Raw genomic sequence first — 57671 nt, 5'->3', positions numbered from 1 at the left:
CGCATGGGAGAAGAACAACTATCTGGACAATATAGAATTCACTAAAATACAATAATTACTTAAATTAAAAATGGAAAGGGGATGTGAATTGTTATTTACATTCCCTTTTCTATTGTATTACTTTATAACGGTTTCTTTCATCTAAAGGTTCTGTTCTTTACATAATTTTTTTAATCAAGTTAAATATTACTTTATACTTAAAAATATTGTCGGAACAATGTCTTGTTATGTTATTATTTTCTAATTGAATTTATGATAAAATCTTGTAGAAACCTTAAAAAAGGAGAATCCTATGGAAAATTTCCCTAAAAGTCTATTAGTTTTATTTTTAATCTTGGTATGTAGTTGCGTTATTTTCGGTATATAACATAGTTATAGAATGAAAGAATTGTAATCACTTTATATACAAAGGACATAATTATACTTACATGATGTACTGTAACTTGTAACTTGTAAGTTCAAATTTTGGTAGATTTAGTCCGGATATAGGCTTATCCTAAAACGAAATATACACTAAGTTACGATGGTTTTGCTGCAAAGCTTTCTAAAGTGAGGCGAATTATGTGAAAAGTAAACCCGAAGTTTGTAATCAAGCTTCGGGTTTTCGGCGTATAACAAACTATAGGAATTATTAACGGTTTCGTAAAACTTAACCACAATATCTCTTACCACTTTATGTGTTAGGAAACTTTGCAACAGAACCAGAAGAATCTTGAATGCTGCACAGAAAATAGTTAGAGAATGAATCATAAATAATAACAAGAATCCCCGCAAGGAAGCGGGGATTCAAGGGTAATGAAGGCTATTTATTATTTGCCGAATTAAGTTAAATTCGACAAATTAATATTATCACTACATTTCAGAAAAGTAGCATGATAAATGTGACTAAATTGTAAATAAACGATGAATAAGAGTTGGATGTACAAGAAGAACCGAATGCAAAATTATTTTTTCTTACACAAAAAATGTTAATGGTAGGCAGCTAACTTATTACAAGAAGAGTCAAGTCGCTAGTTCAAGTGGCTTATGGATATCGTTTTTTTTGTTATGAGGACACAAATTCATCTGATAATCTGTATTTTATAATATACAAAAATATTATAGAATATAATAAATATATTCGTTCAAATGAGGTGAAATGGATGTCTGTCCGTATTGTTCGAAGTAATTAGTTCTCGGGTTGGATAAAACGCGTACCAGCCATCAAGGGAGGAGTCTATCCTTTTTCAGAAATAGGGACTTTGAATCTGTTTCGGTAGTCACCATTATTATCAAATCAAGGCACTGGATCGTTTCATTAACAAGTCTGATAACCTTAGTTTTTATACTCTTTTGGAAGGTGGATATACAAAATGAATGAATTAGATTACAAAACATTTTATGATAAAGTTGGAAGATCAAATGGCTGGGATTTTAGTAAACTTAAATACATAACTGAAGGTGCTACGTGGGGGTTTTATGACGAAGTAATCAGGAGATGTAAACCTTCTGATGTTCTGCTGGATGTTGGTACAGGTGGGGGAGAGAATGTACTAAAAATCGCATTGTCAGCTTTATTCATGATTGGGATTGATAATTCAAGTGGAATGATAGAAACAGCACAGTCTAACTTGAAAAAAGCACGTGTGCCAAACGTTAGATTTTTCAAAATGGAATCAGGAGATTTGACGTTTCCACATTCCTTCTTTGACATTGTGTCTAGTTGTCATGCTCCTTTTACGGCGGCGGAAGTAGCAAGGGTAATAAAAAAGGAGGGTATTTTCTTAACACAGCAAGTCAGTGAACATGATAAATTGAATTTAAAAGAAGCGTTTGGAAGAGGGCAGTGCTTAGGGGAAAAAGACGGTACATTAAAAGAAAAATATGTCCGAGAGTTAAGGTATGCAGGTTTTACTGATGTGCAAGTCTTGGAGTATGATGCTATTGATTATTACAAAACACCTGAAGACCTCATTTTCTTATTAAAACATACACCTATCATCCCAAGATTTGGTGAAAGGGAAGAGGACTTTGACATTTTGAAACAATTCATAAGAATAAACAAAACTGAAAAAGGAATCCGTACAAATTCAAAACGTTTTATGATCATAGCTAATAAATCGTAATTCTTGTTAAATTACAAAAGCCGATTTCCATCGTTTATGGAGAGCGGCTTTTTGAGTGTAAGGCATGTTTTTTGTTAGCTTGTTAATTATGTGTGGTAGATAAAATCTAGGTTTATCTGTAATTATAAAAATAGGTATTTTTTTGTGTAGAATGTCTTGATAAAGCTTCGACCTTTGATTCAATAAATCAAAGAAGTCTGAATGGTTATCGAAGAATAAACGAAATGTTTATACAAGAAAACAACTTGGATAAGGACAAGTTGTTTTCTTGTTATAGGGTACAACAAAGAAAGAGTAAGAGTGGAGAACAGATACACATGTCAATTCAGTAAAATTAGATAGACAACAAAACTAAAAATTCTGAAAAATCAAAACGGTAAGTAATTTTGTTCACTCCTTCTTTGTAGTTATAAGTCTAACATTAAAAATACAATAATGCAACAAAAAAAGACAAAATTCTAATAAATACGACATTTATTTTACTGATGTACATAAAGATACTTTTATCAGTAGCGAACACGTAACTTTCAAAACCTAAAAATGATCTAAAAGAAATAAGAAGTTCATAGGAATTATTTTTTGTTCCTGATATTGTGTTTTATGAATGTTAGATTTATTCTTATTAGGAAGTACCATATCAAAAAGAAATAGGACTTATATTATTTGTAGGATTTTCTTCTTTTTTGTCGAATGTGTTTGAGATAAGGGGGGGACATTGCATGTTTATTAAAGACTTTTTTATTAATCTTTCTATTTTTGCTTTTCTAGTTAGTTCTACTATATTCATCCAAGTATTTGTAATTAAGTCCAAGCCATTCTTCGCAAAGTTATACGGAGGAGTCGTTGCTGTTATTTTAATGTTCTTTTCTTTTCAATATATGGGATTTTACTATGACCTTCGGATTGTTCCTCTTATTTTATCATTTGTTTATTTTGGGCGTACTGCTGGCTGGATTACATTAATCAGTATTATTATAATGCGTGTCTTTTATATGGATGGATATTGCGGACCAGCTGTAGTTGCTTTTTTAGGAATGGGTATTATATTTACTATTATTAAAACATATTTCAAAAATTTACATCCTTTTAAAAGTACTTTTCTTTATCTGGCTATTTACGTAGCTATAATTCGGTTGGTAGGCGAATTCTTCATTCCTCATGCAGTATCTAACATTCTTTATGCTCAAGGCTTATTATTTGGGGGGATGGGACTTTTAATAGGACTTTTTCTTACTGAAGCTTATCAAAAATTATATTCTTTAACAGAAAACTTATCTAGAATGAATCAAAAATTAGAAGAATCGAAGCAAGAACTCAAAGATACTGTACATGAACTTCAAGGAGGGATCTTTAAATTTATAAAAGTGGATACACATTTTATACATACTTTGTGTGATGGACAATTTTATTATCAAAATGGATTTTATTCTGAACAAGTGGTAGGAAAAAGTTTACGTACCATAGATTCTTCCATTATTCCGGCCCATCTAGTTCCTCAACTGCTGAAGTACTATCTACAAGCATGGGAAGGGAAAGAAATTACATTTGAACTTCCTTGGCCAAATGATGAAACTATTGTTCTCATTGCGCTTAGGCCAATTAAGCGTAATGGAAAAGTTATTGAGGTTGTTGGTTCTACAATTGATATAACCGAAAGGAAAAAGGTGGAATCTGAATTAAGGGAAACGAAAGAACGATTGGAATCATTTATAAATCATAACGTAGATGCTATTATCATATCTGATCGAGAAAGGAATATTTTACAAGTTAATAAAGCTTATGAAGAGATGTTTGGTCGATCAGCACAAGAAATCATGGGAAAAAAATCAGATAGTGTACCTGATTTTTTAATGGAGGAATCTATGCAGAATATCCAGAAAGTTCTGTCTGGAGAATCCGCAATTACTAGATTAGAAACAGTTAGACAACGAAAAGATAAAAGTCTTGTTGATGTAAGTTTGACAGTTTCACCTATTCTAGATTTAAGGGGAAACGTGATAGCTTTATCAGCAATATATAGAGACATTTCCGAAAGAAAACAAGCAGAAAGAGAACGACATCAATTACATCAACAATTACAAGAAAGTGAATTGAAATACCGTGCGTTGTTTGAGCAGGCAACTGATGCGGTATACGTAGTGGAATTGGATAAAGAGCGACATCCAGCTCGATTCATTGAAGTAAATCCAGCTGGATGTGAAAGGTTCAATCTCAGTAGAAACGAATTTCTCACTACGCCATTTTTTGATCTTGTTTCTCAAAATTCTCCGTTTTTCAGAAGACTAACAGGGAAAATTAAAGAAGGAAAACGTTCTTTCACCTTACAAGAAGAATATGTTTTTAGAACAGGAAAAAAAATGACTACGGAGTTTAGTATTCGCATTTTTAAATTGAATGGAAAAGAAGTTTTTTTAAGTATGTCTCGGGATATTACAGAACGGCTAAAAACAGAAGAATTATTACGGAAATCTGAAAAACTTGCTGTCGTTGGGCAATTAGCTACAGCAATAGCTCATGAAATTAAAAATCCTTTAACCGCAATGAAAGGATTTATGCAATTACTAAAAACAACGGAAAATGAAAATAGTCTTCGTTATATAAATGTAGTATCATCAGAAATTGAGCGAATAGAAAGTATTACGAATGAATTTATGGTAGTAGCAAAACCACAGGCGGTAAAGATACAACCTAATGATATAAGTATTTTAATTGATAAAGTTGTAATGCTACTTGAACCTCAAGCATTAATGAATAATATACAAATCAGAACGGATTGTACACCTGACATTCCATTGATACCTTGTGAAGGAAATCAATTAAAGCAAGTATTTGTTAATATCTTAAAAAATGCAATTGAATCCATGCAAAAGGGAGGGGAAATCTTGATTCAAATTAATAAACTTGATAATCATCAAATAAGTCTTCGTTTTATTGATCAAGGATGCGGGATTCCCAAAGAGCGTATACCATATCTTGGAGAACCTTTTTATAGTATCAAAGAAGAGGGGATTGGCTTAGGGTTAATGATCTGTTATAAAATTATTGAAGCACATCAAGGAAAGATATGTATTGAAAGTGAAGTGAATAAGGGAACAACAATTGATATCACTCTTCCTATTTGTAGACCCGAAAATTAATATATTCAGCCTTTTCAGAAAAAAGAATAAGAGGCAATAATAGAAAGCTTTGCAAGATTTTTTGCAAAGCTTTTTAATTACAAATTTTTCGAACAGGAAAGCCCGCTCCTTTAGGTGTAAAGGGAGATTGGATAAGAAATAGTCCTTTAACCGTAAAGGCCCGATTGATGGGAGCTAATAATCAGTAGGGGATGAAGAAAACCTCCACTGATTAAAGTTTCACTTTATACTGGATGATAGAATAAATCTCCCTAAAATATACACAATAAAAAATATTGGAATACTCTTTTCGAAGGGAGTAAAAAGTGTGTTTACATTTTTAAAGTTCTTAAAAAACGGACGTCATTCCATGAATCGTCCAGAGAATAGAAATACAAGTCTTCAAAAAGAAAATATAGAAAATTATAACCTCAGTTCGGATTTATCAGAAAATATAAATCAACTTCAGCAGATTTTCCAACAAGCTCCTGATTTGGTCATTCGTAGATTTCAATTAAAAAATGGATCAGAAGCTGCTTTAGTATATCTATCGGGATTAGTAGATAAACAAGTCATTCATAATAATATCTTAAGTCCCTTAATACATAACTCGTTCGATTCTAGTAAAGATCTACCTGTTACAATAGGAGAAATTCAAATAATTAATACATCGTGGAAGCAAGTTGAAAATGCTATTTTTGAGGGAGATAGTATTTTACTTATTGATAACCAAGAAGGATATCGACTAAATACTAAAGGGTGGCCACAAAGAGATATTACAGATCCTGGGAATGAACTTTCTTTAAAAGGTGCTCATCAAGGATTTGTAGAAACATCCAGTCAGAATATAGCCTTAATACGAAGATATATTCCTAACCGAGAATTAGTATTAAAAGAGATTTTAATTGGCAGTAGGGGAAAAACGAAAGCATCTATTTTATATTTAAGAGATGTGGCTTCCGAAGAAGTACTGGAGGAACTTGAAAATAGAATTCGAAATATTCAAGTAGACACGATTGTTAATACGGGTGAACTAATCGAATTTATTGAAGATAATCCTTATTCGCCGTTTCCACAGTTCATGTTAACTGAAAGGCCAGATGCAACTGTATCCCAAATTCTTCAGGGCAGATTTGTTATTATCGTGGATCGGTGCCCAAATGTATTAATTGCTCCTACAAATTTCATTTCATTTTTTCAAGGTGTGGATGATTACAATACACGCTGGTTAGTTGCTTCCGCTATTCGATTATTGCGTTTTGTAGGTTTTTTAATTGCTTTATTTTTACCAGCAGTATATGTAGCGTTTATTTCATTTAATTTTGAAGTGATTCCTGTGCAGCTTTTTTTATCTATTGCAGAATCAAGAGAACGAGTTCCGTTTCTTCCAGTCATAGAAGCTTTACTTATGGAGATGACCTTAGAAATGATGAGAGAAGCTGCTCTTCGTTTACCTACCCCTATTAGCCAGACTGTAGGAATTGTAGGTGGTATTGTCATCGGACAAGCTGCTGTTCAAGCGGGAATTGTGAGTAATATCATGATTATTATTGTTGCGGTTACAGCTATAGCCTCTGCTATTGTTCCTAACTATGACATGGGTTTAGCGATTCGGTTATTGCGATTTCCCATGATGTTATTAGCAGCTTTGTTTGGAGTCGTAGGGATTGTTATCGGTTGGATGACTATAATTGCACATCTCATAAGTCTAGAATCATTAGGAACTCCTTATGGAAGTCCGCTTGCACCTTTTCGATTATCAGGTATGAAGGATACGTTTTTTCGATTTCCATTGTGGTTAATGAAGAACGATTCTAAAAATGTTACGACAAATCACAACAAAAATAATCCTGATAAAGGGTGAAAATATGAAAAAATATGCATATAATGACATCACTGTCATGCAATATATTTTTACAATTAATGCAGCACAAGTAGGGTCTGGTGTTTTATCCCTTCCTAGGGTACTTGCGGAAAAGGCCGGAACAGATGGCTGGATAGCGCTATTCATTGGCTGGTTTTGCTCTATAACAGCAAGTGTTTTTCTAATTAAAACGGCTAAGAAGTATCCGAATGATACCTTATATGAAATTCTTATACGATTATTTGGGAAAATTATTGGTAAAACAATAATTGTTTTTTATATGATCTATTTTGTTTTTTATGCATGGACAGTTCTCATTGGTGGAATGCTTTACATCAAAGGATGGCTTCTGCCTAAAACCTCGGATTATATCATTTTATTTTTGTTTGCTATTCCAACTTTTTTCGTTGCCCGTAATGGTGTCCGAATTATAGGGCGTTACTGTGAGTTAGTCTTTTATATGACGATGTGGATTCCAATTTTTTTCTTCATACCATTAAAAGATGGTAATTGGCTACACTTTCTTCCATTATTGAAAGAAGGGTGGAGACCTGTGTTTGCAGCTGTTCCATCTACTATTTTTTCCTTTATAGGATTTGAAATTGCATTTTTTCTGTACCCTTTTTTACAAAAGAAACAATATGCAATGAGAGGCATTATTATAGCTAACACCTTAACAGTCTGTTTTTATTTGTTTGCAACTGTTGTTTGCTTTATATTTTTCAGTCCCGATGCAATTATAGAATTTAATCAACCAGTACTGAACTTACTTAAAGTCATTGAATTTCGTTTTTTAGAACGATTTGATATGATCTTATTGGCTATTTATCTACTTGTTGTCTCTACAGCATGGATCCCTAGTTTATACTGTGCTGTATTTTGTTCTAGTCAATTAATTGGAAAACAAGATCATACTCTTCATGTAGCTATTTTCTTATTAGCAGTGATTGTAGTAACGTTCTGGACTCATCCTTCTTGGAATGAATCAGAAATGTTTCAAAAATTTATATCGAAAGCAGGGCTTGGACTGGCCTATTTATTCCCTATTTTTTTATGGGTATATAATTTGATATACAAAAAATACTTTCGGAGGGAAACACATTGAAACCGAAAATATTGTGCAGTATTTTAATACCGGTTCTTTTGCTCACTGGGTGTTTGGACCAAATGAATGTTGAAGATGTTACACTCACACTGATACTCGGTTTAGATTTGGACGAAAATGATAATTTGAAAGTATACTTATCAAGCCCTGTTTTCAACAAAGAAGCCAAGATTAAGGAGGAACAATATGGTGTAAAAGCCGTTACGGTACGAAACTCTCGAGAAAAATTTGATACAATGGTTATGGCTTTGACATCGGGAAGTAAGACACAAATTATTTTGATTGGAAAGCGACTTTTAAAACAAAAGAAGTGGGCAGATTATTTAGATCCTTTCTATCGGGATCCAAAAAACACTGTAACCACAAAAATCGTTGCTGTGGATGGTCCTGTTTCAGACATAATTTATTATGCTCCTAAAAATAAACCGCGTCTTCCTGTATATTTGGCAAAATTACTTGAGACAGCACATAGAAGAAATATTACAGTAAAAACGACTCTTCAAGATTTTCATAATCAAACGAAAGAAAAAGGAATGACAACGAGTATTTCTGCCATTAAAAAGAATAGCGATATAAAGTTAACAGGTTCCGCATTATTTGATGAACAGAATAGATACAAACTAACTATAACCCCCGAAGAAAATAAATTGTTACGTATCCTGCAGAATAAAATAGAAGGGGAATTTCCATTTACCATTGCAGTACCGTTACAATCTAACAGTAAAGATAAGCATTGGCTAAGTTTTATTTCTGAAGGTACCAAAGTAAAAACAAGTGTACAATACAAGGATCGTTTTATTTTTAATATAAACGTACATATGAGAATTTTAATTTCAGAACGATTGTTTCCTTTTAATGTTAGGAATGATGGGATGACATTGGAACAAAAAATTCAAAAACAGTTAAAAACTGATTTTCAACGTTTAATAAAGAAAATACAAATTGCCGAAATTGATCCTATAGGGTTAGGATTATATGCACGGGCTTATACATATGAGGATTGGAAAAAAGTTCAACATCAATGGGAAAAATCATTAGCAAAGGCTGATGTAAATGTTAAAGTACGTGTTAAAATTAGTGGGATGGGTACAATCAAGTAACAAGAAAGTAAAATAATAATTTTTTAGGAGTAAGATCAACATGAATTTAAAACTACAATTTACACGTGCATTCTTTTTAAGTTTAGCTTCAATTATGGGTTTTGCTTTAATAGCAATCTTAATTGGTGAACAAAAGATTATAAAATTTGACAACACTGTTATATCGTTTATTCAAGGGTTTGAATCGCCGACAATGACAAAAATTATGAAGTTTTTTACTACGATTGGATCTACATCTGTCGTTATTGTCATTTCCGTTCTTGCGCTCTTTTTTTTGTACAAAGTATTACATCATCGTACAGAGCTTATATTATTTGTAACAGTTATTATGGGTACAGCAGTTTTTAACCAAGTATTAAAATTTATGTTTAAACGTGCTCGACCAACACTACACCGAATTATCGAGGAAAGCGGATATAGTTTTCCGAGTGGACATTCTATGGAAGCGTTCGCTTTATATGGCGTGCTTACATTTTTACTATGGCGTCATATCACTACGCGAATTGGACGTGTTTTTTTAATTCTTATCAGCGTAATAATGACTGTAGCAATTGGAGTAAGCCGTATTTATCTTGGTGTACATTATCCAAGCGATGTATTAGGAGGCTATTTAGCAAGCTGTTTTTGGCTAACTGTAACCATTTGGATTTTTCAACATTATGTAGAAAATCGTAAACAACAAGCTAAAATGTTATAGCCCTAAGATAGTTTTAGAATCTTTGCTATATAAATACAAATTGAAAAGTCGACATAAAACCTTTCTTTTTAGGTGAGAGAGAGAATCCGGCCATGCATAGAAGCGGTCAGATCCTTTTTCTGCCCCATGCCAAGTGAAAACAAAGAGAGAAAATAAGTAGCGATCACCTTTTGTTCTTCATAGCCGTGGCTTATATGTTGGAAAATCAAAATGGATATATATAGTTTTAAAAAAGTAAATTAAATATATTGATTTTTATTTAGGTAAAACAAGAAATCAAAAGGCTGCAAAGCGCTTTTCTAAGCAAGCTTTGCAGCCTTTTCGTGTTTTAAAGCATAGTGTTGTCACAGTAGACAGGAATATTATTTTGAATGTTCACTAATCGATAGTAGAGACATGTGTTGTAAAGTTACGATTGGATTAAATTTCCGCTTATCAGACATAATAATGCTTAAGAAATTCTGATTGGTGTGGAAAAATCGCGGTGTCAACTGCTGATATAGGGTGATTAAAATGTGGAAAACGATTGTTTCCTATCTTCCAGGCTGGAAAGTTGTTGTTCCAGCTTTTATCGTATTTTTCATTCCATATGTGTTTTCAAAAATTTTTGGTTGGATCCGTGCATTAGAGGAAGAATGATGAAATGTATCATACGATGTATTCATTCTTCCTCTAACTAAAGAGAAAAGACGGAATATTGAAGAGCACATATCGAAGGTGTTGGTCAGAGATTCACGGATAGGTTTCATAGAAAGATTAAACGATAATATTGCTCTTTTGCAGCACTATGGTGAAAATGAGAGCTTATCATTAACAAGATAAAAAGGGTATATTTCAGTATGAAAAGTGAAATGTAAGTTACGGCAAACAGGAGAAGCATTACATATAACATGTAATATTGGGAAAAATAAACTGAAAAATGGTGGGTCTTAATGGATAAATAACCTCTCAACTTGAAAAACATTCGCTATCATGTTTTTGCTTTCATTAGAGAGTAATGTTGAATTGCTCGGAAACTAAGCAAAATGCTTTGATTGCTGCTGAAATTAGTACTGTATTAGATTGTGGCTGAATTGGAATGTACACTAAGATTTTAAAGAGAAAGAGTGATGAGGGTGAAAGAGCAGGAATCAAAGATGAGGCAAACAGAAAAACAAGCCGATACATATCAGGATAAGCCTATTCCGAATGTTCCAAATTATTTTACAGGCGATTTTACCTTGGATCTAGAGCTTGTAAAAAAAGAAGGGAGTTATAACTCGGATGTACACTTTCGAGAGTTTAACATGGGGGGGACAAACATTCGAGCAGCGCTTGTTTTTGTGGAGGGGCTATCGGATAAAGATCTTATTGATATGCATATTATGAAGTCATTGATGCTTAATTTTTATGAAGAATACAAATGTGAACCATCTGATATGGAAGGTACCGTTTTAAAAGAGTTTCTTAAGAATCGAGTTCTTGCCGTTAGTGGCGTAGAAGAAGTTCATTCTATAAAAGAGTTGATGGAAAAAGTGTTGATGGGCTCAACGGCACTTTTGATTGAGGGCTTATCAGATGTATTAATTCTTGGTACAAAAAAAGGAAAAACACGGAATGTTGAAGAGCCCATATCAGAAGTATCAGTCAGAGGGCCACGTGCAGGCTTCACAGAAGTTTTGTCTGATAATACCGCTCTTTTACGGCTACATGGTGAAAACGAGGGATTGTCATTAACAAAATTTCATGTAGGAAAGCGAGCAAAAAAAGACTTGGTTATTGCCTATATGAAAGAGATTGCTGATTCGGAATTAGTAGAAGAAGTTAAGAAAAGAATTCAGAAAATCAATATTGATAATGTGCCAGAGTCAGGCTATGTGGAGCAGCTTATCGAAGATAATTATCTCAGTCCTTTTCCGCAGGTACAGAGCACAGAGCGACCTGATCGTGTCATCGCTGCATTAATGGAAGGGCGGGTTGCAATTTTATTGGATGGAACACCTTTTGCCTTGATTGTTCCACTTACATTTAGCATGATGATGCAATCGCCCGAAGATTATTATGAACGTTGGATCCCAGGTACACTTATTCGTTTATTGCGCTATGGGGCAGCAATTATTTCTCTTTTTGCACCTGCCTTGTACATTTCCTTTATTTCATTTCATCCCGGATTGATTCCGACCAAGTTAGCCATTTCAATCATAGGGGGACGGGAAGGTGTTCCGTTTCCTGCCATTATAGAAGGTTTATTTATGGAAATAGCCATCGAAATTTTGCGGGAAGCAGGGTTACGCCTGCCTAAGCCAATTGGTTCGGCGATGGGAATTGTCGGTGGATTAATCATTGGGCAGGCTGCCGTAGAGGCAGGAATTGTTAGTCCAATCATGGTAATTGTAGTAGCGGCTACCGCTATTTCTTCCTTTGCGCTCTCTCATTATAGTACAGCAATACCACTACGTATGCTTCGCTTTGTAGCCATGTTTAGCGCTGCCATATTTGGACTATACGGAGTCATTCTGTTTTTTCTCTCTCTATGCAGTCATATATCGAGGTTGAAGAGTTTTGGCGTGCCCTATGCTAGTCCCGCCGTTCTTTATCAATTAAGTGATTGGAAAGATTTCATGCTTCGTATGCCACTACAGATGATGAAACGTCGTCCGAAAATGATGAATATGAAAGATTCGATACGAAAAGGAAGTGAAGAATGATGATTACCAGCTCTAAAGATCGAATTCCGACTTCGCAAGCAGCTGTCATTCTTATCAATTATGTACTCGCAGTAGGAATTCTCACCTTGCCCAGAACAGCTGCAGAGAAAGTAAATACACCAGATGTTTGGGTAACTGTTATTTTAGGCGGATTAATTGCGATGGTTGCAGGGGTAATCATCGTCAAATTAAGTCAACAGTTTCCCGGAAAAACATTTTATCAATATAGTCAAGAAATTGTAGGGAAATGGTTGGGAGCGTTACTTAGCTTATTTATAGTGGGTTACTTTTTTACACTTGCTTCATTTCAAGTCAAAACGCTGGAAGGAATAACAAGTTTCTTTTTACTGGAAGGAACCCCTGGGTGGGCTATTGTCATGCCATTTATGTGGGTGAGCCTCTATTTAAACTTAGGTGGAATAAATTCGATAGCACGTTTATTTGAAATTATATTTCCAATTACAGTCTTTATTTTCTTGCTGACTTCCTTTATGAGCATTGGAATATTTGAGATAGACAATCTTCGTCCTGTATTAGGGTTAGGGATTATCCCGGTACTAAAAGGCTTAAAAACAACAACTCTTGCATATTCAGGTGCTGAAATCATGTTGCTCCTTTTGGCATTTATGAAACAACCACTTCAAGGTGTAAGAGTTGTTCTAATTGGAACTACTATTCCCTTAATTTTTTATGTCATTACAGTTGTAATGGTGATAGGAACGTTTTCTGTTGATGGGGTGGTAATGAGAACATGGCCTACGATTGATCTTATGCGAAGTTTTGAAATCTCCGGTTTAATATTTGAACGCTTTGAGTCTTTGTTACTTGTGATATGGATTATGCAAATCTTTGCAACTTACACAATCTGCTACTATGCCGCTGCTTTAGGACTGGCACAGCTCTTTAACAAGAATATTCATTCATTTCTGTATGGGTTACTTCCGGTTATTTATATCGTTGCTGAAATTCCGAAAAACATGAATGATCTATTTAAATTAGGGGATATGATGGGTAATGCGGCGATAATATTATTTGGTATTCTACCACTGCTTCTTCTTGTAATTTCGAGATGGAGGAAGAGAAAGAATGAACCAAAGTGTGAATAATGTACGACTTCTTTTGATTTTATCATCAGTTTTTTTGCTTTTGACTCTTACAGGATGTTGGAGCAGTCATGAAATTGAAGAGCTGGGTTTCGCGGTAGGCCTGGCATTTGATAAAGACAACGAGACGAATGTTGAGAAAAAGATTGAAGAACGCGGAGGAAGTTATAAGAAAAAAAATCTTGTAACATCAACCTTTCAATTTGTTAAACCACAATCATCAGGTGGAGGAAAAGGTGGAGGACCACAACAAAAAGCTTACACGAATATTTCTGAAACCGGAGATTCTCTTCACCAATCGATTCGTGAAGTTGCATTAAGAAGGCAGCGCCCTATAATCTTCCATCACACGAAAGTGGTTGTTGTTAGTGAAAGTCTTGCGCGAGCGTATAGTTTGAACCAGTTATTGGATGTTTTTATCCGTGATAATGAGATGAGACCAAGTAGTCTCGTGTTAATTAGTAAGGGCCGAGCTAGCGAGACATTGAAATCGAAGGAAAAAGGAGAAATTCCAGCGTTCCGTTTGATTGAGATTGGGGATAATCAATATAGATCATCACGGATTTCACCTCCCATGCCGCTTGCTAAATTACCAGGAAAGGTACAATCAGGGGCTAGTTTTCTTTTGCCAAATGTGATTGCGGTAAATGGGGAAGTGAAATATGTGGGAGCTGCCATAATCAAAGGAAAGACAAAAAAGCTGCGAGGTTTTTTGAATGAAAATGAGTTAGAAGGTTTAACATGGATAACAGGAAAAGGGAAAAGCGGTTTGGTGAAAACCCTTGATAAAAAGACAGGGAAATCTATTATGTATGAAGTAAAATCTATGAAAAGTAAAATTCAACCTTATGTTAAAGGAAATAAAATCTCTTTTCATGTGAACATCGAATCAGAGGGGCGGCTGTCTGAAAAATGGGTCGCTTCAGGGGAACCTTTTGAAAATAAGTTTCTAAAAAGTGTAGAAAAGTCCGCGGAACAAGAAGTAAAACGATTGGCGAAACATACATTAAAAAAAATTCAAAAGGAATATCAGACTGATGTTGCTGGCTTCGGTAACAGATTAAAAATTGAGTATCCAAAAGTATGGAAAAAGGTTAAAAAAGATTGGGATAAAACATTTAGTAAGGTTCCAATCACATACAGTGTAAAGTTAACGATCGAGGATTATGGTACGGAAGGAGTTTAGAAGCGAAACTGGAGTCTATATAGCAATGGAGCCCAATCATATAATAAGCGTAAAAGGAATCCTATAAACTTGGAGAATATAGGGTTCTTTTTCATTGAATAGGTTATGGAATATACAATAATATATTTCATTTGAATATTCTTTACTTTATAATTAGTTGTACACGAGGAGGGATATGATGGAAGTTACAATTCGTGCAGTAGAGATTCAAGATGCTAGAGCAATTCATCGCATATGCACACAAAATGAGGTGTTACCTTATATGGTTTTCTTGCCTAGTATGCGAGTAGATGCGATGGAAAATAGAATTCGAAACTTAGCGCCTAATCAATTTGAATTTGTAGCAGAGTATGATGGTGCAGTTGTTGGGTTTGTTGGTTTGAGTCAAGGCCAAGGAAGAAGGTCGCATTCAGGTGATTTATTCATTGGTGTAAATAGCGAATATCATAATAAAGGAATTGGCAAAGCTTTGCTTACGAAAATACTTGATCTTGCAGATAATTGGTTATTGCTGGAGAGAGTAGAACTAGGTGTTTTAGAAACAAATCCTGGTGCAAAAGCATTATATGAAAAGTTTGGGTTTGTAGAAGAAGGAATAAAGAAAGGGAGCTTAAAAGCGCAAGGGAAATTTGTTGATGAAATTATGATGAGTCGTCTTCGCCCTAACGGTTTAATCGTACACAATTAAAAACTGTGAATTTAAAAGAAAGTTGTACACGTTAAAAGAAAGATGTACATCGAAGAATACAACTGTTTGATAAATGTGTACACAAATATTAAAGTTGTTAAAAAAATAATAAAGTCCTTTAAAAATTAAAATAGTTATTTAAAAAGATGGTGTGAATTGGAATTTCACACCATCTTTTTATTTGTATACTATATAATAAAAGAAAGAATATTTCGATATTATATTCGTGAAAAAGGGCTGTATGCAGGAGGAGTTAATCAAATGTTAGGGTTACCCCATGGCGAAGTTTTTTTAGTTCCTTGGACTGAGGAATGGGAAATCGAATTTTCAAAAGAGAAACAATTGATTGAAAAACAAATTGGAGAATACATTTTGGCAATACACCATATTGGAAGTACTTCTATTCCACACTTGAGTGCAAAACCTATTATTGATATTGCGATTGAATTAAAGAATTTTGAAAATGTTGTGAAATGTATTGCTAAGTTAGAACAATTAAATTATAGGTATAGAAAAGATGTATTACCTGAAAGATATTATTTTAATAAGGGAGAACTGAGAACACATCAAATTCATATGTATGAAAAGGGTAATAAATATTTAATTGAACAATTGTGTTTTAGAGATTACTTAAAAAATAATAAAACTGCTCGGATTGAGTATGAACAGTTAAAGATTCAACTTTCACAGGCTAATCCCAATAATAAACATAAATATGCAGATGATAAAACAAACTTTGTTAAATCTATATTGACTAAAATAAACAATTAAAAAAAGAGGGCTATGTGTAATTATTCGCCCTCCGAAATGAAACAACTTTATTGTTCGTGAAATATCGCTTTATGAAAGCAGTAAAGCAATTTTTAAACAACGTTAATTACTTCCTACTAAATTAACAGGTAGGAGGTTACTTCATTTCTAGGGACAAAATGAAACAACTTTATTATCTCTAAACAAAATGATATGGGTAAAAAGCATGGCAATTTTTATTAAGTAGTTCAGTTATTGATAATATGTAAAAAAGTTTGATCAAAATCCTGTGTTGATGTGCAGGATTTTTTCTTATTCAGCAATCGGGCCATTTAATGGAATAACGACTTTTAAAATAAATTTATTCGTTCACGAAGTTCGAATATAATTAACTGTAAAAATAAATTCCTTCATCATATTGACAATGGGAATAAATTACAATAAAATTTGATTGATTAATCAATCAAATTTTATGAAAGGGGTATCGAAATGGAACCTGGACTTACTAAAGATGAAAAAAAGAAAAGAAAAAGATCTACTATCCTAAACGCCGCAATTAAATTATATAGTGAGAATGGTTTTGCAGAGACAAAAGTTGCCGAAATAGCAAAAGAAGCAGGAGTTAGCTTTGGTACCGTATTTACGTATTTTGATTCAAAAGAAGTACTTTATGAATCAGCGATTTTGGAGCCATTGGAGGAAATTAAACCATATTTTATTGAGATAGAAGAACACTTTAAAGGTGAGCCTCTTGAAGTTGTGAAGGAAATGATAGATTGCCATGTACAACTCTTTGCAATGAGAAGTGAGTACCTACGTCTAATTCAGCAGGTTCTTGCGAGACCTGATCGATTTCCAAAGCTTTTCAAAGAACTAAATGATTTCGTAAATGCATTTATAGACTGTATTCATCCGGTTATTGAAGCAGGGCAAAGGCTGGGTTACTTTTATGAAGAATCACCTTCATTAGTTGCTATATCGTACTTATCCATCTTAAACGGAATGCGTTTAACGTTTATTGATGAATATACAAACTTGATGTGGAAGGATATAACGATACAAGCCCTGAGATTATTTGTACCTATCTCTAATAAATAAGGAGTGATTTATATGGAATTGAGAGATATCCATCCCAACATCAAACTTCGCTTGTCCATGCAATTTCTAGGCAGCCTTATTTCCATGGCTGTTATACCTTTTCTGGCAATCTATTTTGCTCAGAAAATTGGAGCTACTGAAACGGGTATTATTCTTATAATAATTGTAATTAGTGGGGTCATTGGAGGTTTTATCGGGGGGCATGTCTCAGACAAAATAGGTCGGAGAAAAATAATGATTTATTCTGAACTTGGTATATTGCTTTCGTATCTGTTTATAGCACTTTGTAATTCCCCTTGGTTTAACCTTCCTTATATTACCGCAGCATTCTTTATCATCAATATGTTTTGTGGAGGAATGTTTCAGCCAGCAGCACAAGCTATGATTATTGATGTTACTAGTTCCGAATCGAGAAAGCTCGTATTTACAATTAACTACTGGCTGGGGAATTTATCAACTGCTATTGGAGGAATCATTGGAGCATTTCTTTTTAAAAACCACTTGTTTGAGTTATTTATTGGAATTTCACTCATCTCTTTGTTATCTGTATTCATGACCGTATTCTTCATCACAGAAACCTATACACCGGAACCTTCATCTAAGTCTTCTGATTATAAAAAAAATTTTTCAACAATAGAGATGTTTCAAACCTATTCGACCGTTTTAAAAGATAAGCTGTTTATGTTTTATATTTTCGGAGCGATTCTGATTTTTTCCTTGGAACAGTCTTTAACAAACTATATTGGGATTCGTCTTGAAAAAGATATACCCCATCATTCAGCTTCATTGTTTGGAATAGATTTCATGCTTGATGGCACAAAGATGCTAGGTTTTCTCCGAACGGAGAATACAATTCTTGTAGTTCTCCTATCAAGTGTTGTATTATTCTTATTTAAAAAGTGGAGTGATCGCTGGACTCTAGTTACAGGAATGTTGATCTTTTCTATATGTTTTAGTGTTTTTGCTTTTACAAATAGCGTGTTGCTTCTTTTTATTGCCATGTTTATTGGAACAATTGGTGAACTGATGTATGTTCCTATTAAACAGGCGATGATAGGGGAACTAGCACCACCTAACGCTCGTAGCACCTATATGGCTTTTAATAGCTTGACTTTCTACGGAGCGATGATTGTATCTTCGTTGTTGATCATCGTTGGAGAGTGGATTCGCCCTATATATATGGGGGGATTGCTTCTTACTCTAGGATTAACTGGTACATCTTTGTACTACATAATAACAAAAACTCTGGACTCTAAAGTTAGTGAAAAGAATGAAAGAAAAGTACCAGTTTCTTATTAAAGGGTGATACATATTATACATGACTAATACGTATCACCCTTTATTTTTTATGACTTTTTACGTTTTAGTTATTGATAAGTTTTGAATAATCAATCTTTTTTATAAAACTACAACAGGATATTTAGGGTAATGAAGAAAATTATTAGGAGGATTATTTTATAAAAGTTGTTGAGTCCTTGTAGTAAAAAATAAAAACGGATGTCGTCGTACGGGTACAGTTGTTACAGTATTATTATTAGAATTAGTTTATGCTTCAAGTGTGCAGATATAGACAACAAGTACCAGCAGTACATTCTATTACTGCAATTAAACCAGAGTTAAAACAAGTATTGCAAAATTTATATCAACATTAAAAGGGAAACGGATATTTTATAAGAAATTTAATAGGGATATGTATTGTACGCATAAAAATATCCGATATTGAGAATGATAAAAAATTTTTAAGAGGGGATATAAAAATGGCAAAGCGTAAAAATGATTGGACGGAAAAGAAAATAGAGAAGTATATAAAAGAAGGCAGAGGACAAGGGGAATTAAATAACTATAAACCCTGGTTAACAATACAAAATGTTTCTTCAACAGGGAATAGCTCTCGCTTGAAAGGATGGAAAACAAATAGAAGACATGAGTTATTGTCTGATTTAGAGCGGAATTATTTTTTTATAATGGAATGGGTAGAAGAAATTATAGATATTCGTGAACAATTTCCGTTAAATCGGGAAATAACATATAAAATCGCTGAAGAGAAAGGGATTCGTCATCCTATTTGCACAAGGACTGAGACATTAATTACACTAACAACAGATTTTTCCCTTACAGTTCGAGAAGGAAAAGAAATAAGATATATTGCTAGAACTATAAAACCTAGTAGCGAATTAGAAGACGAACGGATAATTGAGAAGTTTGAAATAGAGAGAGAATATTGGGAAAGAAAAGGAATTGATTGGGGCATTGTAACAGAAAAGGATATTCCTATTTTTATGAGCCGGAATATTTCGTGGATTCATAAATATTATTATCTAGAAGAAATTGAAGATGAAGCTTTTATAAAAGTCTTTTTTAGTTATTTAATGAGATTCCAAAATACTGATAAGGTTCTCATAGAAATCTGTAATGAGTTTGAGGATCAATATAATTTGGAACAAGGTTCGTCAATTAATTACTTTAAACATTTATTAGTTAGAAAGTTAATTTCGGTAGATATGAGTACGCAAAAATTAAATATGCGAAGTTTAAGTATAAACGGACTAGCTTTTAGTGAAAGAGGTGATGAGAATTGTGATTACGCTATCAGTTAATGAAACAGTTAAGTCAGTTGATGATTCAAAAGTATACAGATTACTCTGGATAGATGAAAGTAATGTTATTACATATTTAATCGATGTATATGATGAACAAGCTATGCCTTTTGTAGATACATTGAGAAGTCTTTATGAAGGATTTGTAAGTGGGCAGTATATAAAAGTGAGTACACATGAACTGGATTTGAGTCAATATTTTGGACACAAAAAAGTTAAATCTAAGCTATTTTTTTAGCCAGATCTTCTATTGCTTGGGGAGTTTTATAACCAATGCTACTATGAATTCTCTTGCGGTTATACCATCCCTCGATGTATTGAAATAATGCTAAGTTTGCTTGTTCAAATGTGAAATATTTTGTACGATACACTTCTTCTTTCTTTAAAATGGCATGAAACGACTCGATACAAGCGTTATCATACGGATAGCCTTTCTTACTGAAAGAAGGTTTGATTTTAAAACTCGCGAGTAAGGTTTGAAATTCCTGACTTGTATATTGAGTTCCTAAGTCAGTATGTAGAATGAGATCTTCTGGTGGTTTCTGTGTATAGTAAGCGTTTTCTAACGCTTTTACCACAAGAGTTGTTGTCATATTTCGTGAAAATGAATATCCAACAATTTTTTTAGAATACAAATCCATCACAGATGCAAGGTAACACCAACCATCTTTTTGCGTGTGAATATAGGTAATATCCGCTACCCACTTTTCATTTATTGTTGTTGTAGAGAAGTCCTGTTCTAATAGATTTGTCCGTTCTTCTACAGTTGTTTTTGATGAATGTGGTTTGTATTTTTTTAAGATAATAGAACGAACATTTTCTTTTTTCATGAGCCGTTGTACACGCTTTATGCTTACTTGTACGCCTTGCTCTAACAGTGTTTGATGAATCTTTGGTGCACCGTAACGTTCCTTGCTATCTTGATGAATTTGTTTAATTTTTTGGGTTAATTTTTTATTTTCACGGCTGCGCTTTGACTCTGTTTTATGCTGAGATTGGTAGTAAGAACTTCTCGCTATCCCAAGAGTTTGGCACATCATATGAACAGAGTGCGTTTCTTTTTGATAATCAATAAATTGATGTAATTCTGTATCTTCTATTTTCTCGCGAATATGGCCATAGCTTTTTTTAATATTTCATTTTCTTCTTTTAAACGAAGCATTTCTTTTTTCATTCGTTTTAGATCTTCTAGTGTTGTTTCATCTTCATCAACTGATGTGATAGGAGAATATATTTTAATCCATTTATAAATGGTTACCTCTGATACGCCATACTCGCCGCTTAATTGTTTGACAGGTTGTCCCGAACGATATAATTCAACAACCAGTTTTTTAAACTCTTAATTAAATTTCTTGTTTGTCATACGGACACTTCCTCCTTGAAACCCATTGTAAGGACTTAACTAAGTTGTGTCCATATGACTATACTAACTCTACATTCCGGTTTAAGTTGTAATTATTCAGTAAAGGATACGCCATAAATAAAAGGTAGCGTATGATTCCCAGTTTTTCCATGGAAACGATATTTTTAAGATTTCATCTTTCGTAGGATTTCGGTTCATATTACGTAATATTTTTATCGAATTAATAAGACCCACATCATCGATTGGAAAAGCTGTCTGGAACCTGAGGCAGCGCATTAGAATATAATTGGCTGTCCAAGGACCGATTCCTCGTATTTTAATTAAGTTTTTTTCAGCATCTTTAAAGTTCATTTTCATTAATTTTTCCCTCGATAATTCTCCACTTTCCATTAATCTGGCAATTCTAATGATATATTCACTTTTTTTTACCGTCATTTTAATATCTGCTAGGTCGGTAGGTGTTAACTGTGCAATTCGTTCGTACGGTGGGAACACCCAATACTTTTTACCATTCCATTCGATGGAATCGCCAAATCCTTCTACAAATTGCTTCTTTAAGGAGTACGCGAAGGTTAAGTTAATTTGTTGCCCTAAAACTCCCCAACATAAAGCTTCAAATAAATCGGGAATGCCGACGACTCGCAATCCATAGAATTTTCGAGCAGGCATTTTAAGTAATGGGTCTGCTTTTGCCATTTCATAAAATGGCGTTAAATCGTTATCAAGATCAAACCATTCATGAATATATTTTACAATCTCTTCCCGTTTCCACTTTTCAATAGGTCTAGAATCATTTAGGAATTGAACAATCATTTGTTTATTATTGATTACGCTTACCTGTACTAAGGACCGAATTTCCCCAATCGCTATAACTTTTGTAATTATATCGTTCTCTATTTCATACATGCATTCATTTTTTTCCCTTGTTAGATAGCCTAGGTTAGCATTCATGTCAAAATTTCCAGGTAATGTAATCACAATAACATCATTGACTTCATGCCATGTCACTTTTTCATTCTCCTCACCGTATTACGATTTTCTATACTATTTACAAAAAAATTATAAGAAAACTCACACTGATTGAAATTTTACTTTATCACATAATAATCTTTACTAATTTTGTTATCTTGCTATTACATTCTAAACACCTTATTTTTTTCTATTTATGAGGTTATAGTGTTAGTTATCAAGAATGCTAAATAGGAGTGGATAAAGATGGTCCAAGATATAAAAACACGTGTTGAAAACTTAAATTGGGATTCAATTCAAAATGAATTAGATGAGCAAGGATTTGCAAAGCTTCCAGCGATTTTAACAAAAGAGGAATGTGAATTCTTCATAGAATTGTATTGTGAGGAAGAGTCATACAGAACGACAATCAATATGACGAGATATCGCTTTGGGAATGGGGAGTACAAATATTTTTCCTATCCATTACCTGAAATCATCCAAAGTTTAAGAGAGTCCTTTTATCTAGAATTGGCCAAAACAGCCAATCGATGGTTGGGTTATTTAAAGAAAACAGAACAGTTTCCAGATCATCTTCAAGATTTTTTGAACACCTGTGAAGAATATGAACAAACTAGACCGACACCTTTAATATTAAAGTATGAAACAGGCGGGTTTAATTGTTTGCATCAAGATTTATATGGCGACATATTTTTCCCGTTGCAAGTAGTATTTGTATTAAATCAACGAGATAAAGACTTTTGCGGTGGAGAATCTCTATTAGTGGAACAAATTCCTCGTGCTCAGAGTAGGGGACATGTAATTACTTTAGAACAAGGCAGTGCGCTGATCTTTCCTACTAACGATAGACCTGTTCTAGGTAAAAAAGGATATTACAAAAATACGGTTCGTCACGGAGTAAGCACGGTTACTTCTGGAGAACGATACGGTCTTGGAATCATTTTTCACGATTCTAAATAAAAATTAAACTTCAATATCTTGCTATTCCATTCCTAGAATTGTACATTCTGAATTTATAGGGAGTATATTGTAAGGAGAGGTGAGATAAATGCCAGATAGTATCAATAACGGACATAAAGAGAGCCATGATCATAGAATTTCGAATGATGTAGAAATGATAACAGATGAAAAGTGGCAAGCAATTATAAATAATAATGTAGCGTACAATAATCAATTTTTCTACGCTGTAAAGTCAACAGGGATATTCTGTAAACCATCCTGCAAATCTCGCGTTCCGAAAAAAGAAAATGTATGCATTTTTCCAAATGTAGAACAAGCTCTCCGCGCAAATTTTCGCCCTTGTAAACGTTGCAAGCCCACTAATGAAAATCTACCTGATAGCGAGTGGGTTGATTTAATTACTGAATACATTGATAAAAATTTCACAGAAAAATTAACTCTAGAAACCCTATCAGATATTTGTCATGGAAGTCCGTATCATATGCATCGAACATTTAAAAAGATTAAAGGCATTACGCCGGTTGAGTATATACAACAAGTTAGAGTACACGCGGCTAAAAAGTATTTGATTCAGACAAATAAAGCGATTGGAGATATCGCCATATGTGTGGGTATGGCTAACGCGCCTTATTTTATTACTTTATTTAAAAAGAAAACTGGACAGACACCAGCACAATTTCGTCAAATGAGTAAAATGGAGGAAAAGTACAATGGAAACAAAGAATAAACTAACCCTTTATTGGTCTTTACTAAAGTTTAAGGATTGGAATTTTTATATTGCTTCAACTTCAAAGGGGCTTGTGTTTGTAGGTTCACAGAACAAACCATTCGAGGAATTGTTCGAATGGGCTAAGAAACGCTTTCCAGGAAGTCCTCTTGTTGAAGATGATGAAAAGCTTGAACCCTATGTCGTTGAAATTACTCAGTATCTAGAAGGAAAGCGGAAAACCTTTACTGTTCCATTTGAGTACGTAGGTACGCAATTTCAGCTAGCAGTCTGGAATGCCCTTTGTGAAATTCCTTATGGACAGACGAAAACCTATTTCGACATTGCAAATGATATAAATAAACCAACAGCTGTTCGTGCTGTAGGGGCAGCCATCGGAGCTAATCCAGTATTAATCACCATACCGTGTCATCGTGTAGTAGGAAAGAATGGATCATTAACTGGCTATCGGGGCGGATTAGAAATGAAGACACTGCTTTTGGATCTGGAAAGACAAGCTTCTTCCAGCAATGAGTGATTATTGCCGTACAATGAAGGGAAAGGAGGTTCCGTCATGAAAAGTGAATTGTTCTATAAAAACCCGAAAACTATTCTGAATAAAGGTACAGGCTTTCTTTCTGGATATACTCATTCACTAAATCCTTATACAGGCTGTTCATTTGGGTGTTCATATTGTTATGTACGCCAAATGCCTGTATCCCTTTTTCGAGAAGGGGAATGGGGAAATTGGGTCGATGTTAAAAATGGAGCTGCGAATTTACTAAGCAAGGAGCTTCATCGTGCCAAAGCCAAAGGGAATGTAACCATTTTTATGTCATCAAGCACAGACCCGTATCAACCAGTAGAGTATAAAGAAAAAGTAACGCAATCTCTACTAAAGGTTATGGTAGAAGATCCCCCTGACTTCTTATTAATACAGACGAGGAGCCCACTTGTAAGTCGAGATATCGATTTGCTGCAGCATTTAAAAGATAGAGTCCGGGTAAGTATGACGATTGAAACGGATTCGGAAACGATACGTAAACATTTTACTCCAGAGGCACCTTCTATTCAGGCGCGCTTTAAGACATTGGAAAAATTAGTGGATGCGGGAATACCGACCCAAGTTGCTATAGCCCCCATCTTACCGAGTGGGGAATATTTTCCTGTGAAATTGAAGCCATTCGTCGATCGGATATGTATTGATGACTACTTCATGGGCGATGGAAGTGGAGGAAAACGGACGAGAAAACTTGGAATTGAAAAAAAATACGCCCAACTTGGTTTAGAAGAATGGTATGGACCACATGTAATTAAAAAAGTATATAACCGATTTATTGAAATCTTTCCGGAAAATCACGTTTATGTGAGCCAGGCTGGGTTTGAGCCGTAAAAAAAAATAGGAAGTGATTGCATGTATAAAGATAATGAGAAAAGTGCTGAAAATAGAAAAAAGACATTCACCCTGTTGGGTGCCGATATGCATCCATATCAAAGTGATACACCGGGTATTTTTGGTGGGTATCGACCGAGTAAATTATATGGAAGATTAGATTGTCCCTCAGCGCTTAGAGCTATAGCAAAAGGTGGATACGTTAACATCGCGTGTTTTTTGCCGATGAACAGACGGCTATATCAGCAGGTTTTAGGCCATGTGCAGTTTGCATGCCTGAAAAATATGCACGATGGAAGAAAAAGAAAAGATAAGAGGGATAATGAAAATGTATAAAACGCATGACAAAATTTTGGATTATTATGATATTGAATCAGTTCGGATTTTTTGTAAATAGAATCGCAGTGATACATAAACGTACACTTTTCATATGCAAACTTATTTTTCATGTTGTCTCATTTTCATTGACCTCTTTACTTCCCTATCCCCGTTTCATACTGCGGATAAGACTTTTTGTTTCTTTATCCACACGATTAGATTCCGTAATTTTTTGCAAGGCTTTATTATATGTAAAATCATCGAGCGTGTTGTTTCTCAAATATTCCATTGTTGAATCGGGAAGTTTCACATAACAGATAGAGACAGCCCACGCAACCGCCATTTTGGCATAAAACCCTTTATGTTTTACACGATCCAGGAGGTTGAGCACCCTTTCGATGTATTCGGTCTCGATATAAAAGTCTAGGAGCATAACCACTCCAAATCGTATCTCATATTCTTTCTTAGAAGACAGATAAGGCTGTAAAAACTCCCATACACGCTCTTTGTTTTCCTTTGTAGATTTAAGACCTGTACAAAAGCTATCACATACCGACCAATTATCAATTTTTGGCACGAACGAAGCCACATAAAACAGGAGTTCTTCAATATCCGTCTTAACATAGCCAATGACCATACCTTGCAGCATAATTTCCTCAAAATATTCATCTTTTGCAGTTTCAAGGTAAGTGCGCCAGTCACCCTTTACAATTTTTTTAGCTATTTTACGAAGCTCTGGCAGCCGAACACCTAATACATTGTTAATAGTAGGTATAAGTGCGGCCGAAAACTTCTGATAGTCTGTATCAATGAGTTCAAATATTTGTTTTCTAATTATATTTTCCATTCGGGCTCTCCTATTTGTTTGTTTTCGTTACCTTTACTATTTGACAACCTCACTATAACTGATTATTTTCTGAAAAAGCCAAGAATTGAATATAACAGCAAGATATCGAAACAATATTATTAGTTACTTTTAAATATTCCCTTGTATAAATAATACTGGATAAATAAAAGCTGATTAGTAATAATTCATTGGAAGAGCGTTAAACCTTCAAATACAAGAATACAAGCTGCAATTACAGTTATCCATTGAATATGACTAATCCCTTCTTCCATAATCGGGCGCGTTTATGGAAGAAGCGTGTCTTTTTTTGTATAGTAAGTCATTCGATAGAATATGGTACCATTAATACGATACATCAAATAATTATAATGTTTATTCATGTGAGTGTAGTGTAAGGCTTAAAAAAGAACTGAAATACTAGTCACAATATTATTTTTCTTGGTTTTCCTTAAAAATGGACGGTTCTTTTTTAAAGTGAAATCGCTCTTTTAAAAAGCTCCCTAAATTTCTCCCTATCTTCTGATGTAAATGGTTTTGGCCCCTTTGTACGCTTTCCGCTTTTTCGAGCCATTGCACTCAAATAACGTGTTTGTAATAATTGGTCAATGTTTTCATTTGTATAGCTATACCCATTATGGTGAAGAACCGTACACCTTTTTGCTAAACCTAGTGAAGCAAGACCATAATCTTGCGTAACGATTATATCTCCTTTTTCTGCTAACTTCATAATCCGATAATCCGCAGCATCTGCTCCAGAATCAACATAAATTTTTTCCACTCCTGATGGTTGTTCCGCATTAGAAAAATGAGAAAAGCTAGTAACAAGGATAACAGGAATTTCAGCATTCGTACCTTCAGAGATAATAATATCTTTTACCGGACAGGCATCTGCATCAACATAAATTTTCATCTGTATCACTCCCATAAATAAGTTCGAGTTGATGATAATGGCAAATTTAGCTTTTGTCAAACGAAGATGATTTACCTAAAATCATTAAAAAAACAGATATTCTATTAAAGGATGCTTTAATGGAATAAGGGGCACAGAAATGATCAAACTTTTTTATAAATAAGTTAGTCGATTTCCTTTAATAAGAGCATGTTTTAATCAATCTTTTTTCAAAAACACGCTCTTTTCTTCTGTTCTTCTATTACGGTTGATAGAATTAATTTGATTAAACTTTATTAAAAAGCTACAGCTGCAAGATTTTATTAATGTGTTGAAAGTATTGGAACAAAACTCGGAAATGCGGGCAATTAGAGTGTTTACCGATGTGTTGCCAGAGAGCTTGGGAGAACGTAAATTTATAAAGTTAAGTGATGGTGTTACGAAAAGGCGGTATGTGATTGCTGAAGTATATATGGTTAAAGGAAAACGATTTAACATAATAGAAGTAGAGAGAGAAAATCACTCGATGTCGATGCTCATTTTATCAGCGCCTAAAATTACTAATTGGAATTCTATTAATCATTGTTTACTTGTGAAGCTTGTTAATGACAATGGCACTTGGACGAGTAAAACATTAAAGATTATTGAAAATCAAGGTGTTATTGTGATGAAAGCGAAGCATAGTTCTAAAGGCGTTCGCCATAGGAGTGAAATGTTATTAAACAAGTTAATTTAAAAGAACACATTTTCATAATATTAGCGTTTCTTCTACAATCGGGCCATATTGTTTAATAAAAGAAGGATTTAAGACTGTTTATCAAGAATTTCTATAGGTTAACCAAATGGAGTTTCTTTAATTCCGATATTTTAAGCAAAAGCGACTGTATGGCGTGAGCATAGGTCTTAACTTCCCAGAGTCTTGGACATCGCTAACGGGAAACACAGTATAAATTATATATATTTTGTGTGGAGTGTGATCTGATGCAAGAAATACGATTAAAACTAGAGGCTTATATTAACAAATATCTAGAATTGTGGGACTTTTACGGAGTTATTCAAGTGACCAAAAAAGGCGAGGTGCTTTTTGAAAACGCATACGGCTATGCAAGTATCAAGTTTGGGGTGAAAAATGATCCCAACTCGTGCTTCTCCATTGCTTCCATGTCAAAACAGTTTACGGCACAGACAGATATTCCCATGGAGGAGATCACCTTGGTATCAGTACTTATATGCAGGATTTTTTCGATGAAGATATTTGTATTATCATTCTTTCCAATAATGAAGCTATAAATCAGTACAGAATGGGCAATGCAATTTCAGATATTCTGCATCATGTTGATGTAGTTGCTCCGACAAAACATAAAGAGCTTCCTATCAATGAAAGTAAGCTTAAAAAGTATTGCGGTACATACTTGAAAGATAAGATTGAAGTGAAATTCCTTAATGGCAAGTTGTATTTCACGAGATTCTCTGGCAATCTTCATATTGAGATCTATCCAGTAGGTGAAGGAGGATTTGTTCGTAGATATTCTGACCAGATCTATCCATACAGTATTGTTGAGAACGAAAATGGCAAAATGTCGTTTTTCGGATATAAAAGAAAAACCCCATAATCTAGGGTTTTAGGCAGACACCATGAAGTGATGGAGAAACGTACGCAAAATAGGATTGTTTCTCTTTTATCCAGAAAGCATAGATGTGCCGAACGTTTTTCAGCAATCAGGCGCCATTCCTAAGTAAGAGGGCGTCTTCTTTTATTGGGCCATATTCTTGAATGAATTGTGGGAATAATGGGAATTTGAGATAATTGTTATTAAGTTAAAGAGCAGGTTAGTTTAATAACATCAGTAACTTTATTCGGAAATAAATATTGTAAATAATGGGAATATAAAAAACTTAGCGGGAGAAACAATATCTAAATGATTAAAGGGAGGAAGCATTATGTCCAATAACGTAAGACCAAGAAGAATAATTTTAGATTTAGCAGTTACTTTAGATGGTTTTATTGAAGGGGAAAATGGGGAAGTTGATTGGTGCATCATGGACTCTGAGATGGGGTTTATTAATTTCTTAAATCAAATTGATACTATTTTATATGGAAGAAAAAGTTTCGATTTATGGGGACAATTTACTCCAGAAATTGAAGATACTGAAAAAGGAATTTGGGAATTAGTTCATAGTAAAGAAAAATATGTGTTTTCCAGAACGCAAAAAGGGACTGATAATAAAGCAATATTCATAAATGACAATATTTTTGAAGAAGTAAATAAGTTAAAGAATAAGCCTGGTAAAGATATCTGGCTATATGGTGGAGCAAGTCTTATTACAACTTTTATCAATTTAGGGCTTGTTGATGAATTTAGATTATCTGTTCACCCCGTTATTTTGGGAGAAGGAAAACCGTTGTTTATTGATATAAAACAGAGGTTGAATTTAAAAATGGTTAATACAAGAACGTTCTCCTCTGGTGTTGTGCAACTAATCTACCATTTAAATGGAAATTAATAATATTATATATTCCAAAAAAATACAATAAATATCATTAGGAAATACTCGATAGTAATTGTCACTTCTTCAACAATCGGGCGCTTTTGTTGAAGAACTTTTTTGAAGTAGATTCCCAAACTTGGAAATCTACTTTCTGGATATTTGTATAATTGTAAATATTATATATATTTATGGAAAATTGGTTTACTAAGGAGGTTGTTATATGAGTTACAAGAACACACTTATTGCCATTTCAGAGGATTCAAAAGCTACTTCTGCCATAGTACCTGTCACCAGAAACGGAAAACCTACTATTGCTTCTATTGAATATGATTTAATTAAGAATAATCTTTATAAATTCACACAAGAAGATGTGCAATTTAAAACTTATTTAATCAAAAATCAAATAGAAGAAGAAAATACAGATGAACTGCGAAAACAATTTTTTTCAAAATCTATGGCTTGCTTCAGAGCTTCTCCTTTAGTGAAAAATTATGGTTGGGGAATACACTATAACGATCAAGGAAAAATTGCCATTTATGATGTCAAGAGTGAAATATATAACCAATTGCTTAATCAAGATAAGATTACTAAATTAAAAGGTATGCGTTCGAAAAGAAAATAAAACAGTATCTTACTATAAATATCCTTTATTAAAGTAAACGGTGCGCCAATTGATGTGATTCAAAGTTTACTGGGGCATGAAAAGAGTGAAACTACAAAAATATATGCTCAGTTAAGCGGAAAACTACGACAGGATTTTTATAGTAAATACTTTTGAAATAAAATAAATAAACTTTAATTAAGACACTCTTGTAAAAATGCGTGTCTTTTCGTTATAGGGCCAGTTAGTGGAAGAAGGAATTTTTCCTATTGTATAGAAATATTGTACGAAACATTTTCAATATCTTGTGATAGGAATGTAAATGAATATGAGGGGAACAAGTTTTTTATGATTAAAGAAATTCTTAGAATATATGAACAAGATGAATCAATTCATAATTTATATGTGTCAATATTAAATAGAGAAATATAATGTTCCCAGGATAAGAAAAGTTACGAGGGGGTTTATTAATAGAAATGAATGGAAAAACATATCTAAGTATAGAAGAGATTATTTCACTACCAACCTTATCAGGTACAAATATAAGTGATAATGGCAAAAACGTAGCATTTGTCAAGAAGACAGCTAACTGGAAAGACAATAAATATAGGAATCATGTATGGATATATGAAAAAGATAAGGGGCAGTGTTACCCATTAACAACTAGGGATATAGATAGTACATACCCATTATGGTCTCCAGATTCTAGAGATATCGCATACCTTAGCCCAGTTGGTGACGGGGATAATAAGAAAAATCAGATCTTTGTTAAGTCAATAGATGGTTATAGTGGGGTTCAAATTACTGATGAGAAAGAAGGGGTCAGTAAATTCAAATGGGAGCCTACTGGCAAGGGTTTTTATTATGTTGCACAGTCAAAAGAATCTGAGACGATAAAAAAACGTAAGGAACTATATGGAGATTTCCATCATATAGGTAAGGAATACCAGAATAATTGTTTATATTACATTGAAATAGAAAAAGTGATACAAAATGATAAATATGAACACCCAAAAAGTTCTGATAGTGCCGGTAAGGATAAAGATGAACACGAAAATAGCGTTGTTTATCAACTAACTGATGGTAAGGATTTTCATGTCCATGAATTTGATATTTCAAATTGTGGGAAAAAGGTTGTATTAATGGCTACACCAAGCCCAAATATGGGAGATTATATTAATGGAGATCTATACATACTAGATATTAAAGCTGGAGAGCTACAAAAGATGAATATAGATAAGTTGTTGGGAGGGAGCGTTTGCTTTTCTCCTGAAGGCAGCAAAATATGTTACTCAGTAAGCATAAGGGAGAAGGATTACTATAAGACTCATATACAAGACAGTACGCTAGAGATATATGATATTAATAATGGAGAGCTAATTCAACCTTTAACAGATTTTGATAGTACGGTTATTCCATTACGGTGGACAGCTAAAGGAATATTAATTAGATGGCAGAATAAAACTAATTATCTTATTGGGTTGTTATCTGAGAATGGCACTATGGAAATGTTAAGTGAAAAAGTAAATAGCTTTATAATGGATGCTTCTATAACAAGGAACGGAAATCATATAGCCTATAATAAAGCTATAACAAATGAAACCTTTGAAATCTATTTAGACGATAAAAAAATAACGAATGAAAATAGCTTTTTCAAAGGAAAGCTTAAAAGTAACAGGGAAATAATCTCATGGCAAAGTAGTGATGGTCTTGAAATAGAGGGAGTTTTATCAACCCCAGTAGAATTTGACGCAAATAAAAAATATCCCTTATTAGTGGTAATCCATGGTGGTCCGGCTTGGGCATCCTTTCCAATATTTTCAGACTGTTTTAATGAGAAATATCCTATTGAACAGTTTATAGCAAAAGGCTTTATAGTTTTAGAACCAAACTACAGGGGAAGCTCGGGTTATGGTAATGAATTCTTAAAAGCAAACTATAGAAAACTGGGAATTGCTAACTACGATGATGTTATATCTGGAGTGGATAAACTAGTTGACAAAGGGATTGCAAATAAAGATAGAGTAGGGGTTATGGGATGGAGCAACGGGGGATACATATCAGCTTTCTGTTCTACATTTAGTAGTAGATTTAAAGCTATTTCAGTTGGAGGTGGAATTACTAATTGGAGTACCCATTATGTAAATACAGATATACCTTACTTTATTAGGATGTATTTAGGAAATAATCCATGGAATGATCCAGAGATATATACTAAAACATCACCAATGGCATATATTAAATTAGCCTGTACTCCTACTCTAATCCAACATGGCGAAAAGGATGCAAGAGTCCCAACTCTAAATGCATATGAGCTATATCAAGGATTAAGGGATATGGAAGTTGATACAGAATTAATTATATTTAAAGGAATGGCATATAGTTCTGACCAGCCAGGAATTAATGTGGCTATTATGAAGCAGAATTTGATGTGGTTTTCACACTATATTCTTGGAGAAAGTATGAAAGATTTTAGGGTTTTATGATTAATAAATGGATATCCTCACAGAATACATAAGGATGAAACAGTCTTCATAAGGAAGCTTTTTTTCATATTTAGCCTGTCATTGTAGCTCTATGATTTCCATGTGAATTTCCACTGTAAATACTCTAGCAACTACATTGACTTACAATTGTATAGCAACGTTATGGCATTAAGCTCCCTGTACCTTTGTAGGGGTACGGAAACGATTCGTGTAAAAACCGTAATAGGATAAAAACGTGGCTCAGATATGGAAAATTACATATTTGCCACGTTTTCTTCTTATAAAAGATTAATTAGACCTAGAAGGCAAAGTAGAGATAAGAAATGGATACTTCAGTACAACTGATTTATCTACGGGACAAAAAAAGATATATTAAATAAAATGATCAAACTTTTTTATAAAAATCTCATACTTAGCTAAAAAAAGTAACTCCATTTTGATCAATCTTTTTTCAAAATGGAGTTTTTATATTTGTTATTAAATAAGGATTGAAGAGCATTTTTTAATCAAACTTTATTCCAAAGCTACAGCAAAAACCTTGCTTTGGGGTAATAGGCCCAGATCGTAAAAGGCTATTCCATTACCTCTTTAAAGCGTAACTACAATAAGGACAAGCCAGTTTTGGCTTGTCCTTGTTCCGTGTCGCCCGGCGAATTCAAACGGCAATCACACAAAGCCGCTATTCGCCCTAGATCTATCACCCCTGCCACAACGCAGGCTTTGTCACCATGAACCATAACATCGCCATTAAAAGAACAATGTAAATCCAAACAGAACGCCGCAACAATTGAATCAAGGCGTCCTTGTCTTGGCCCGTTTCGCTGAATTTCCGAATGGTCGGCGAAAAGGCGCGGGCCAGGAAAAATAATGAACTCGCCATGAGAATAAGGGTCATCACGATCCAAGGGGTTTTCCAAGTCCATGGGCCTGCCAGTACAAGCAGAACCCCGGATGCAACCAGCACATGCCCGGCATGCTTAGCCAGCCTGACCGAAAATCGGAATACATCCAGATAAGCCTGCTGTGTTCGGGCCTCTGAAGCCTGCAATTTTTTGATGAGCGGAAGCAATACAAAAAACGGGCCGATGGATAAGATTACACTGAAAATATGTACATACAGAAGCAGTCGATACAACATGTCCATCCTTATATCACATTAACCTTCGATGGGACGGAACTCATGAACCCAAACTCTCATATTTGGCAGCCACGGCATACCAGGGTGAAGAGACAGGATAGATTGCTTATATTCCTCCACATTCGTATAGCCTTCTTGACGGGCATGCTCATCAGTCAATTTGCCAAGTGACTGCGAATAGACCTTCTCCACAACATACCGGTGACCTTGAAGCTCCATCACTTCCCCGACATCCGCATATCTCCCGTTGCGGCGAGTAGCCGTTTTCTGTCCTGCAAGCACTTTTTCAATGTCCTCCTGAATCGTGATGAGACGTTCAATCGTACATGTTTTTGGCGGTAAAGCGTTCGTTTCATTTTGGTTTGTCATCTGGGTCACTCTCCTTTTTTCATTTAAGCATAAGCCCACTTTATCATATAAAAAAATTATTCTATATAGCAAGTTTCTACTTAATAGGGATAACAAACTTTCATACAATGTTTATACGATAAATGTAGATTTAAAATAAAGATTGATAATTAGTAAAAAAGTTTGATAAAAAGGTCTATTCTGTAGGGTAATTGCTTATGCATAAAATAACACTAATTTTTTGTATACTGTTGCTATAAACTCTCGCGAGAGTTGGAAAATAGATTCGCGAATTAACCGGGTTTCCAACCTGATGTGGTGATGAGGTGCGAAGCTATTATGAGTGCAGTGACATAACTAGGAGGTTTCCACTATGACAGCTTTATTTAAAGCTATGGCGTCCCAGCTGAAAACTGAACGACTTGACCTGAGTATGTGGGAGGAATCCGATTCAGCCTGGATGAGAAAATTAATTGGCGAACGTGGTGTGGACATGCCAACCCTTGACGCCGTTCGTAGCCAGCTTATCGAGATGCGCAAGAGAGCAGTCGAAAATGGCATTTCCCTTCTCACTATTCGCCGACGAGACGAAGGCGATTTCATCGGATACTGTGGCTTGATTATCGGTCGTTCCACACTTGAAGAGCCGGAGATCGCATACGAGTTGTTCCGCAGTGTTCATCGTAAAGGCTATGCGACTGAGGCAGCATCCGTTGTGCTGGACGCTGCGATTGCTACCGGGCGCCACAGACTTTGGTCGACTGTACGCGCTTGGAATGTCGCGTCCTTTCGGGTGCTAGAAAAGATAGGATTTGAGCGGCATCACAGTACGTGGGACGAGCGCGGTGAGATTGTTTGGAACGTACGCGATCTTTAAAGATCCCGATCTAATTTGAAACTATGGAAAAGGAGAAAAGGTCATTAGTTTAGGGGAGAATCCAGATAAAGATAAAAGGACTGATTTATAACCCAAATAGTGACAAACTATAACCGAAGCATTTACTCCAGCTGAAGCAGTAACAAAAAATATTATTGCACTAATTGGGTGCTTATCTTGAATAAGATTTAAACGACGATTTTCAACAATCGGGCGCGTTTATTTAGAAACGCGTCTTTTTTTGTATGGTAAGTCATTTGATAGAATATGGTACCATTAATACGATACATCAAGTAATTATAATGTTTATTCATATGAGTGTAGTGTAAGGCTTAAAAAAGAACTGAAATACTAGTCACAATATGTAGCTTTGAAATAAAGTCGCGATGTTTTGAAAAATGTTGCGAAGTTTTTCCTCTTAGGTATTTTTGTATGAAGAGGTGTTTTTATAATAGAACGTCAAATGCTTGCAAAAGTAATTTCATATATGAACGCAGTAGGAGAAACAATGCATAATTGCACGGAAGATGTTGGTGCAACACCATCTTCTTGTTGGCAAAATGCCGTTAGCAATACAAACAGAGCAATTGGAAGTAATGGTTTAGCTGTATCGATTCATTTAAACGCAGCGAACAGTAATGCGACAGGTACGGAAGTTCTTCATTACAACAATCCAGAACTAGCGGCAAACAATATAATACATTTGGTTTCATTGGGATATCCTTTCTGAAACAGTCTAGGATCAGTGGCTATAATTCGCTTTTAAATAATCAACCCAAAGACTGTGTAATTCTGATTTGCTGACGCCAAATATTCGGTTATATTCCTCTGGGTGCCGAATGAAGTCGTTTAATTTCTCATATCCATATTTAATTACCAAAAATTCCACGATCGTATAGGAATATGGATACCCGTTCTTATACACGAATGCTGGCCCATTTATCTCGTCAAAGCTAGGTATTTTACCAGCAGAAACCAAGGTTGGGAGCACTTTTTGGGCATTAAGATCCGTATTCCCCAAATAATTGGCAACTCCTTCTTCCAGCCACGTAGGTCGTTTACTGTCAATATGAGACAGCAAGACATGTGTAAATTCATGAATGCTTGAATTTAATATAGAAGGCCGGTTTTTCGGTGATAAGATAAATAGTTCGTCATCACCAAATACGCCTAATGACCAAAAATTAGAAAATAGCCCCAACGAATATACCAGATTGATTTGATTTGAAAAAACTGTTACTTTTGTCTTCGTCTTTGGCTCTGTTTTAAGTAAGCCAATGATACGCCCGTAATGCTGTTCTAAATTGTCAGCAAGCTTTACAACCTCTGAATAATCCGCTTTAGAGCTGTAAAAGATGAAGTGATCCGTTTCCTTCTGATTCTTATAAAAACTTGATTGTAAGGCAGTCATGTTCAAATAAATAAATATAAAAGAGGTCATGACGATGATGGTTAGAGTCGCCAATTTACCCATTTCGTGTGGAAATACAGGACTTCCATATGTTTTTTTAATTAATCGATAAGATGCGAGAATGATAAATGGCATCCAAATTAAACCGAAAATTGTCAATGCTTTATAGGAATCCCCGAGCCAGTAAAATATGAAATAAGACATAGTAGTCAACAAACAAGTTACGGTTCCAACCAAGCTCGATCCTTGCGATTTCCAGATCCACAACGCCAGTAAGCCAGGTATTACTAAATTGGCGACAATTAAATCAATTATCAACGTGACATCCTCCCAGAATGTTATAGAGTTAGACGGATAAGGTGACGCTCCGTTTTTTCTCTCTTTCTCTTTTTCTCTCTTCTCGAAACCATACTCTCTATCAACTCAAAAATAATAGGTACGACTATTAATATATGCAGTGTGGATGAAATAAGACCTCCAATGACGACGATCGTGAGACTTTTGGACATCAGTCCTCCTTCAGAGGCTCCAGTTGCAAGCGGAACAAGTACGATAATTGTCGCTTCAGCAGTCATGATTGGCCTCCAACGGCTAATGCCCGCTTCAATCAACGCTTCACAAGCGGAACATTAGGTCTGTACGCGAATTTGCAGAACACGCTCGATGAGAACGATGTAAACGTCAAGTAACTCCAAAATATACAATAAAAGTTGATTTTGGAGTTATTTGATGCTTACTTTACTAGAGAGAAGTTTTTAAAACTTTTTTAAAAATAGCCATGTAAAATTAAAGATAAAGATTCAAATACTCAAATACTCTTATTTATAATGATGTTGGAGGTCATGAATATGGCTAAGATGGGAAATAAAATGATTACGCTATGTACAATTGCTGTAGGAATGATTTATACAGCAGGATATATTTCTACGGAAGATTCAAAAGCAGAATTAGAACAAGTCTCTAAAAATATACCGACATCTATCCCACAACCAAATGTATCTTCTAGGACTTCTGATGCGGCTAAACATGTTAACAGTGTCTATAAAGATGGAACATATTATGGTCATGGAACAAATCGTATCGGTTCAGTAAAAGTAGCGGTTACAATTCAAAAAGATAAAATTACATCGGTGCAAATCACAGATTGCACCACTTCTTATTCTCAATCTTATATTGACGAATTGCCTCAGCAAGTCCTAAATCGACAAAGTGCAGATGTAGATGTGGTTTCTGGAGCAACAAGAAGTACAGAAGATTTTCAAGAAGCGGTTCAGGATGCTTTATTACAGGCAAAGCAGTCCAATGCATTTTATAACAAACAAAATACGGGAAGTGTGACAGGTAATGCCTAATCATATAAGAAAAACATATGAGCAATCTGCACTTTGTATGGGGACGATTATTCGTATTAAAGTAGTCACATCACGCACAAAAACATATATAAAAGAAAAAATGGAAAGGGCATTTCAAGCGTTCTACTCTGTAGAAAAAGTATGCAGCCGCTTCCAATATCAAAGTGAGCTTACACGTCTGTCTATGCAAAGTGGTAAAGCCACACAAGTCAGTCATACTCTTTTTGAAGCTATTCGCTTTGCATGGCAAGTAGCTGATGTAACGCAAGGAATATTTGATCCAACGTTAGGCCATACACTTGAGAAGTACGGATTTAACCGTCATTACTTAACGGGAGAAGAACTGGTTTCAAATGTAGCTACAGAGGTTCCCGTTAGTTATAAAGATGTAGTTTTAGATGAAGAAAAACGGACTATTTTGTTAAAAAAACCGCTTTTGTTGGATTTAGGTGCTGTAGCAAAGGGATTAGCAGTTGATTTAGCAGTTCAAGAACTGCGTGATTTTGAAGGGTTTGTTATCGATGCCGGCGGAGATCTTTTTGCTAGCGGTACGAATGAAAAGGGAGAACCATGGGTCATTGGTATTCAACATCCTTTCCAAAAGGAGAAAACAATTTGTAACGTTCAGCTGACCGATAAGGCAGTTTGCACCTCTGGTAGCTATGAACGAAAGAGTTCTGTTCATATGAACGAGCATCATCTCATACACCCACATTTAGGGACGTCTCAGTCCGACATAGTAAGCTGTACTGTAATCGCGCCCTTTGCGATGATGGCAGATGCTTTTTCAACAGCCGCTTTTCTGTTAGGTAAAAAAGAAGGGGGAGTGCTACTAAAAAATGTTGATCTCGAAGGCATATGGATTACATCCTCTTTAGACATAAATATAACGCAAGGAATGGGGGAATATTTGTATGGGCGTGAATAAAAAAGAAAACGTAATGTGTGAGGCGAAGCATAAATATATTCGTACACCAAAAGGATATGTTATCGTGGATGAAACAAGAGAAAGCCGGCGACAAAAACGAACTCATAAACCTTTTATGACTCCTAAAAGATCCGTTTTAGTTATGCTGCTTTTATTAATGATAATCGCGCAGATAAATGAGGCTGATTATTCAGGTCTTGTTCATGCAGGGGTGGCAGCTATAACTGCCATATTCATAGATACCTTAATCGCTATCTTAAAAAAACGAAAGCTTACTTTTCCTGATGGAGCCGCTATAACAGGCTTGATTGTGGCGCTCGTACTAAGTCCAATGGTTTCAGTATATATTTCAGCATTAACAGCAGCAATTGCAATTGCATCAAAGCATCTGTTTACAGTTAAGAAAAAACCTATATTTAATCCTGCTGCCTTTGGATTACTTGTCACAGGCATTTTGTTCTCAAGCGGACAAAGCTGGTGGGGAGGGCTATCTATGCTTCCTGCTTGGTGTATTATATTTGTGTGCATCACAGGATTTTTCGTAACACAGAAAGTAAATAAATTTCCACAAGTTTTTTCATTTTTAGGAGTTTATTTTCTTATACTTCTGATTATGGGAATTGCAGGAACCGAAAATGTAGGAGATATGCTAAGAGTCCCTTATATAAATTCAGCCATATTCTTAGCATTTTTTATGCTGACTGACCCGCCGACCTCTTTAGGTAAATATAAAGATCAAATTATATTTGGTGTCATTGCAGCCACAGTAAGTATAGCTTCTTATCTGATACTTGGGGGATTAGTTTTTCTGTTAGTTGGGATATTAGTTGCAAATGTGTGGAAAGCATGGAGAGTTTCTAAAAACAAAAAAACAGCACGTGCATCGTCAACTTCAGTAGCGATTTAAAAAATGAATGTATGATGCCATTCGTTTTTTAACTAATTCGTTCGATATCAACAAAGGGTGTCAAGTTATAGGAAGAAGTTCCTCTTGACACCCTTTGTTCGTTATATTGGAAATTTAATAACAATGCGTGTCCCTTTATGCAGTTCGCTCCAGACTTTTATTTCGCCATTATGGGCGTCTGTAATCCACTTAGCTATAGCTAGACCTAATCCTGTTCCACCTTCAGAACGTCTTCTGCTCTTATCACTGCGATAGAAGCGGTCAAAAATGTGAGGAAGTTCCTCATTTGCAATACCGATACCTGTATCTTCTATTATGATCGTGATAAAACTTCCATCTTTGTTACATGTGACTGTGATTTTTCCATTTTCAACATTGTATTTCATGGCATTATCCATCAAAATAATGAGGAGTTGATGAACCCTTTCTTTATCTCCTTTGTACATTAACTGATCTTCGATATCTTTACTAATCGAAATGTTTCGCAAATCTGCAATGGGTTCAAATTGATGAATGATTGTACTGACTAACTCTCCGATTTGAAACTCTTTCTTTTGAATAAGTAGCTGATTCGAGTCTGTTTTTGCAAGAGTTAGTAAGTCCGCTACAAGTTTGTTCATCCTTTTTACTTCTTGCAGTACTTTGTAAATTGTCATACTTTCTTGTTCAATTGTATATTGTGGATGACGGAATAGTAATTCCAAGTGTGTCTGGATAACAGACAATGGCGTTCGCAGTTCATGGGAAGCATCCGCTGCAAACTGAGTTTGTTTTTCCCAGGATTGTTGAATCGGAACAAGTGAACGATTCGCTAAAAGCCACCCTACAAAGAAAGAAATGATAAATGCTGCAAAGCAGCCCCCTATAGTTAACATGAGCAAATTTTGCAGTATAGTCACTTCGGTATCTATATTTAAGACAATCTCGATCGTATGGGCTGAGATATCTTTTAAATAACTGGAAGGTGATTCAACCTTAAGGATACGATAACTATGATTATTGATGGTTTGTGTCCATAGTTTGTTGTCCTGAAACTGAGAAGGCGAGAAGTCAGTGATATCAGTAGAGAAAATCGCATTTTCCGGTATACTTTTTATAAATTGATTGTTTTTATCCCAAATTAAGTATGCAATTTTTCGCTCTGATTCCCGCTTAGAATCATGCTCTTTCATAATACGATTCATACCTTCGTGTTGTATTTCTTTAGACACGTTGTAAAGTTTTGAATCAATCTCCTTATAAATAATATGATTCATGTATACATACAAAATGACACCAAATACACATAAAATCAATGAAAAAACAACGGTATTTAAAGTAACAAGCTGTATTTTTGTTCTTTTAAACATCTTGGTTATTTCCTTTAAATATAAATCCGACACCACGTACAGTATGAATGAGTGTTTGGTCATAAAACGCACTTATTTTTTTTCGTAGATGATGAACATATACATCTACAACACCAAGCCCTACATCAGAATCTAGGCCCCAAATGCGGCTGAAAATTTGATCGCGAATTAAGATCTGTTCTTTATTCTGTAGGAAATATTCAAGTAGTTCATATTCCTTAGTCGTCAAATATAATTTGTGGTCGTCTATGTATCCGTCATGTTCTTGTATGTGTAAACGGATAGGCCCATAGGAAACATTCTGTTCTCCAATCGTTCCCTTTTCACGTAACAGTACACGTATTCTTGCTAGTAACTCCGGTACTGCAAACGGCTTAATCAAGTAATCGTCTGCACCTACATCTAAACCTTTTACTCGGTCTTCTACACTATCTTTAGCAGTAAGAAGAATAATGGGTGTTTTAATGGAAGTAGCACGTACTTCTTTCACAATTTCAAATCCATTTATTTCCGGTAGCATAATATCTAAAATAATGGCATCGTAAATATTTTGCTTCGCCATAAATAATCCCTCATCGCCAGTTACAGAGAAATCAATTTCATATCCTTCCTCCTGTAAAACCGCTACAACTCCTTCTAGAAGGGGCTGGTCATCTTCGATTACTAAAATCTTCATTATGTTCATCCATTCTGTTAGATTTTTAATATTACATACCTTTTGTATCACTGATAGTGTACAACTTTCTTTTAATAATAAAACAGCATTTGTCTTTAAATACATGCGTTAATGTACAACATTCTTATAATAGTGAGTAGCCCTTTCATGATCTAGAGGGATATAAAGGATAAAAAATCCTTCGATTGCTCTTAAAGATGTAAGATTTACATAAACATGGCACTTTTACTTATTATGTAAGTGATCTATACTAGGATACATAAATTTTAAAATTGAAGAGAGTAAACACGACATGGAGCTGAGAAAAGTAGAGGAAATCATTGAAGTAAAAAAAGAAGAACTCTTAATGCTTGTTTCGACTTATGGCTTTCAACATGAAAAAGTACTTGAAGTGAGCCAAGAAATAGACAAGTTAATAAATTGGATCATGTTATTGAAATAAAGAATCCTTAATTGTTGTTTTATTTAAAGTAATGTTTTTGGTTGTAACGAAGTTAAGTAGTGTGAACCTCGTTTTAAAATTCATCAAAATATAATTTGTTTCATTGCATAGAGACTATATTGCAATGAAATAGAGAGAAAATCTTTCAGATAGAAAGTTAAGAGTTGCCCTATTGTAGTTATTCCTTGTGCCTAATCACCCAGTACATCATAATCAACCTGAAATGTGTTCGTATATATTGTCTAATTTTTTACAGACTGTGCAAGCTACTAGTCGAGAAAGCTAACTTTTGGGTATAATAATAAAGAAATTTATCAATTTATAGTATCGGTTAGGAGCTCAGTAGACATGAAAACAGTTGTTGTCATAGGTGGAGGTATTACGGGACTCTCTACTATGTTTTACTTAGAAAGATTAAAAAAGGATTACAACGCAGATTTAAAATTGATCCTTGTAGAAAAAGAAGAATATTTAGGCGGGAAAATTCACAGTGTGAAAGAAAATGATTTTATTATGGAAACAGGAGCAGATTCAATTGTTGCCCGAAATGAAAATGTGATGCCCCTTGTAAAAGAACTGAATCTAGAGGACGATATGGTATATAACGAAACTGGTATTTCTTACATTTATTCAGATGATACGTTACATCCTATTCCTGCTGATACAGTATTTGGAATTCCTACAAGTGTAGAGTCGTTGTTTAACAGTACGTTAGTCTCAACGAAAGGGAAAATTATTGCACTGAAAGATTTTATTACTAAAAACAAAGGCTTTACGAAAGATACATCGCTCGCTTTATTTTTAGAAAGCTTTTTAGGAAAAGAGTTAGTTGAGAAGCAAATTTCTCCTGTACTTTCAGGGGTGTATTCTGGTAAATTAAATGAGCTTACAATGGCATCTACATTACCATATTTACTTGACTATAAAAATAAATACGGCAGTATTATTAAAGGATTTGAAGTGAATAAAAAACAATTCCAGGCAGCTGGAAATAAAAAGTTTTTATCGTTCAAAGGAGGACTCTCTACGATTATTAATCGGTTAGAAGAGGTGTTGACTGAGACGGAAATACGAAAAGGAGTAACAACGACGAATGTAAGTAGAGTCGGTAATGGGTATGAAGTTTCTTTTTCGAATCAAGAGATAATAAAGGCGGATTATGTTGTTTTAGCTGCTCCTCACGATATTGCACAAACAGTATTAAATTCTACCGAATTAAACAGTGATTTCAATAAATTCAAAAATTCATCTCTTATTAGTATTTACTTAGGGTTTGAAATACCTGATAATCAATTACCGGCAGATGGGACAGGCTTTATTGTTTCGGAAAATGGTAATTTATATTGTGATGCTTGCACATGGACAAGTAGGAAATGGAAGCATACATCAGATAAACAAAACTTATTAGTAAGAATGTTTTATAAAAGTTCAAATCCAGCGTATGAAAAGATTAAAAATAACAGTAAAGAAGAATTCATTCAAGTTGCTTTATCTGATATGAAACAAAGTCTTGGAATTCAGGGCGAGCCGCAGATTGTTGAAGTTACAAACTGGAAAGACTTAATGCCGAATTATCATTTAGAACATAATCAGGCATTTCAATCTTTGAATGAGAAATTGTCAGCTGCTTTTCCAAATGTTTACTTAGCTGGTGCTTCATATTATGGTGTAGGCATTGGAGCTTGCATAGGGAATGGAAAGGATACAGCAGATAAGATTATGAAAGCATTACATAATTGTTCGGAGTAATGCAACCTTTATATTTTTGACGAAATCCTCCTCTAGTATAAGAGGGGGATTTCGTACGTTGTTGTACCTATATAAATCCATTTTAATTTTTCAACATCTAAATCCCTGTTATGCAGAATAAAAAGGAACCTACACTCGTTTGCTCTTTCTGTTCTTACTTCGCATGTGGCAGAAAAAGGCCCTGACCGCTTCTATGCATGGCCAGATGCTCTCTCCCACTCAAAAAGAGGGGGATGTCGTTTTTTTAATTGATGGATATATATCTTACTATTTAACTTTGATTAATGTTTCTACACGTGTAGTTTTATTTTCTTTAATTGTTAAAGTAACATTTCCTGCTTCTTTAAATGAGTAAGGAGAAATTCGATACACTTCTTTTATTTTATATTTCTTATCGATTTCTTTTGTTGATGTATTTGTTATTAAAGATATATTAGGCTTCCAAGTTTCTTTTTTTCCAGAAGGATAGTTTATTATAATCTGAGGATTTTTTAAATGAAGTGATTCCCAAGTAACAAAATATAGTTCAGTTTCGGTTTCTTTTTTTATTAATTGTTCAGAGAAATAGCCGAATTCCCCAATATTACCTAAAACAGTATACGGTTTGTTGTCTAACTTAATGTCTAGAAAGGCGGGCTGATAAGTAGCTACATGATAAATGCCATAAGAAAGTGACAAGACTGAGGCAACTACAAGTCCAATTATAAATTTCTTTAGGCTGTTTCCTTTGAAACTAGTCATCATAGCGGAATTTGGTGCGAATTTTTGCGCGAATAAAAAGAGAAGCAAAATGAATAAGAGTGAACAACCTATGAAAATATACATGATTCTTATGCACCTCCATTTAAATTATATATATTCATTTTGATTTTCCAACATATGGGTCGCGGCTATGAAGAACAAAAGGTGATCGCTACTTATTTTCTCTCTTTGATTTCACTCGGCATGGGGCAGGAAAAGGCCCTGACCGTTTCTATGCATGGCCAGATGCTCTCTCCCACTTAAAAAGAAAGGTTTTATGTCGATTTTTCAATTTGTACTTATATATAAGAACTATCAATATACCCAATAGCGATATAGTACTTGTTAATATTTTAACATAAATATCCAATGGTACATTGATGTTTAGAGTGATTTAGAGTGAATAGATTGAATATTTAAATTAGTATATAAAGATTCGAGTGATACGAATGCTAAATTTAAAACATACATTCATATTGGAAATCAAGGTAATAGATGGATAAAGGGAGGAACTTCAATTGTTACGTACGTTTGAAACGACACAAAAATTATTTGATGATTGGGCAAAAACTTATGATGAAAATGTAAAGGAAGCAGATGGTCCATTATATGGATATAATCATAGTTTATGTGAAGCAACGGAAATGATTCATATAAATGAGCAGCAGAAAATTATTGATATTGGAATTGGTACAGGAGCATTTGCATCATTAATAAGTGTTAATGATAGTCATGTATTTGGAATCGATTTGTCCGAAAAAATGTTAGAACAGTGTAATGTGAAATATCCTCAGTATCAATTAAATATTGGAACATTCACTGATACCAATAAAGAAAATGAAACATTTGATGCAGTCATTTCGAGTTTTTGTTTTCATGAGGTATTACCAGTAGAAAGGGAACAAGCGTGTAAGGAAGTATACCGGATACTAAAACCTGATGGGAAATTTCTTCTTTTAGATATTATATTTGCTTCTAAATATGCGATGGAAGATGCAAAAGTACGAATCAGAAAAAGATGGGATCCTACGGAAGATTATCCAATTGTTCATGAACTCGATGCGCTGTTAAGGGTAAGTGGATTCTCAAGTGTAAACTGGAGACAAACAGCACCTTGTCATTGGGCATTAGTGGCATGTAAGTAATTTAATATCATTATTTTAAAAGAGATGCTTAATAAAACAAGTATCTCTTTTTGATTCCATTCACGTTTTTGTTTGTTCCAATTTCCATGATCCTAATAATAGGAATCCAATTATGAACGTGATAAGAATTGCAGTTATTATTAAAGTAATAAACATTGGAGTTTTATTTGGAACTGCCTTTCCAGTTAGTGTTAAAAATATTTGATTCAGTGATATATGACTAATAAAACTATTTAACAAGATAAAGAAAACTAAGTAAATTTGATTGCTCATACTCCTTAGTTTAGACCAACGATTACGTGACAAGAGACTGAAATTTTTAAATGTGTCAGTAGCATCATAAGTAAGGTGATTTTTCTGCTATAATAAATCAATAGATAGAAAGGAGGGATTCGATGGCATTTCCTGTTTTCGAAACAGAGCGTTTACGATTAGTTGAAATTGATCAATCGTATTGCCAACAAATATATGAAATCTTTTCACTTGAAGAAGTAACGCGTTATTATGGAATGAATTCTTTTACAGAGTTTGGTCAAGCTTCACGTATGATTGAATCTTTTTCAAAAAATTATTTTGAGAAACGTGCAATACGTTGGGGGATTGTCTTAAAAGAAACAAATGCCTTAATTGGAACGATTGGATTAAATAATTTACAACTTTGGAGTAAACGATCTGAGATTGGATATGATTTACATCCTTCCTATTGGGGAAAGGGCTATGCATTAGAAGCTGCTCAAGAAATCATTACGTATAGTTTCAGGGAGTTAGGTTTATTTAGAATAGGAGCAATTACATACCCTGAAAATGTAACTTCTTGTAAGATGTTATCTAAAATAGGATTTCAAAAAGAAGGGCTATTACGAGGATATATTTATCAAGGTGATCAGCAACATGATGCTCTTGTTTATTCTATTATACGAACTGACTGGATAGAAGATTGTAACATATAAAAGGAAGTCTCATAAAAAAACAGGCAATTCTTACTGGAATTCATGTGAGGAAATGCGTGTTTTTTATAGGGAAGATAAGACAGTAACAAAGTATAGGTTATTTATTATTCTTGAAGATAAGACTTATTTTGTTGATTTCTCCTGTTGTTCAATGAACATCTAATTGAATTTGAAAAAATGAACAATAAAGAACCCCTCTTATCAAAAGTTAAGAGGGGCAATGTAAATATTAACCTAATTTAGGTAATAAACGTTCTCCGCTTTTCATGTTACTTTTACATAAAGGGCATTTTGGCTCTTCTTCAAATGAAAAGTTCTTTCTCATCCATCCTAAACAATCCTCTGATTCACATTCCCAAACAGGGGTTTGTTCTGGTGGTACTTCTGCTACATCGTTCTTTCGATTGCGATACATGTGACCACTCCTTTTATGTAAAAAATTTAATTATATATTAAAAAGGTTGTTAACCGTGCGATGGTAACAACCTTTTTAATGTTTAAATTATAGCTTTACAACGTTTTTAGCTTGAGGTCCGCGGTTGCCATCTTCAACTTCGAAGCTAACTTCTTGACCTTCGTCAAGAGATTTGAAACCTTCACCAGTGATAGCTGAGAAGTGAACGAATACATCGTTACCGTCTTCAACTTCGATGAAACCGAAACCTTTTTCGCTGTTAAACCATTTTACTTTACCTGTTAATGTCATGGTAAGTGCCTCCTAAAAATAATAAAAATAAATTACAATATGATCGGTCTTATTTGAACGTAAATAAAAATTCACATATTATCAAAAACCCATGAGGAATACTTATGATCCCTAATTGATGCTTGATAATATGCAAAGTAAAGTCTTTGTGAATTTGACCTTAATTCCTATCTTACAACAAATGGTGAGAAATAGCAAGTGCTGGAAGAGATGTGGAACAAATAGGAAGTTCCTTGTTCAAAAAAGCGATTGTTATGAATTGTTAATTGTATTTTTATATGATTAGTTTTTCTGAAAAGGTACAAAAGGATTTTTTATATTTATATATTATTCCTAAGGAGAAATTATGCGGATAATTTCTTGTATGTATATTAAATCTTTATAGATGAAATTAATCATAATATCTATAAAAACAACTATTAAGATTACATATGGGTGCATGAAAAACATTGAGATGGTAAAATTGAAATGTCATGGAAAAAAGTGGATGTAATTTAAAATAAATAACACGAGGAGGTAAAAGTCTTGAGTAATAATCAATTCAAAATTATTGAAGCAGCAAAGTTAGGTCGAAAGAAAGTGCACCCAATTCTTGCAGTAATATTATCGGTTATATTTTTAACTCTCGGTGAGTTGTTTATGTTGTTAATGTTATTTTTGCCGAAAGCAGAAACGACTTTTATGAAAGGGATTTATGATAATGTAAGGATGATCTTAACATTTGGGGGAACAATTTTAATTGTATTTTTATGGGTTCGGTTTATAGAAAAAAGACCGTTCTCTTCAATAGGCTTTTGGAAAGAACAATTTTTAAGAAAGTATGTAAAAGGGGCTTTAATAGGGTTTATATTCATATCAGTGCCGGTATTATTACTTGTTATAACAGGAGTTGTACAGTTGCAAATGCAGCATATGACCCCGACAGTTATACTGGGGATATTAGGTTCTTTAATAGCATTTTTAGTGCAAGGTGCCACAGAAGAAATTGTTGTACGGGGTTGGTTATTTCCAGTTATATCTGTAAGAAGTCGAATATGGATTGGTGTTGTTGTTACTTCTTTTTTATTTGGGTTTCTTCATTTGCTTAATCCTGGAATTACAGTCCTTTCTATAGCAAATATCATACTAGTTGGTGTATTTGCGGCTTTTTATGTACTAAAAGAGAATAGCCTTTGGGGAATATGTGCTTGGCATTCTATATGGAATTGGGCTCAATACAATGTATATGGTTTTGCAGTAAGTGGTACAACCGTATTCTCTACACCACTCTTTAAATCAGTAACGAGTGGGTCAGATGCATTACATGGAGGAACATTCGGAATTGAGGGAAGTGTAATTACAACAATTATGCTTGCTATTGCTTCAATTGTATTATGGAGACAAGTGCGGGAAAGAAGTGAGAAACAGCGAAATATTGGATAGCAAAAGGGGAATGAATCATGACTATTATTTGTTTGGAAGAGGCAAGAGGCAAAAAATGTGGTAACAAATGAAATGAAAATAATGAAAGATTTGCGTGAAAGGAAAGTAAATATAGAACAGCGGTATGATACTGCTATGTTCGAAGTTATTATAAATTGGTTAAAAGAAAATCGTAAATCATAAAAAAACGAGTGCCATGTATGACTGTATTGTTTGGAAAATGGTTTCTAAAATTTGTGTATTTGCAGTTTCATTTTTAGCAATTGCTTCCTGGTATTTTGGCAAAAATAGCTGATGTAGTGAAAGAGGGATTTCACCACATGCCCATCAACTTGAGAATTTTCACTACCCCTAAGTACAAAAAAACGTTATTCTTTTTAATGTCGCTTTTAAATAAAGTCACGGTATTTATAAAAAAGCTGCGATATTTTATCTCCTTTAATTAAGAAATTCTAAGTGGGTTTTAATCAAACATCTTTTAAAAATGGAATGTCCATTTATTAGAATATCAATGATCTGGACTGTTTTAATATTGTAACTTTTGACCCTATTGTATCCTAAAACAATACTTTTTTAGTGCAATTTAGATAAAAAGATAATAGTAAGGATATTTTTATTATCAAGACCTAAATTAAAAAAAGATAAATAAATTAAAGGAGATTACATATTTTATATGACTAATATGTAATCTCCTTTCTTCTTCCACAATCGCGCCCGATTGTTGAAGATCGTTTTTCTTATTGAACTAACGCATCTGTTCGTTAAGTGTAACTCTTCACAATTACTTGATATTATATAGGTGAATAGAAAGATAAATTAAAATTTAGTTTAGTAGTTGTAAAAGTAGGTTATTTATATTATTCTATTATAATTTTTCAAAAAGGAGAGTTTATGAAAAAGATTATTGTTTTTGTATTAACGATATTTATATTATTCTCAGGATTCGCAACACAAAGTTATGCGTTGTCTGATTCGAAATCTGCGGCAATACAAGCGTTGCTAGATGATGCCTCTCGTATATCAGGTGTGCCGGGAATGTCAATCTCAATACTTGCTGATGATGAAGTGTTCTACTTTTCTTCAGGGTATGCTGACCGTGAAAAGGGGTTGTCTGCAAGTGAAAATACACTCTATGAGTTAGCCTCGGTCAGTAAAGCTTTTACTGGTATGGGTATTATGCTGTTGGAAGAGCAAGGGCTGCTTTCAATGACTGACCCTGTCCAAAAATATTTACCTTGGTTTACGTTAAAGTATCAAGGGAAACCTGTTGATATGCAAAGCCTTACACTAAATAACTTTCTTCACCATACCAGTGGTCTAACAAATATTAGGCATATTCAAAATATTCCACAAGGCAATACACCGGATATGTTGCAAAAGACTGTGGAAATGCTCGTGGATGCTGAATTGGCGTTCCCTCCCGGTGAACAGTATAACTATGGAACCGTTAATTATGACGTATTGGGTTTGGTTATTGAGATTGTGTCGCGACAAAGCTATGAAGACTTTATGAGGGAACAGGTATTTCAGCCGTTAGGTCTTCACCAGACGTATGTTTATAAAGAAGATGCTCAAGCCACTGGACAGTTGGCACAGGGCTATCGTTCTTCCTTTTTTATGACAACTCCATTTAAAGCTCCGGATTATGCTGGGAATAAACCCGCAGCCTACATCATTTCTAATACAAAAGATATGGCGCGTTGGATGGGCATACAGATGGGTATCGTGCAGGACATACCCGAAATATTTCACACGGTTATCGAAAAATCACATAGGGGTGATATGTCTGTTTCGGCTGTCAACGATATGTATTATGCGGCAGGCTGGTCGGTAAACGCCGACCAAACGATTATAGAACACACTGGGGGTAATCCAAATTTCAGAACCGAAGTAGCCATACTGCTAAATGAACGAACAGCCGTCTGCTTGCTGAGCAACGGCGCAAATACCAATACAAATCTGGTACTAAAAGTTAAAGATATATTAGACGGCAATCTAACTCAGTCATATGAAATAAGCGGCACACAGCTTTTGGATATTATTTTGTCGTCTATCACAATTATTCTTTGCCTATTGGCCGTTTTGCTATTTCTCTTAGGATTACGCAGAAGGAAAACGAATGAGCGGCAGCCAATGACAAAAAAGAGAATAATCGTAACAGTTATTTTCCTGATCGCTACGATTGCCCTGGGTATACTGTGCTGTGCTTTCGATTGGTCAACGATACTTATTTGGCGAACATATAGTGTTCTTACAGCTTTGATTTCGTCAGCATTATTAACAGCAAGCATTACATGGTTTGTATACACTCACCGATAAAATACCTCGCTCCCAAGATAAGCATAATGTTAAGTAATTAAATTTCAATTTATCGGTATGCTTAATTTGAAAAACATAAGACACTTCGGTGTCTTTTTTAATATCATCGACAATTTTCCCTGTCAAACCTAATTACTATTGCTTCCACTAACCTGCTCCGTTCGTGGAATAAGGATTTTTAAACAACTAATATTATTTTTCAAATGACTTTATTGTAAATTAAACAACAATATTATTTTTGCACAAGCGTCGTTAGATAACATTTCTTAAAAGACTGTTATTCAACAATCTGGCCCGATTGTTGAAGAAGGAGAACAACGTTCTCCTATTGACTATAACTTCTTATATACGTCTGCATAAGCTACTTTCAGTTGCTCTCTTAATTGCTTGTTTTCATCTTCCAATTTCTTATTTTTCCTTTTCAGGGAAGCGATCAGGGCATCCTTGTTACTTTCATTCATTTCTCGCTTTACTTGTTTCGGTGCAGGCACTTGTGACTGTTGATTTCGTAATGTTTCAATTCTCGAACGAAAGCCCTTGTTGTTATAAAGCGTTGCTTTTGATACATCTGCTTCATTGGATACACTGTTAAAATTAATTTTTTTATTCGCTTTTAAAAGCCTTTTAATAGCTTCATCTACTCGCTGAAGGGTATTTGCTTTTCGTTTGGCATGAATCGCTTTCAAATGTGCAGAACGGTCATATTCAGACATGTTTAACACCTAACTTTCTCTTCATCCGAGCTTGTCTACCAAATATAATATTTCCTTCTTGTAGGGTATTGAAAATGTTTTGATAACGTTGTAAATTTTTTTCGTTTTTCTCGGCTATATCTTCTCGCCCCCTTTGTTTTGCTATTTCTATAGCTTTTATGGTTGTTTTAATGTGAAGTTCATATTTTTCCTTATCTAATTCCGAAAAACCTACTGCTAGGTCTTTACATGGCGTTTGATTGTCACCACAAGTTAGGCAAGGTGGTGCTTCCATATGAGGGCAATTTCCATTCAGACGGGCGTGACACGTTCCATAAGGGTTATCCATCGCATTTAGCTTATGGTCTTGCCATAAGGCATCCAATATGTCTGCTGGAATATCTTCTCCTGATTTAATTTCTTGTACTTCACCGTTTAAGTCAAAACTAAAAACACCTTGCTTTATTACCGATTCAAAGGCTTTTCTTTTCGTATCATCTAATAGCTTGGCATATCTTACTGTCATTTCAGGGGATGAGTGTGCTAATAACTCTTGTACCGTAAGAATATCCGCACCACCGTTCAACATCTTTACTGCATAAGTATGTCGGAACTGGTGGGATTTAAAACGGAAAATATTTCCGTTTTCGTCAGTGATGTTTTTTTTATTTGCTAATATATTTAATTTTTTCCCTAGAAAGCTTTGTCCAAAAGGTTTTCCTTTCCGTCGGCCACGATAACGAACGAAAATATACCCTTCGGGATTGTTGTCTTGATTGCTAAGTTCTTTTGATTTCTCGATAAGAACTGCAAGAATATCTGCTAAGTCATTGTCAATCGGAATTCGATGCCCTTTTACATATGTTTTCTCAATATCGGTTTCAATGGAGTATTGACCATTTAGTTTTACTAAACAATCAGAGGTTAAACCTAATACATCAGAAATTCTAAGTCCTGTTTTAAACGCAATCCAAACGATAGGAACAACTTCTTTATGCAAGTGATCAATATGAGTAAAGAGTTGCTCTAATACATAGTCGGGAATATAGTCAATTTGTTCAATTGACTTTTTTCTTAGCTTTGGTTTATCTTCAGGAAAAATTAATAATCGTACATTAGCTTCGGGAGCCATATCGTACCCATACCCTTGAATGTCTTCCAGGAATTTTTGTAGAAAAGACAGCGATCGCATAACATAACTTGCAGGGTGAGCGTTACGTTTTTTTAAATTATTTTTAGCGTATTCATGTAAATGTTCGATGTACTTCTCAATATGTGCTCTTGTTAGAGGCTTTAAGTCTTTCCATGTTGTTTCCAATGAAAATATAAACTTAAAAAAACCTGGTATATGTTTTAGATAACTCTGTGCTGTCCCCGTAGAAAATCTGTTTTTACTGACCAATCGTTGCTTAAAATATTTTTTAACTTGTTCACGAACCATTTCATCAATCTTTGAGAAATCAAGTTTGTAGAGATTTGTGCTTTTATTGTAGTCAATACCATATTTATCATGTAAATTACGAATATCCCACTTGTCTTTTTCCCATTCATCTCTCTTATCAGTGAATTGGATTAATGTAGTATAAACGATTCTTAAAAAGCTTGCTATTGCGGTTTTTATATAACTATCTTTACAATCTTCATGTTTTTTAGTGAAATAAGTTTTGATTCCCTTTTTATTCAACCAAAAGACATATTCCCGTTCTGCTTTTTCAATATCCAAATTCAAAAAGGATGATATTTTGGGGTATTTTTCGTTTATGAACTCTATCATTCTTTTTAATGGACTTTGAGAGCTAAATATATTCTGGATTGTCCAGAAATCATTAAACAATTGCTGATAATACACATATTTCACTTCTAAATTGAAGGATTATTAAGTCGAAAGTAAATATTTTTACTGGAATTATTATAGTGTGCTACCACTTCTTCGAACTGCCTAATTCCACCTACAACGTTTATATTCCATGTGTCATTAACTAAGAAATAGGGATTGTTTACTTGTTCAATTGAAACAGAACTATCTTCATATACTGTTTTTTCAGGATATGTTGAAAGTTCTCTTTGTAAGCCTTCATGAAAGCCTATTTCTTCTACCTGAACCTTCTTGATTTGCTTCATACAGTAATTCCTTTCAGTTTTTTTTCTTTAGGTTAAATTCGGATTGTGCTTTATTCCAATCTTCTCGAATATCTTCATCCGAAGGATGTAGGTATAGATTCATCGTTGTTTGAATTTGAGAATGTCCTAATCGTTCTTGTACTTGCTTAATATCCTTTGTTTTCTGGTAGAACATTGTAGCGTGTGTATGACGAAATAGGTGAGGATGTAGGCTTATCTCTGTTTTCTTTTTTAAACGCTTAAATAGAGACTCAACGTTCCAATATTCCATTGGTTTTCCCACATCTTTTCCTCTCAGTTTTACAAAAACAAAGTTTGAATCCAATTCTAATTCATCAAGCACTTCATACAAGTAATCATCATATAAATCCATTAAGGATGGTGATACATAAATTTCACGTTCTCCTGTTTTTAACATCGCACCGTTTTCTAATTCCCCTCGTTCTACTAAACGAATCCGATGACCTTTTTGATGGTCATAAATAAAATCCTCCATGAAAAGAGAGAGAGCTTCTCCAATACGCAATCCTGTTTCAAATAACAATTGAATTAAGAACTTATCTCGTATATTAGTAGTTGCTTGTAATACTTTTTGTACTTGTTCTTTTGTGAGTGTTTCTACTCTTTTGCGTGGTTCTTTTAACTTCAATATGTTTCTGATTGATGGCTTGTCCTTATTAACATGATGTAAGAAACTTTTGTAACGCGAGTGTCCTCCTGTAAATACTTGCTTCATTAACTTCCCCATCATGTCATTTTGTACTTCTTCATTTCGGTAGAGGTAGCCATAGAAGTTTGCTATAACGGTAATTGTATGGTTAATTGTTTTTTCCGTTCGCTTTGCTTTCTTTTGTTGAAAAGGAGTGACATTTGAACTCTGATAGGGGCTTCTTAACCACCCTACAAAGTCAACTAAATCTTCTAATCTAATAAACTTGTAATCTTTATTTGTTTCTTCTAAGTAGGTATAAAAATGTTTTAAGGAATAACAATATGTTTTTTGAGTATTAGGCCTTTTTCCTGTCTTATCTAAATACTTTATATATTTCATAACTGGCATTACAGGGAATCCTTCTTGATCCAGTAATATGTATCTTTTGTTGTTATTCTCTATGAGAACCTCTTGTACCCTCATAGCACTTCACCCCTAAAAAATATTAACGATTGGTCTAAAGACCTCACTACGCCTCCCGCTATGGGCTACGTCCGCCACCTAAATTATACAAATTTTTCGGAATATTATATACACATTTAACTATATTTTCAATATCTGTATAACTAATCTAATATGTATAAGAAAAGAGGATATATGCTCATATATTGAACATAATATCCTCTTCTTAGTTTAGTCTATTTAAGTCATTTTTATATGAATCTCTCGATTCAAGATGAACTACAACCATTTGCGGAAGAATTACAACGATATGTTACACCTGTATTTTTAGAAGAACTTGCAAGAGAACTCGAATTTGTAAAGCGAAAACGAAAGTTCAGTTTGTTTCCATTCTTAAGTTGATGGGCAGGGGGTCCTGCTGATAAAACGCGGAAATTATACGCTAAGAATATGTAGGATTTCATGCAGGCTACGAGAACGGTTTGAACTGCCAAATGCTGTTGTGACAGGGATGTATTAAATCTTGTATACGGAGAAGAGAACGGAAAGCTAGAAAACTATTGGTATGAGTGGCTTTCTGAGATTTGGTTACTGCTGATAATGAGACATTATGTCGACTTGATATGAATAGAATATACATTCACAAATCATAACAAATCATTCTCTTAAATGGTATAATTAGGAAAACAAGGAGAGGGAATGAATTGGGCAGTGTTAAAGAATTTCAGAACCATCTTAGGTTTCACAATTGCAATATTGTTTGCAATAATATCAGCTGTTTTGGCTGTAAAAGAAATCGGATATTGGGTAGTCCTTGTTGTGCTTACAACCATTCTGACATTCCTTAGCGTAAATAGAGCGGACAAGATTTATAAGTCAAGAAGTTAATACAAAAGGAACTGAAATTATTCTCGATTTAACTTATAAGAGGGGTAGCGTCAAGAAAATGCGGATTTACAATGCTAAGCTCATTTTTCTGACGATTACCCCAATAAGGAGTTGGGAAATGTGCGTTTAACACGAAAAAAACGTATGCCAGTACTTATCAGTATCGTACTGGCACTTACCCTTGTGGCACTAGTCATTTTCAATAATGCAGGTAAAGAATCGACGCAGGAGGGATATGAGATGATTGATGTGCGTAAGCCAATAATCGTAGAGTTTCCATTGAGAGGAGAATGGCACTCTCCTAACACTCCAGGGACAAAAATTCCGAGTCACGGCACAAACAAATTTGGATCAAGGTACGCTTATGACTTTATACAAGTGGATTGGGAAAGAAAAGGCTGGCCCGCCTATCGCGTTAGTCTAGCGCAATATCTACTTTTGGGGGTTCCCTTAGATGAATATTACTGTTGGGGGCAAGAAGTATATGCTCCTTGCGACGGGATCATTGTCCAAGCAGAGGATGGTTATAAAGAACGTACACGAACAAAATTGCTTTCAGATATGTCTAACGCTTATAAAAATGCTCATTATTTCGACCCGAAGAAAGATGACATACAATCAGTTGCTGGCAACTACATCATTATAGAATGTGCTGAAAATGTATATGCTGGATTAGTCCATCTTCAAACAGGCTCAATTCAGGTTTCAGTTGGTCAGCGTGTAAAAAAAGGTGAAGTTATTGGTAGAGTTGGTCATTCAGGTAACTCCTTTGCTCCGCATTTGCATTTTCAACTTATGGATAGTAGTGATATAGCTACTGCAAAAGGATTACCTTTTGCTTTTGAACAATACGAAATATTTAAAAATGGCATATGGGAAAAAGTAAATAATGGAATTCCAACAAATAAGGATAGAATAAGATTTCAAAAATCTGATGAATGGGATTAATTAAAACTGCATAAAGGGGTACCGTCAGGAAAACGGGCTTAGCGTTATAAATCCGCATTTTCCTGACGGTACCTCTAAGACGAATAAGCTGATATTAATCAACTTTCAATAACGAATTTTGCGTCAACTAGCCCCCACAAGAGGGGCTAGTTGTTTTTTACAGTAGCAAAGATGAGATTTCACTTTTAGAAACTGTCTTAGCGTACGTTATCAAGACCTAAATCCACAAAAAACCTAAAATATCAAGCTCCTAACATATTATATATGACTAATATGTTAGGAGCTTTTATTTTTGTTAATGAGTTTTGAAACTGAATTTGAATAGTATTT

At 34.4% G+C, this 57671-nt stretch carries 57 protein-coding genes and 2 pseudogenes (1 of these 59 running past the window's edge); 43 read left to right on the top strand and 16 right to left on the bottom strand.

The features are described from left to right. From ACIQ7L_RS23880 to ACIQ7L_RS23795, 18 genes and pseudogenes are all read left to right on the top strand, one after another. A protein-coding gene (locus tag ACIQ7L_RS23880) for an alpha/beta-type small acid-soluble spore protein (protein ID WP_335360920.1) crosses the window boundary here: on the top strand, positions 1–45 show its 3' end. It extends 171 nt beyond the left edge of the window; 45 of the gene's 216 nt are visible here — the last part of the coding sequence; its start codon lies off the left edge, out of view; it ends in the stop codon at positions 43–45. A gap of 1307 nt (positions 46–1352) precedes the next feature. Continuing rightward, the gene (locus ACIQ7L_RS23875) at positions 1353–2105 is read left to right on the top strand and encodes a class I SAM-dependent methyltransferase (protein ID WP_400572183.1); all 753 of its coding nucleotides are present in this window, start codon (positions 1353–1355) and stop codon (positions 2103–2105) included. 719 nt (positions 2106–2824) lie between these two features. Continuing rightward, on the top strand, positions 2825–5242 hold the full coding sequence (locus tag ACIQ7L_RS23870) for a PAS domain S-box protein (RefSeq protein ID WP_400572181.1): 2418 nt from the start codon (positions 2825–2827) through the stop codon (positions 5240–5242). A 307-nt stretch (positions 5243–5549) separates the two neighbouring features. Further along, entirely contained in the window at positions 5550–7085 is a 1536-nt protein-coding gene (locus ACIQ7L_RS23865; RefSeq protein ID WP_400572179.1) for a spore germination protein, read from the top strand. 4 nt (positions 7086–7089) lie between these two features. After that, a complete protein-coding gene (locus ACIQ7L_RS23860) occupies positions 7090–8190 on the top strand; it encodes a GerAB/ArcD/ProY family transporter (protein WP_400572177.1) in 1101 nt (366 codons plus the stop codon). Next, positions 8187–9290, top strand: a complete 1104-nt coding sequence (locus ACIQ7L_RS23855) for a Ger(x)C family spore germination protein (protein ID WP_400572175.1) — start codon at positions 8187–8189, stop codon at positions 9288–9290. Before ACIQ7L_RS23860 ends, ACIQ7L_RS23855 begins: the two co-directional genes overlap by 4 nt. Positions 9291–9330: 40 nt before the next feature. Beyond that, positions 9331–9987, top strand: coding sequence for a phosphatase PAP2 family protein (locus ACIQ7L_RS23850; protein WP_400572173.1), 657 nt, complete (start codon positions 9331–9333; stop codon positions 9985–9987). A gap of 247 nt (positions 9988–10234) precedes the next feature. Next, positions 10235–10348: pseudogene (locus tag ACIQ7L_RS23845) on the top strand (IS6 family transposase); the annotation flags it as partial. 152 nt (positions 10349–10500) lie between these two features. After that, positions 10501–10626, top strand: a complete 126-nt coding sequence (locus ACIQ7L_RS23840) for a hypothetical protein (protein WP_097899473.1) — start codon at positions 10501–10503, stop codon at positions 10624–10626. A gap of 497 nt (positions 10627–11123) precedes the next feature. Then, positions 11124–12674: a spore germination protein gene (locus ACIQ7L_RS23835; protein ID WP_400572171.1), complete on the top strand. Its 1551-nt coding sequence runs from the start codon at positions 11124–11126 to the stop codon at positions 12672–12674. Then, positions 12674–13780, top strand: a complete 1107-nt coding sequence (locus tag ACIQ7L_RS23830) for a spore germination protein (RefSeq protein ID WP_400572220.1) — start codon at positions 12674–12676, stop codon at positions 13778–13780. The genes ACIQ7L_RS23835 and ACIQ7L_RS23830 overlap by 1 nt, the downstream gene beginning before the upstream one ends. Further along, positions 13761–14963, top strand: coding sequence for a Ger(x)C family spore germination protein (locus ACIQ7L_RS23825; RefSeq protein ID WP_400572169.1), 1203 nt, complete (start codon positions 13761–13763; stop codon positions 14961–14963). The genes ACIQ7L_RS23830 and ACIQ7L_RS23825 overlap by 20 nt, the downstream gene beginning before the upstream one ends. Before the next feature lie 178 nt (positions 14964–15141). Next, positions 15142–15651, top strand: a complete 510-nt coding sequence (locus ACIQ7L_RS23820) for a GNAT family N-acetyltransferase (protein ID WP_400572167.1) — start codon at positions 15142–15144, stop codon at positions 15649–15651. 261 nt (positions 15652–15912) lie between these two features. Then, on the top strand, positions 15913–16422 hold the full coding sequence (locus tag ACIQ7L_RS23815; RefSeq protein WP_400572165.1) for a GrpB family protein: 510 nt from the start codon (positions 15913–15915) through the stop codon (positions 16420–16422). Positions 16423–16890: 468 nt separating this feature from the next. After that, positions 16891–17499: a TetR/AcrR family transcriptional regulator gene (locus tag ACIQ7L_RS23810; RefSeq protein WP_400572163.1), complete on the top strand. Its 609-nt coding sequence runs from the start codon at positions 16891–16893 to the stop codon at positions 17497–17499. Positions 17500–17511: 12 nt separating this feature from the next. Then, positions 17512–18798 carry an MFS transporter gene (locus tag ACIQ7L_RS23805; RefSeq protein WP_400572162.1) on the top strand — a complete coding sequence of 429 codons (1287 nt, stop codon included), beginning with the start codon at positions 17512–17514 and terminating at the stop codon, positions 18796–18798. A 458-nt stretch (positions 18799–19256) separates the two neighbouring features. Beyond that, entirely contained in the window at positions 19257–20096 is an 840-nt protein-coding gene (locus ACIQ7L_RS23800; RefSeq protein WP_400572160.1) for a TnsA endonuclease N-terminal domain-containing protein, read from the top strand. Further along, positions 20077–20334, top strand: coding sequence for a hypothetical protein (locus ACIQ7L_RS23795; RefSeq protein WP_400572158.1), 258 nt, complete (start codon positions 20077–20079; stop codon positions 20332–20334). The genes ACIQ7L_RS23800 and ACIQ7L_RS23795 overlap by 20 nt, the downstream gene beginning before the upstream one ends. Here ACIQ7L_RS23795 and ACIQ7L_RS23790 read toward each other — a convergent pair. Together ACIQ7L_RS23790 and ACIQ7L_RS23785 are read right to left on the bottom strand one after the other, a co-directional pair. Next, positions 20318–21423 (bottom strand): IS3 family transposase gene (locus tag ACIQ7L_RS23790; RefSeq protein WP_400572218.1). Its coding sequence is split into 2 segments (ribosomal slippage): positions 20318–21219 and positions 21219–21423, totalling 1107 coding nucleotides; the frame shifts between segments, so codons are not numbered across the junction. The two genes, ACIQ7L_RS23795 and ACIQ7L_RS23790, sit on opposite strands and share 17 nt — an antisense overlap. A gap of 132 nt (positions 21424–21555) precedes the next feature. Then, complete coding sequence (locus ACIQ7L_RS23785; RefSeq protein WP_400572156.1) at positions 21556–22467, bottom strand: DNA glycosylase; 912 nt, start codon at positions 22465–22467, stop codon at positions 21556–21558. Positions 22468–22674: 207 nt separating this feature from the next. On the opposite strand from ACIQ7L_RS23785, the gene ACIQ7L_RS23780 reads away from it, so the two are divergent. The 5 genes from ACIQ7L_RS23780 to ACIQ7L_RS28200 all read left to right on the top strand — a co-directional run bounded on the left by ACIQ7L_RS23780 (position 22675) and on the right by ACIQ7L_RS28200 (position 25823). Continuing rightward, complete coding sequence (locus tag ACIQ7L_RS23780) at positions 22675–23388, top strand: 2OG-Fe(II) oxygenase (RefSeq protein ID WP_400572154.1); 714 nt, start codon at positions 22675–22677, stop codon at positions 23386–23388. 88 nt (positions 23389–23476) lie between these two features. Beyond that, a complete protein-coding gene (gene adaA, locus ACIQ7L_RS23775) occupies positions 23477–24115 on the top strand; it encodes a bifunctional transcriptional activator/DNA repair enzyme AdaA (RefSeq protein WP_400572152.1) in 639 nt (212 codons plus the stop codon). Continuing rightward, positions 24099–24632, top strand: coding sequence for a methylated-DNA--[protein]-cysteine S-methyltransferase (gene adaB / locus ACIQ7L_RS23770; RefSeq protein ID WP_400572150.1), 534 nt, complete (start codon positions 24099–24101; stop codon positions 24630–24632). Before adaA ends, adaB begins: the two co-directional genes overlap by 17 nt. Before the next feature lie 36 nt (positions 24633–24668). Beyond that, on the top strand, positions 24669–25487 hold the full coding sequence (locus ACIQ7L_RS23765) for an SPL family radical SAM protein (protein ID WP_400572148.1): 819 nt from the start codon (positions 24669–24671) through the stop codon (positions 25485–25487). A 21-nt stretch (positions 25488–25508) separates the two neighbouring features. Next, positions 25509–25823, top strand: a complete 315-nt coding sequence (locus ACIQ7L_RS28200; RefSeq protein WP_483861814.1) for a hypothetical protein — start codon at positions 25509–25511, stop codon at positions 25821–25823. Between the two features lie 145 nt (positions 25824–25968). On the opposite strand, the gene ACIQ7L_RS23755 is transcribed toward ACIQ7L_RS28200, so the two are convergent. After that, positions 25969–26652, bottom strand: coding sequence for a DNA alkylation repair protein (locus tag ACIQ7L_RS23755; protein WP_400572144.1), 684 nt, complete (start codon positions 26650–26652; stop codon positions 25969–25971). Between the two features lie 469 nt (positions 26653–27121). Further along, positions 27122–27562 (bottom strand): YaiI/YqxD family protein, encoded by a 441-nt coding sequence (locus ACIQ7L_RS23750; protein WP_400572142.1) that lies wholly within the window; start codon positions 27560–27562, stop codon positions 27122–27124. 274 nt (positions 27563–27836) lie between these two features. On the opposite strand from ACIQ7L_RS23750, the gene ACIQ7L_RS23745 reads away from it, so the two are divergent. The 6 genes from ACIQ7L_RS23745 to ACIQ7L_RS23715 all read left to right on the top strand — a co-directional run bounded on the left by ACIQ7L_RS23745 (position 27837) and on the right by ACIQ7L_RS23715 (position 33118). Further along, entirely contained in the window at positions 27837–28277 is a 441-nt protein-coding gene (locus tag ACIQ7L_RS23745) for a Tn7-like element transposition protein TnsE (protein WP_400572216.1), read from the top strand. A 245-nt stretch (positions 28278–28522) separates the two neighbouring features. Then, positions 28523–28831 carry a serine hydrolase gene (locus ACIQ7L_RS23740; protein WP_400572140.1) on the top strand — a complete coding sequence of 103 codons (309 nt, stop codon included), beginning with the start codon at positions 28523–28525 and terminating at the stop codon, positions 28829–28831. 11 nt (positions 28832–28842) lie between these two features. Next, positions 28843–29154: a hypothetical protein gene (locus ACIQ7L_RS23735; protein WP_400572138.1), complete on the top strand. Its 312-nt coding sequence runs from the start codon at positions 28843–28845 to the stop codon at positions 29152–29154. Positions 29155–29482: 328 nt separating this feature from the next. Further along, the gene (locus tag ACIQ7L_RS23730) at positions 29483–30046 is read left to right on the top strand and encodes a dihydrofolate reductase family protein (protein ID WP_400572136.1); all 564 of its coding nucleotides are present in this window, start codon (positions 29483–29485) and stop codon (positions 30044–30046) included. A gap of 205 nt (positions 30047–30251) precedes the next feature. Further along, positions 30252–30653: a DUF6157 family protein gene (locus ACIQ7L_RS23725; protein WP_400572134.1), complete on the top strand. Its 402-nt coding sequence runs from the start codon at positions 30252–30254 to the stop codon at positions 30651–30653. Positions 30654–31102: 449 nt separating this feature from the next. Then, complete coding sequence (locus ACIQ7L_RS23715) at positions 31103–33118, top strand: S9 family peptidase (protein ID WP_400572214.1); 2016 nt, start codon at positions 31103–31105, stop codon at positions 33116–33118. Between the two features lie 697 nt (positions 33119–33815). Here ACIQ7L_RS23715 and ACIQ7L_RS23710 read toward each other — a convergent pair. Together ACIQ7L_RS23710 and ACIQ7L_RS23705 are read right to left on the bottom strand one after the other, a co-directional pair. Continuing rightward, the gene (locus ACIQ7L_RS23710; protein WP_400572210.1) at positions 33816–34256 is read right to left on the bottom strand and encodes a hypothetical protein; all 441 of its coding nucleotides are present in this window, start codon (positions 34254–34256) and stop codon (positions 33816–33818) included. Positions 34257–34274: 18 nt separating this feature from the next. After that, positions 34275–34625 carry an ASCH domain-containing protein gene (locus ACIQ7L_RS23705; protein WP_400572132.1) on the bottom strand — a complete coding sequence of 117 codons (351 nt, stop codon included), beginning with the start codon at positions 34623–34625 and terminating at the stop codon, positions 34275–34277. A 352-nt stretch (positions 34626–34977) separates the two neighbouring features. Here ACIQ7L_RS23705 and ACIQ7L_RS23700 point away from each other — a divergent pair, with 352 nt between their 5' ends. After that, positions 34978–35481 carry a GNAT family N-acetyltransferase gene (locus ACIQ7L_RS23700; RefSeq protein WP_400572130.1) on the top strand — a complete coding sequence of 168 codons (504 nt, stop codon included), beginning with the start codon at positions 34978–34980 and terminating at the stop codon, positions 35479–35481. 508 nt (positions 35482–35989) lie between these two features. Continuing rightward, entirely contained in the window at positions 35990–36211 is a 222-nt protein-coding gene (locus tag ACIQ7L_RS23695) for a hypothetical protein (protein WP_400572128.1), read from the top strand. A 12-nt stretch (positions 36212–36223) separates the two neighbouring features. Here ACIQ7L_RS23695 and ACIQ7L_RS23690 read toward each other — a convergent pair whose 3' ends face one another. Continuing rightward, a complete protein-coding gene (locus ACIQ7L_RS23690; protein WP_400572126.1) occupies positions 36224–37210 on the bottom strand; it encodes a gluzincin family metallopeptidase in 987 nt (328 codons plus the stop codon). Positions 37211–37230: 20 nt separating this feature from the next. Continuing rightward, complete coding sequence (locus ACIQ7L_RS23685; RefSeq protein ID WP_400572124.1) at positions 37231–37467, bottom strand: efflux RND transporter permease subunit; 237 nt, start codon at positions 37465–37467, stop codon at positions 37231–37233. A gap of 273 nt (positions 37468–37740) precedes the next feature. Here ACIQ7L_RS23685 and ACIQ7L_RS23680 point away from each other — a divergent pair, with 273 nt between their 5' ends. Genes ACIQ7L_RS23680 through ACIQ7L_RS23670 form a run of 3 tightly spaced genes read left to right on the top strand, consistent with a single transcriptional unit; the run spans position 37741 to position 40079 of the window. Further along, positions 37741–38244: an FMN-binding protein gene (locus ACIQ7L_RS23680; RefSeq protein WP_400572122.1), complete on the top strand. Its 504-nt coding sequence runs from the start codon at positions 37741–37743 to the stop codon at positions 38242–38244. After that, complete coding sequence (locus tag ACIQ7L_RS23675) at positions 38237–39172, top strand: FAD:protein FMN transferase (protein WP_400572120.1); 936 nt, start codon at positions 38237–38239, stop codon at positions 39170–39172. The genes ACIQ7L_RS23680 and ACIQ7L_RS23675 overlap by 8 nt, the downstream gene beginning before the upstream one ends. Next, positions 39159–40079, top strand: a complete 921-nt coding sequence (locus ACIQ7L_RS23670; protein ID WP_400572118.1) for an RnfABCDGE type electron transport complex subunit D — start codon at positions 39159–39161, stop codon at positions 40077–40079. Before ACIQ7L_RS23675 ends, ACIQ7L_RS23670 begins: the two co-directional genes overlap by 14 nt. A 101-nt stretch (positions 40080–40180) precedes the next feature. On the opposite strand, the gene ACIQ7L_RS23665 is transcribed toward ACIQ7L_RS23670, so the two are convergent. Both ACIQ7L_RS23665 and ACIQ7L_RS23660 read right to left on the bottom strand, forming a co-directional pair. After that, entirely contained in the window at positions 40181–41428 is a 1248-nt protein-coding gene (locus ACIQ7L_RS23665; RefSeq protein WP_400572116.1) for a sensor histidine kinase, read from the bottom strand. Further along, on the bottom strand, positions 41421–42104 hold the full coding sequence (locus tag ACIQ7L_RS23660) for a response regulator transcription factor (protein WP_400572114.1): 684 nt from the start codon (positions 42102–42104) through the stop codon (positions 41421–41423). The genes ACIQ7L_RS23665 and ACIQ7L_RS23660 overlap by 8 nt, the downstream gene beginning before the upstream one ends. Before the next feature lie 292 nt (positions 42105–42396). On the opposite strand from ACIQ7L_RS23660, the gene ACIQ7L_RS23655 reads away from it, so the two are divergent. Then, positions 42397–42546: an aspartyl-phosphate phosphatase Spo0E family protein gene (locus ACIQ7L_RS23655; RefSeq protein WP_097897805.1), complete on the top strand. Its 150-nt coding sequence runs from the start codon at positions 42397–42399 to the stop codon at positions 42544–42546. A 348-nt stretch (positions 42547–42894) separates the two neighbouring features. After that, a complete protein-coding gene (locus ACIQ7L_RS23650; RefSeq protein ID WP_400572113.1) occupies positions 42895–44295 on the top strand; it encodes a protoporphyrinogen oxidase in 1401 nt (466 codons plus the stop codon). A 267-nt stretch (positions 44296–44562) separates the two neighbouring features. Here ACIQ7L_RS23650 and ACIQ7L_RS23645 read toward each other — a convergent pair whose 3' ends face one another. Further along, positions 44563–45120: a hypothetical protein gene (locus ACIQ7L_RS23645; RefSeq protein WP_400572111.1), complete on the bottom strand. Its 558-nt coding sequence runs from the start codon at positions 45118–45120 to the stop codon at positions 44563–44565. Positions 45121–45554: 434 nt separating this feature from the next. Between ACIQ7L_RS23645 and ACIQ7L_RS23640 the strand changes: the two genes are divergently transcribed. Both ACIQ7L_RS23640 and ACIQ7L_RS23635 read left to right on the top strand, forming a co-directional pair. Further along, the gene (locus tag ACIQ7L_RS23640) at positions 45555–46181 is read left to right on the top strand and encodes a class I SAM-dependent methyltransferase (protein ID WP_400572109.1); all 627 of its coding nucleotides are present in this window, start codon (positions 45555–45557) and stop codon (positions 46179–46181) included. Between the two features lie 395 nt (positions 46182–46576). Further along, on the top strand, positions 46577–47131 hold the full coding sequence (locus ACIQ7L_RS23635; RefSeq protein ID WP_400572107.1) for a GNAT family N-acetyltransferase: 555 nt from the start codon (positions 46577–46579) through the stop codon (positions 47129–47131). A gap of 229 nt (positions 47132–47360) precedes the next feature. On the opposite strand, the gene ACIQ7L_RS23630 is transcribed toward ACIQ7L_RS23635, so the two are convergent. Both ACIQ7L_RS23630 and cspD read right to left on the bottom strand, forming a co-directional pair. Next, the gene (locus ACIQ7L_RS23630) at positions 47361–47546 is read right to left on the bottom strand and encodes a cold-shock protein (protein WP_000286200.1); all 186 of its coding nucleotides are present in this window, start codon (positions 47544–47546) and stop codon (positions 47361–47363) included. Between the two features lie 87 nt (positions 47547–47633). After that, the gene (gene cspD, locus ACIQ7L_RS23625) at positions 47634–47837 is read right to left on the bottom strand and encodes a cold-shock protein CspD (RefSeq protein WP_097897800.1); all 204 of its coding nucleotides are present in this window, start codon (positions 47835–47837) and stop codon (positions 47634–47636) included. 525 nt (positions 47838–48362) lie between these two features. Here cspD and ACIQ7L_RS23620 point away from each other — a divergent pair. The 3 genes from ACIQ7L_RS23620 (at position 48363) to ACIQ7L_RS23610 (ending at position 51578) form a co-directional block, all read left to right on the top strand. Next, positions 48363–49259: a CPBP family intramembrane glutamic endopeptidase gene (locus ACIQ7L_RS23620; RefSeq protein ID WP_400572105.1), complete on the top strand. Its 897-nt coding sequence runs from the start codon at positions 48363–48365 to the stop codon at positions 49257–49259. Positions 49260–49316: 57 nt separating this feature from the next. Continuing rightward, complete coding sequence (locus ACIQ7L_RS23615; protein ID WP_335359045.1) at positions 49317–49442, top strand: hypothetical protein; 126 nt, start codon at positions 49317–49319, stop codon at positions 49440–49442. A gap of 708 nt (positions 49443–50150) precedes the next feature. Next, complete coding sequence (locus tag ACIQ7L_RS23610; protein ID WP_070178870.1) at positions 50151–51578, top strand: serine hydrolase domain-containing protein; 1428 nt, start codon at positions 50151–50153, stop codon at positions 51576–51578. Between the two features lie 332 nt (positions 51579–51910). Here ACIQ7L_RS23610 and ACIQ7L_RS23605 read toward each other — a convergent pair whose 3' ends face one another. The 3 genes and pseudogenes from ACIQ7L_RS23605 to ACIQ7L_RS23595 all read right to left on the bottom strand — a co-directional run bounded on the left by ACIQ7L_RS23605 (position 51911) and on the right by ACIQ7L_RS23595 (position 55526). Continuing rightward, positions 51911–52291 carry a DUF6262 family protein gene (locus tag ACIQ7L_RS23605; protein WP_400572102.1) on the bottom strand — a complete coding sequence of 127 codons (381 nt, stop codon included), beginning with the start codon at positions 52289–52291 and terminating at the stop codon, positions 51911–51913. Beyond that, a pseudogene (locus ACIQ7L_RS23600) lies at positions 52284–54391 on the bottom strand (tyrosine-type recombinase/integrase). Before ACIQ7L_RS23600 ends, ACIQ7L_RS23605 begins: the two are co-directional and overlap by 8 nt. 13 nt (positions 54392–54404) lie before the next feature. Continuing rightward, entirely contained in the window at positions 54405–55526 is a 1122-nt protein-coding gene (locus ACIQ7L_RS23595) for a tyrosine-type recombinase/integrase (protein WP_400572100.1), read from the bottom strand. Between the two features lie 234 nt (positions 55527–55760). On the opposite strand from ACIQ7L_RS23595, the gene ACIQ7L_RS23590 reads away from it, so the two are divergent. Further along, a complete protein-coding gene (locus tag ACIQ7L_RS23590) occupies positions 55761–55907 on the top strand; it encodes a hypothetical protein (protein WP_154724639.1) in 147 nt (48 codons plus the stop codon). 606 nt (positions 55908–56513) lie between these two features. Beyond that, positions 56514–57341 (top strand): M23 family metallopeptidase, encoded by an 828-nt coding sequence (locus ACIQ7L_RS23585; RefSeq protein ID WP_400572098.1) that lies wholly within the window; start codon positions 56514–56516, stop codon positions 57339–57341. Positions 57342–57671 lie beyond the last annotated feature (330 nt).

It is taken from the genome of Bacillus sp. NPDC094106 (assembly GCF_044764345.1).
In the GTDB taxonomy this organism is placed as follows: domain Bacteria; phylum Bacillota; class Bacilli; order Bacillales; family Bacillaceae_G; genus Bacillus_A.
Note: the sequence above shows the minus strand (reverse complement) of the source record. Positions and strands in the feature narration are given on the sequence as shown.

Bases quoted from the DNA above. Each gene is read 5' to 3' on its own strand.
- ACIQ7L_RS23875 (WP_400572183.1), top strand. From the start codon at position 1,353: ATGAATGAATTAGATTACAAAACATTTTATGATAAAGTTGGAAGATCA.
- ACIQ7L_RS23870 (WP_400572181.1), top strand. From the start codon at position 2,825: ATGTTTATTAAAGACTTTTTTATTAATCTTTCTATTTTTGCTTTTCTA.
- ACIQ7L_RS23860 (WP_400572177.1), top strand. From the start codon at position 7,090: ATGAAAAAATATGCATATAATGACATCACTGTCATGCAATATATTTTT.
- ACIQ7L_RS23850 (WP_400572173.1), top strand. From the start codon at position 9,331: ATGAATTTAAAACTACAATTTACACGTGCATTCTTTTTAAGTTTAGCT.
- ACIQ7L_RS23840 (WP_097899473.1), top strand. From the start codon at position 10,501: ATGTGGAAAACGATTGTTTCCTATCTTCCAGGCTGGAAAGTTGTTGTT.
- ACIQ7L_RS23835 (WP_400572171.1), top strand. From the start codon at position 11,124: ATGAGGCAAACAGAAAAACAAGCCGATACATATCAGGATAAGCCTATT.
- ACIQ7L_RS23830 (WP_400572220.1), top strand. From the start codon at position 12,674: ATGATTACCAGCTCTAAAGATCGAATTCCGACTTCGCAAGCAGCTGTC.
- ACIQ7L_RS23825 (WP_400572169.1), top strand. From the start codon at position 13,761: ATGAACCAAAGTGTGAATAATGTACGACTTCTTTTGATTTTATCATCA.
- ACIQ7L_RS23820 (WP_400572167.1), top strand. From the start codon at position 15,142: ATGGAAGTTACAATTCGTGCAGTAGAGATTCAAGATGCTAGAGCAATT.
- ACIQ7L_RS23815 (WP_400572165.1), top strand. From the start codon at position 15,913: ATGTTAGGGTTACCCCATGGCGAAGTTTTTTTAGTTCCTTGGACTGAG.
- ACIQ7L_RS23810 (WP_400572163.1), top strand. From the start codon at position 16,891: ATGGAACCTGGACTTACTAAAGATGAAAAAAAGAAAAGAAAAAGATCT.
- ACIQ7L_RS23805 (WP_400572162.1), top strand. From the start codon at position 17,512: ATGGAATTGAGAGATATCCATCCCAACATCAAACTTCGCTTGTCCATG.
- ACIQ7L_RS23800 (WP_400572160.1), top strand. From the start codon at position 19,257: ATGGCAAAGCGTAAAAATGATTGGACGGAAAAGAAAATAGAGAAGTAT.
- ACIQ7L_RS23780 (WP_400572154.1), top strand. From the start codon at position 22,675: ATGGTCCAAGATATAAAAACACGTGTTGAAAACTTAAATTGGGATTCA.
- adaA (WP_400572152.1), top strand. From the start codon at position 23,477: ATGCCAGATAGTATCAATAACGGACATAAAGAGAGCCATGATCATAGA.
- adaB (WP_400572150.1), top strand. From the start codon at position 24,099: ATGGAAACAAAGAATAAACTAACCCTTTATTGGTCTTTACTAAAGTTT.
- ACIQ7L_RS23765 (WP_400572148.1), top strand. From the start codon at position 24,669: ATGAAAAGTGAATTGTTCTATAAAAACCCGAAAACTATTCTGAATAAA.
- ACIQ7L_RS28200 (WP_483861814.1), top strand. From the start codon at position 25,509: ATGTATAAAGATAATGAGAAAAGTGCTGAAAATAGAAAAAAGACATTC.
- ACIQ7L_RS23755 (WP_400572144.1), bottom strand. From the start codon at position 26,652: ATGGAAAATATAATTAGAAAACAAATATTTGAACTCATTGATACAGAC.
- ACIQ7L_RS23750 (WP_400572142.1), bottom strand. From the start codon at position 27,562: ATGAAAATTTATGTTGATGCAGATGCCTGTCCGGTAAAAGATATTATT.
- ACIQ7L_RS23740 (WP_400572140.1), top strand. From the start codon at position 28,523: ATGCAAGAAATACGATTAAAACTAGAGGCTTATATTAACAAATATCTA.
- ACIQ7L_RS23735 (WP_400572138.1), top strand. From the start codon at position 28,843: ATGGGCAATGCAATTTCAGATATTCTGCATCATGTTGATGTAGTTGCT.
- ACIQ7L_RS23730 (WP_400572136.1), top strand. From the start codon at position 29,483: ATGTCCAATAACGTAAGACCAAGAAGAATAATTTTAGATTTAGCAGTT.
- ACIQ7L_RS23725 (WP_400572134.1), top strand. From the start codon at position 30,252: ATGAGTTACAAGAACACACTTATTGCCATTTCAGAGGATTCAAAAGCT.
- ACIQ7L_RS23710 (WP_400572210.1), bottom strand. From the start codon at position 34,256: ATGTTGTATCGACTGCTTCTGTATGTACATATTTTCAGTGTAATCTTA.
- ACIQ7L_RS23705 (WP_400572132.1), bottom strand. From the start codon at position 34,625: ATGACAAACCAAAATGAAACGAACGCTTTACCGCCAAAAACATGTACG.
- ACIQ7L_RS23700 (WP_400572130.1), top strand. From the start codon at position 34,978: ATGACAGCTTTATTTAAAGCTATGGCGTCCCAGCTGAAAACTGAACGA.
- ACIQ7L_RS23695 (WP_400572128.1), top strand. From the start codon at position 35,990: ATGCATAATTGCACGGAAGATGTTGGTGCAACACCATCTTCTTGTTGG.
- ACIQ7L_RS23685 (WP_400572124.1), bottom strand. From the start codon at position 37,467: ATGACTGCTGAAGCGACAATTATCGTACTTGTTCCGCTTGCAACTGGA.
- ACIQ7L_RS23680 (WP_400572122.1), top strand. From the start codon at position 37,741: ATGGCTAAGATGGGAAATAAAATGATTACGCTATGTACAATTGCTGTA.
- ACIQ7L_RS23675 (WP_400572120.1), top strand. From the start codon at position 38,237: ATGCCTAATCATATAAGAAAAACATATGAGCAATCTGCACTTTGTATG.
- ACIQ7L_RS23670 (WP_400572118.1), top strand. From the start codon at position 39,159: ATGGGCGTGAATAAAAAAGAAAACGTAATGTGTGAGGCGAAGCATAAA.
- ACIQ7L_RS23665 (WP_400572116.1), bottom strand. From the start codon at position 41,428: ATGTTTAAAAGAACAAAAATACAGCTTGTTACTTTAAATACCGTTGTT.
- ACIQ7L_RS23660 (WP_400572114.1), bottom strand. From the start codon at position 42,104: ATGAAGATTTTAGTAATCGAAGATGACCAGCCCCTTCTAGAAGGAGTT.
- ACIQ7L_RS23655 (WP_097897805.1), top strand. From the start codon at position 42,397: ATGGAGCTGAGAAAAGTAGAGGAAATCATTGAAGTAAAAAAAGAAGAA.
- ACIQ7L_RS23650 (WP_400572113.1), top strand. From the start codon at position 42,895: ATGAAAACAGTTGTTGTCATAGGTGGAGGTATTACGGGACTCTCTACT.
- ACIQ7L_RS23645 (WP_400572111.1), bottom strand. From the start codon at position 45,120: ATGTATATTTTCATAGGTTGTTCACTCTTATTCATTTTGCTTCTCTTT.
- ACIQ7L_RS23635 (WP_400572107.1), top strand. From the start codon at position 46,577: ATGGCATTTCCTGTTTTCGAAACAGAGCGTTTACGATTAGTTGAAATT.
- ACIQ7L_RS23630 (WP_000286200.1), bottom strand. From the start codon at position 47,546: ATGTATCGCAATCGAAAGAACGATGTAGCAGAAGTACCACCAGAACAA.
- cspD (WP_097897800.1), bottom strand. From the start codon at position 47,837: ATGACATTAACAGGTAAAGTAAAATGGTTTAACAGCGAAAAAGGTTTC.
- ACIQ7L_RS23610 (WP_070178870.1), top strand. From the start codon at position 50,151: ATGAAAAAGATTATTGTTTTTGTATTAACGATATTTATATTATTCTCA.
- ACIQ7L_RS23605 (WP_400572102.1), bottom strand. From the start codon at position 52,291: ATGTCTGAATATGACCGTTCTGCACATTTGAAAGCGATTCATGCCAAA.
- ACIQ7L_RS23595 (WP_400572100.1), bottom strand. From the start codon at position 55,526: ATGAGGGTACAAGAGGTTCTCATAGAGAATAACAACAAAAGATACATA.
- ACIQ7L_RS23590 (WP_154724639.1), top strand. From the start codon at position 55,761: ATGAATCTCTCGATTCAAGATGAACTACAACCATTTGCGGAAGAATTA.